This is a genomic window from Ruegeria sp. CDSA020, from assembly GCF_059612345.1.
In genome coordinates this window covers 335,623-390,433 of sequence record NZ_JBXWQK010000006.1, presented here as the reverse complement: position 1 = coordinate 390,433, position 54,811 = coordinate 335,623, and the positions used below count along the sequence as shown (strand labels likewise).

The 54,811-nt window shown below is 57.4% G+C and carries 58 protein-coding genes (2 of these 58 running past the window's edge); 32 read left to right on the top strand and 26 right to left on the bottom strand.

Annotated elements, in window-relative coordinates; genetic code table 11:
- Positions 1-932: the 5' portion of a DUF2125 domain-containing protein gene (locus tag AC2FJW_RS13510; RefSeq protein WP_496750306.1), read on the bottom strand. It extends 70 nt beyond the left edge of the window; 932 of the gene's 1,002 nt are visible here — the first part of the coding sequence; it begins with the start codon at positions 930-932; its stop codon lies beyond the left edge, outside the window.
- Between the two features lie 67 nt (positions 933-999).
- Here AC2FJW_RS13510 and AC2FJW_RS13505 point away from each other — a divergent pair, with 67 nt between their 5' ends.
- The 3 genes from AC2FJW_RS13505 to AC2FJW_RS13495 all read left to right on the top strand — a co-directional run bounded on the left by AC2FJW_RS13505 (position 1,000) and on the right by AC2FJW_RS13495 (position 4,464).
- Positions 1,000-1,530, top strand: a complete 531-nt coding sequence (locus AC2FJW_RS13505; protein WP_142636477.1) for a gamma-glutamylcyclotransferase — start codon at positions 1,000-1,002, stop codon at positions 1,528-1,530.
- Positions 1,531-1,599: 69 nt separating this feature from the next.
- On the top strand, positions 1,600-2,781 hold the full coding sequence (locus tag AC2FJW_RS13500; RefSeq protein WP_282021534.1) for a biopolymer transporter ExbB: 1,182 nt from the start codon (positions 1,600-1,602) through the stop codon (positions 2,779-2,781).
- 3 nt (positions 2,782-2,784) lie between these two features.
- Positions 2,785-4,464, top strand: coding sequence for a peptidoglycan -binding protein (locus AC2FJW_RS13495; RefSeq protein WP_496694695.1), 1,680 nt, complete (start codon positions 2,785-2,787; stop codon positions 4,462-4,464).
- A gap of 137 nt (positions 4,465-4,601) precedes the next feature.
- Here the strand turns inward: AC2FJW_RS13495 and clpA are convergent, their stop codons facing one another.
- Positions 4,602-6,926, bottom strand: coding sequence for an ATP-dependent Clp protease ATP-binding subunit ClpA (gene clpA / locus AC2FJW_RS13490; protein ID WP_496693892.1), 2,325 nt, complete (start codon positions 6,924-6,926; stop codon positions 4,602-4,604).
- Between the two features lie 174 nt (positions 6,927-7,100).
- The gene (gloB, locus tag AC2FJW_RS13485) at positions 7,101-7,868 is read right to left on the bottom strand and encodes a hydroxyacylglutathione hydrolase (protein ID WP_496750305.1); all 768 of its coding nucleotides are present in this window, start codon (positions 7,866-7,868) and stop codon (positions 7,101-7,103) included.
- Positions 7,869-7,929: 61 nt separating this feature from the next.
- On the opposite strand from gloB, the gene AC2FJW_RS13480 reads away from it, so the two are divergent.
- The 7 genes from AC2FJW_RS13480 (at position 7,930) to AC2FJW_RS13450 (ending at position 14,298) form a co-directional block, all read left to right on the top strand.
- Positions 7,930-8,664, top strand: coding sequence for a class I SAM-dependent methyltransferase (locus AC2FJW_RS13480; RefSeq protein ID WP_142636487.1), 735 nt, complete (start codon positions 7,930-7,932; stop codon positions 8,662-8,664).
- Between the two features lie 310 nt (positions 8,665-8,974).
- A complete protein-coding gene (locus tag AC2FJW_RS13475) occupies positions 8,975-9,535 on the top strand; it encodes a F0F1 ATP synthase subunit delta (RefSeq protein ID WP_142636489.1) in 561 nt (186 codons plus the stop codon).
- Positions 9,536-11,074 carry a F0F1 ATP synthase subunit alpha gene (gene atpA, locus AC2FJW_RS13470; RefSeq protein WP_142636491.1) on the top strand — a complete coding sequence of 513 codons (1,539 nt, stop codon included), beginning with the start codon at positions 9,536-9,538 and terminating at the stop codon, positions 11,072-11,074.
- 15 nt (positions 11,075-11,089) lie between these two features.
- A complete protein-coding gene (locus tag AC2FJW_RS13465; RefSeq protein WP_496691024.1) occupies positions 11,090-11,965 on the top strand; it encodes a F0F1 ATP synthase subunit gamma in 876 nt (291 codons plus the stop codon).
- A gap of 20 nt (positions 11,966-11,985) precedes the next feature.
- Positions 11,986-13,410: a F0F1 ATP synthase subunit beta gene (gene atpD / locus AC2FJW_RS13460; RefSeq protein ID WP_282021532.1), complete on the top strand. Its 1,425-nt coding sequence runs from the start codon at positions 11,986-11,988 to the stop codon at positions 13,408-13,410.
- A gap of 12 nt (positions 13,411-13,422) precedes the next feature.
- Entirely contained in the window at positions 13,423-13,833 is a 411-nt protein-coding gene (locus AC2FJW_RS13455; protein ID WP_142636498.1) for a F0F1 ATP synthase subunit epsilon, read from the top strand.
- Positions 13,834-13,947: 114 nt separating this feature from the next.
- The gene (locus AC2FJW_RS13450; protein WP_142636499.1) at positions 13,948-14,298 is read left to right on the top strand and encodes an H-type lectin domain-containing protein; all 351 of its coding nucleotides are present in this window, start codon (positions 13,948-13,950) and stop codon (positions 14,296-14,298) included.
- A gap of 14 nt (positions 14,299-14,312) precedes the next feature.
- Here AC2FJW_RS13450 and rpiB read toward each other — a convergent pair whose 3' ends face one another.
- On the bottom strand, positions 14,313-14,765 hold the full coding sequence (rpiB, locus tag AC2FJW_RS13445; RefSeq protein ID WP_281972651.1) for a ribose 5-phosphate isomerase B: 453 nt from the start codon (positions 14,763-14,765) through the stop codon (positions 14,313-14,315).
- A 60-nt stretch (positions 14,766-14,825) separates the two neighbouring features.
- Positions 14,826-15,845 (bottom strand): ribose-phosphate pyrophosphokinase, encoded by a 1,020-nt coding sequence (locus AC2FJW_RS13440; protein ID WP_142636504.1) that lies wholly within the window; start codon positions 15,843-15,845, stop codon positions 14,826-14,828.
- Positions 15,846-15,953: 108 nt separating this feature from the next.
- Between AC2FJW_RS13440 and AC2FJW_RS13435 the strand changes: the two genes are divergently transcribed.
- Together AC2FJW_RS13435 and AC2FJW_RS13430 are read left to right on the top strand one after the other, a co-directional pair.
- A complete protein-coding gene (locus AC2FJW_RS13435; protein ID WP_496750304.1) occupies positions 15,954-16,556 on the top strand; it encodes a 2-hydroxychromene-2-carboxylate isomerase in 603 nt (200 codons plus the stop codon).
- A 9-nt stretch (positions 16,557-16,565) separates the two neighbouring features.
- The gene (locus AC2FJW_RS13430) at positions 16,566-17,378 is read left to right on the top strand and encodes an alpha/beta fold hydrolase (RefSeq protein WP_496750303.1); all 813 of its coding nucleotides are present in this window, start codon (positions 16,566-16,568) and stop codon (positions 17,376-17,378) included.
- A 16-nt stretch (positions 17,379-17,394) separates the two neighbouring features.
- Here the strand turns inward: AC2FJW_RS13430 and AC2FJW_RS13425 are convergent, their stop codons facing one another.
- The 7 genes from AC2FJW_RS13425 to AC2FJW_RS13395 all read right to left on the bottom strand — a co-directional run bounded on the left by AC2FJW_RS13425 (position 17,395) and on the right by AC2FJW_RS13395 (position 23,437).
- Positions 17,395-18,429, bottom strand: coding sequence for a threonine aldolase family protein (locus tag AC2FJW_RS13425; protein ID WP_496750302.1), 1,035 nt, complete (start codon positions 18,427-18,429; stop codon positions 17,395-17,397).
- Positions 18,429-18,902: a YcgN family cysteine cluster protein gene (locus AC2FJW_RS13420; protein ID WP_142636512.1), complete on the bottom strand. Its 474-nt coding sequence runs from the start codon at positions 18,900-18,902 to the stop codon at positions 18,429-18,431. The genes AC2FJW_RS13425 and AC2FJW_RS13420 overlap by 1 nt, the downstream gene beginning before the upstream one ends.
- Positions 18,899-19,831, bottom strand: coding sequence for a bifunctional riboflavin kinase/FAD synthetase (locus tag AC2FJW_RS13415; RefSeq protein WP_496750301.1), 933 nt, complete (start codon positions 19,829-19,831; stop codon positions 18,899-18,901). Before AC2FJW_RS13415 ends, AC2FJW_RS13420 begins: the two co-directional genes overlap by 4 nt.
- A 58-nt stretch (positions 19,832-19,889) precedes the next feature.
- A complete protein-coding gene (locus tag AC2FJW_RS13410; protein WP_074736482.1) occupies positions 19,890-20,333 on the bottom strand; it encodes a MaoC family dehydratase in 444 nt (147 codons plus the stop codon).
- Between the two features lie 100 nt (positions 20,334-20,433).
- Positions 20,434-21,309, bottom strand: coding sequence for an HAD family hydrolase (locus AC2FJW_RS13405; RefSeq protein WP_142636518.1), 876 nt, complete (start codon positions 21,307-21,309; stop codon positions 20,434-20,436).
- A gap of 126 nt (positions 21,310-21,435) precedes the next feature.
- Positions 21,436-22,356 (bottom strand): manganese-dependent inorganic pyrophosphatase, encoded by a 921-nt coding sequence (locus tag AC2FJW_RS13400; protein WP_281972652.1) that lies wholly within the window; start codon positions 22,354-22,356, stop codon positions 21,436-21,438.
- A 100-nt stretch (positions 22,357-22,456) separates the two neighbouring features.
- Positions 22,457-23,437, bottom strand: a complete 981-nt coding sequence (locus AC2FJW_RS13395) for a TraB/GumN family protein (protein ID WP_496750300.1) — start codon at positions 23,435-23,437, stop codon at positions 22,457-22,459.
- Between the two features lie 136 nt (positions 23,438-23,573).
- Here AC2FJW_RS13395 and AC2FJW_RS13390 point away from each other — a divergent pair, with 136 nt between their 5' ends.
- From AC2FJW_RS13390 to AC2FJW_RS13365, 6 genes are all read left to right on the top strand, one after another.
- Positions 23,574-24,248, top strand: coding sequence for a DUF2161 domain-containing phosphodiesterase (locus tag AC2FJW_RS13390; RefSeq protein ID WP_496750317.1), 675 nt, complete (start codon positions 23,574-23,576; stop codon positions 24,246-24,248).
- A 151-nt stretch (positions 24,249-24,399) separates the two neighbouring features.
- Positions 24,400-24,687 carry a co-chaperone GroES gene (locus tag AC2FJW_RS13385; RefSeq protein ID WP_120632017.1) on the top strand — a complete coding sequence of 96 codons (288 nt, stop codon included), beginning with the start codon at positions 24,400-24,402 and terminating at the stop codon, positions 24,685-24,687.
- A 55-nt stretch (positions 24,688-24,742) separates the two neighbouring features.
- Positions 24,743-26,383 carry a chaperonin GroEL gene (gene groL, locus AC2FJW_RS13380; RefSeq protein WP_496693887.1) on the top strand — a complete coding sequence of 547 codons (1,641 nt, stop codon included), beginning with the start codon at positions 24,743-24,745 and terminating at the stop codon, positions 26,381-26,383.
- A gap of 239 nt (positions 26,384-26,622) precedes the next feature.
- Positions 26,623-27,465, top strand: coding sequence for a DMT family transporter (locus AC2FJW_RS13375; RefSeq protein WP_496750299.1), 843 nt, complete (start codon positions 26,623-26,625; stop codon positions 27,463-27,465).
- A gap of 38 nt (positions 27,466-27,503) precedes the next feature.
- Positions 27,504-28,277: an alpha/beta fold hydrolase gene (locus AC2FJW_RS13370; RefSeq protein ID WP_496750298.1), complete on the top strand. Its 774-nt coding sequence runs from the start codon at positions 27,504-27,506 to the stop codon at positions 28,275-28,277.
- Complete coding sequence (locus AC2FJW_RS13365) at positions 28,274-29,425, top strand: alpha-D-ribose 1-methylphosphonate 5-triphosphate diphosphatase (RefSeq protein ID WP_496750297.1); 1,152 nt, start codon at positions 28,274-28,276, stop codon at positions 29,423-29,425. The genes AC2FJW_RS13370 and AC2FJW_RS13365 overlap by 4 nt, the downstream gene beginning before the upstream one ends.
- Before the next feature lies 1 nt (position 29,426).
- Here the strand turns inward: AC2FJW_RS13365 and AC2FJW_RS13360 are convergent, their stop codons facing one another.
- The 4 genes from AC2FJW_RS13360 to AC2FJW_RS13345 all read right to left on the bottom strand — a co-directional run bounded on the left by AC2FJW_RS13360 (position 29,427) and on the right by AC2FJW_RS13345 (position 32,035).
- Positions 29,427-30,494, bottom strand: coding sequence for a 5-(carboxyamino)imidazole ribonucleotide synthase (locus AC2FJW_RS13360; RefSeq protein WP_496750296.1), 1,068 nt, complete (start codon positions 30,492-30,494; stop codon positions 29,427-29,429).
- 2 nt (positions 30,495-30,496) lie between these two features.
- Positions 30,497-31,252 (bottom strand): NAD(P)-binding domain-containing protein, encoded by a 756-nt coding sequence (locus tag AC2FJW_RS13355; RefSeq protein WP_281972656.1) that lies wholly within the window; start codon positions 31,250-31,252, stop codon positions 30,497-30,499.
- On the bottom strand, positions 31,249-31,734 hold the full coding sequence (gene purE / locus AC2FJW_RS13350; protein ID WP_142636539.1) for a 5-(carboxyamino)imidazole ribonucleotide mutase: 486 nt from the start codon (positions 31,732-31,734) through the stop codon (positions 31,249-31,251). Before purE ends, AC2FJW_RS13355 begins: the two co-directional genes overlap by 4 nt.
- 76 nt (positions 31,735-31,810) lie before the next feature.
- Positions 31,811-32,035, bottom strand: a complete 225-nt coding sequence (locus tag AC2FJW_RS13345; protein ID WP_037308505.1) for a YdcH family protein — start codon at positions 32,033-32,035, stop codon at positions 31,811-31,813.
- Between the two features lie 163 nt (positions 32,036-32,198).
- Here AC2FJW_RS13345 and AC2FJW_RS13340 point away from each other — a divergent pair, with 163 nt between their 5' ends.
- The 4 genes from AC2FJW_RS13340 to AC2FJW_RS13325 all read left to right on the top strand — a co-directional run bounded on the left by AC2FJW_RS13340 (position 32,199) and on the right by AC2FJW_RS13325 (position 34,679).
- Positions 32,199-32,612, top strand: a complete 414-nt coding sequence (locus AC2FJW_RS13340) for an Hsp20 family protein (protein ID WP_142636541.1) — start codon at positions 32,199-32,201, stop codon at positions 32,610-32,612.
- 5 nt (positions 32,613-32,617) lie between these two features.
- Positions 32,618-32,842, top strand: coding sequence for a DUF1150 family protein (locus tag AC2FJW_RS13335; RefSeq protein ID WP_142636543.1), 225 nt, complete (start codon positions 32,618-32,620; stop codon positions 32,840-32,842).
- A gap of 92 nt (positions 32,843-32,934) precedes the next feature.
- Positions 32,935-33,819 carry a PhzF family phenazine biosynthesis protein gene (locus AC2FJW_RS13330; RefSeq protein ID WP_142636545.1) on the top strand — a complete coding sequence of 295 codons (885 nt, stop codon included), beginning with the start codon at positions 32,935-32,937 and terminating at the stop codon, positions 33,817-33,819.
- Entirely contained in the window at positions 33,819-34,679 is an 861-nt protein-coding gene (locus tag AC2FJW_RS13325; protein WP_496694708.1) for a glycosyltransferase family 10 fucosyltransferase, read from the top strand. Before AC2FJW_RS13330 ends, AC2FJW_RS13325 begins: the two co-directional genes overlap by 1 nt.
- A 57-nt stretch (positions 34,680-34,736) precedes the next feature.
- Here AC2FJW_RS13325 and AC2FJW_RS13320 read toward each other — a convergent pair whose 3' ends face one another.
- The 4 genes from AC2FJW_RS13320 to trxB form a co-directional block, all read right to left on the bottom strand.
- Positions 34,737-36,455 carry a bifunctional sulfate adenylyltransferase/adenylylsulfate kinase gene (locus tag AC2FJW_RS13320; protein WP_282021518.1) on the bottom strand — a complete coding sequence of 573 codons (1,719 nt, stop codon included), beginning with the start codon at positions 36,453-36,455 and terminating at the stop codon, positions 34,737-34,739.
- Positions 36,456-36,672: 217 nt separating this feature from the next.
- Positions 36,673-38,343, bottom strand: coding sequence for an adenylate/guanylate cyclase domain-containing protein (locus tag AC2FJW_RS13315; RefSeq protein WP_496694709.1), 1,671 nt, complete (start codon positions 38,341-38,343; stop codon positions 36,673-36,675).
- A 60-nt stretch (positions 38,344-38,403) separates the two neighbouring features.
- Positions 38,404-38,670 (bottom strand): RES family NAD+ phosphorylase, encoded by a 267-nt coding sequence (locus AC2FJW_RS13310; RefSeq protein ID WP_496750295.1) that lies wholly within the window; start codon positions 38,668-38,670, stop codon positions 38,404-38,406.
- 204 nt (positions 38,671-38,874) lie between these two features.
- Positions 38,875-39,816: a thioredoxin-disulfide reductase gene (gene trxB / locus AC2FJW_RS13305; RefSeq protein WP_142636554.1), complete on the bottom strand. Its 942-nt coding sequence runs from the start codon at positions 39,814-39,816 to the stop codon at positions 38,875-38,877.
- 225 nt (positions 39,817-40,041) lie between these two features.
- Here trxB and AC2FJW_RS13300 point away from each other — a divergent pair, with 225 nt between their 5' ends.
- Positions 40,042-40,542, top strand: coding sequence for an Lrp/AsnC family transcriptional regulator (locus AC2FJW_RS13300; protein ID WP_142636556.1), 501 nt, complete (start codon positions 40,042-40,044; stop codon positions 40,540-40,542).
- A 116-nt stretch (positions 40,543-40,658) separates the two neighbouring features.
- On the opposite strand, the gene AC2FJW_RS13295 is transcribed toward AC2FJW_RS13300, so the two are convergent.
- The 4 genes from AC2FJW_RS13295 to lgt all read right to left on the bottom strand — a co-directional run bounded on the left by AC2FJW_RS13295 (position 40,659) and on the right by lgt (position 44,871).
- Positions 40,659-41,441: a Hint domain-containing protein gene (locus AC2FJW_RS13295; RefSeq protein ID WP_496750294.1), complete on the bottom strand. Its 783-nt coding sequence runs from the start codon at positions 41,439-41,441 to the stop codon at positions 40,659-40,661.
- Between the two features lie 726 nt (positions 41,442-42,167).
- Positions 42,168-42,926 carry a peptidoglycan editing factor PgeF gene (gene pgeF / locus AC2FJW_RS13290; RefSeq protein ID WP_496750293.1) on the bottom strand — a complete coding sequence of 253 codons (759 nt, stop codon included), beginning with the start codon at positions 42,924-42,926 and terminating at the stop codon, positions 42,168-42,170.
- Positions 42,923-43,990 carry a class I SAM-dependent methyltransferase gene (locus tag AC2FJW_RS13285; RefSeq protein WP_496750292.1) on the bottom strand — a complete coding sequence of 356 codons (1,068 nt, stop codon included), beginning with the start codon at positions 43,988-43,990 and terminating at the stop codon, positions 42,923-42,925. The genes pgeF and AC2FJW_RS13285 overlap by 4 nt, the downstream gene beginning before the upstream one ends.
- Positions 43,990-44,871, bottom strand: a complete 882-nt coding sequence (gene lgt, locus AC2FJW_RS13280; RefSeq protein ID WP_496750291.1) for a prolipoprotein diacylglyceryl transferase — start codon at positions 44,869-44,871, stop codon at positions 43,990-43,992. The genes AC2FJW_RS13285 and lgt overlap by 1 nt, the downstream gene beginning before the upstream one ends.
- 97 nt (positions 44,872-44,968) lie before the next feature.
- Here lgt and AC2FJW_RS13275 point away from each other — a divergent pair, with 97 nt between their 5' ends.
- The 5 genes from AC2FJW_RS13275 to AC2FJW_RS13255 all read left to right on the top strand — a co-directional run bounded on the left by AC2FJW_RS13275 (position 44,969) and on the right by AC2FJW_RS13255 (position 48,159).
- Positions 44,969-45,217, top strand: coding sequence for an accessory factor UbiK family protein (locus AC2FJW_RS13275; RefSeq protein ID WP_142636566.1), 249 nt, complete (start codon positions 44,969-44,971; stop codon positions 45,215-45,217).
- Positions 45,218-45,525: 308 nt separating this feature from the next.
- Positions 45,526-46,026, top strand: a complete 501-nt coding sequence (locus AC2FJW_RS13270; RefSeq protein WP_496691006.1) for a type III secretion system chaperone family protein — start codon at positions 45,526-45,528, stop codon at positions 46,024-46,026.
- A 36-nt stretch (positions 46,027-46,062) separates the two neighbouring features.
- The gene (gene proC / locus AC2FJW_RS13265) at positions 46,063-46,878 is read left to right on the top strand and encodes a pyrroline-5-carboxylate reductase (RefSeq protein WP_496750290.1); all 816 of its coding nucleotides are present in this window, start codon (positions 46,063-46,065) and stop codon (positions 46,876-46,878) included.
- Positions 46,871-47,209, top strand: a complete 339-nt coding sequence (locus AC2FJW_RS13260) for a tRNA-binding protein (RefSeq protein ID WP_496694714.1) — start codon at positions 46,871-46,873, stop codon at positions 47,207-47,209. Before proC ends, AC2FJW_RS13260 begins: the two co-directional genes overlap by 8 nt.
- Positions 47,209-48,159 carry a 2-hydroxyacid dehydrogenase gene (locus AC2FJW_RS13255; protein ID WP_496750289.1) on the top strand — a complete coding sequence of 317 codons (951 nt, stop codon included), beginning with the start codon at positions 47,209-47,211 and terminating at the stop codon, positions 48,157-48,159. The genes AC2FJW_RS13260 and AC2FJW_RS13255 overlap by 1 nt, the downstream gene beginning before the upstream one ends.
- On the opposite strand, the gene AC2FJW_RS13250 is transcribed toward AC2FJW_RS13255, so the two are convergent.
- Positions 48,156-48,734 carry a thymidine kinase gene (locus AC2FJW_RS13250; protein WP_496750288.1) on the bottom strand — a complete coding sequence of 193 codons (579 nt, stop codon included), beginning with the start codon at positions 48,732-48,734 and terminating at the stop codon, positions 48,156-48,158. The genes AC2FJW_RS13255 and AC2FJW_RS13250 overlap by 4 nt on opposite strands.
- Positions 48,735-49,087: 353 nt before the next feature.
- Here AC2FJW_RS13250 and AC2FJW_RS13245 point away from each other — a divergent pair, with 353 nt between their 5' ends.
- On the top strand, positions 49,088-49,549 hold the full coding sequence (locus tag AC2FJW_RS13245; RefSeq protein WP_142636888.1) for a hypothetical protein: 462 nt from the start codon (positions 49,088-49,090) through the stop codon (positions 49,547-49,549).
- Between the two features lie 220 nt (positions 49,550-49,769).
- On the opposite strand, the gene AC2FJW_RS13240 is transcribed toward AC2FJW_RS13245, so the two are convergent.
- Positions 49,770-50,894: a beta-ketoacyl-ACP synthase III gene (locus AC2FJW_RS13240; RefSeq protein ID WP_496750287.1), complete on the bottom strand. Its 1,125-nt coding sequence runs from the start codon at positions 50,892-50,894 to the stop codon at positions 49,770-49,772.
- Positions 50,895-51,060: 166 nt separating this feature from the next.
- Between AC2FJW_RS13240 and AC2FJW_RS13235 the strand changes: the two genes are divergently transcribed.
- The 3 genes in view from AC2FJW_RS13235 to AC2FJW_RS13225 are tightly spaced (at most 11 nt apart) and all read left to right on the top strand, a layout consistent with a single transcriptional unit that may run on beyond the window.
- The gene (locus tag AC2FJW_RS13235) at positions 51,061-51,528 is read left to right on the top strand and encodes a MarR family winged helix-turn-helix transcriptional regulator (protein WP_496750286.1); all 468 of its coding nucleotides are present in this window, start codon (positions 51,061-51,063) and stop codon (positions 51,526-51,528) included.
- The gene (locus AC2FJW_RS13230) at positions 51,525-52,562 is read left to right on the top strand and encodes an efflux RND transporter periplasmic adaptor subunit (protein WP_271949243.1); all 1,038 of its coding nucleotides are present in this window, start codon (positions 51,525-51,527) and stop codon (positions 52,560-52,562) included. Before AC2FJW_RS13235 ends, AC2FJW_RS13230 begins: the two co-directional genes overlap by 4 nt.
- A gap of 11 nt (positions 52,563-52,573) precedes the next feature.
- A protein-coding gene (locus AC2FJW_RS13225; protein WP_496750285.1) for an efflux RND transporter permease subunit crosses the window boundary here: on the top strand, positions 52,574-54,811 show its 5' portion. 813 nt of this gene lie beyond the right edge of the window; only the first 2,238 of its 3,051 coding nucleotides appear in the window; it begins with the start codon at positions 52,574-52,576; its stop codon lies beyond the right edge, outside the window.

Genomic DNA, 54,811 nt, shown 5'->3' with positions numbered 1-54,811 from the left:
TTCAACTGCAGATCCAGCGCATCGGGATTGCCCCCCAAGCCAGCCATGAATTTCAGGGCACGTGTCACAGGGTCTACCGCCTGATCGGGCAGGGCCCCTGCGGCGTTGGCCATGGCAACCATCTCACGCCAATTTTCGGCCTTGATCGAAATCTCTCCGGTAGGAATACCCTGATCGTCCACGTCCAGCTCTCCGGCAGCGAACAGGCGCAATGCACCCCATTTCATCTCAGCCAGACGCAGGTCGATCCGGGTGGGCTGAGGTCGGCTTTGTTCCAGTGCAGATCGATCCCACGGTTTGTCAAAGGTGGCGACCATATCCATTTCCAGCGCATCGAATGTCTGGGGCAGTGTGGTGGCGGAATGCATCATGGCGCGCAGATCATCGCCGGGGGAAAAGCCATCGATCCGCGCGCTGATCGCATAGGCTTGAGGATTTTCGGTCTGCTCCATTACCAGACCAAGCGTGGTTCCCGCTGCTAGCAAATCAGCATCATTGGCAACGGACCATGGTCCGACAGTCAGAGACATTTTCTCTAGCACCAGCGCGACACCAGGTTGCAGCTGCAGCTCGGCCTGCAGGTCAGCTGCAACGATGGTCGACGTTTGATCGAAATAGGACAGCAGCTGCGGCGTTTCCGCGAAACGCAGAACTTGCCGACCCGGCCAGATCGCAGGGCTTTGGAATTCGATCCAGTCGGCGCTCCAGGCGGTGCCGTTGACCGGGTCGGCCAGTGCGGGGCTGTTCAGTCGGGTGACGTGGTTGAACGGATAGCCTGCTGTTGCTACATCCGAAAAATCGGCCAGCCAGCCTCTTTCTTGTTGGTTGTCGAACCATGTTGTGATCGCGTTGCGCAATCCATATCCGGCGACGAACCAATAGGCGCTCCAGATCGCAGTGATAAAAATGACTACTCGTATCAGCCCACGCATTGCTAATGGCCCTTTTTCCCGCCTTGAAATTGATGTTTATAGGCGCAAACGGGCAAGGACCAGTGCTATGACGATGTGGGTTTTCGGATATGGGTCGTTGCTGTGGAATCCCGGCTTTCCCGTGTCCCGCAGCGAACGCGCAACCCTGAATGGATACGCGCGGTCTTTCTGCATGAGTTCGATTCATCACCGCGGAACCGAAGAGAAACCCGGCCTTGTTCTGGCGTTGGATGAACAGCGTGACACCCTGTGCAAAGGTCTGGCCCTCGCCGTCGAAGCAGGCCACGAAGAGCGTACCTTGCATGAACTGCGCGAGCGCGAGCTGATCTCGTCGGCCTATGTCGAAAAGATGCTGGATGTGCATTTGGAAACGGACGAGGTAGTAACGGCCGTCACCTATGTTATCGACGCAGATCACGTGCAGTATTGCGGGGGCATGCCGTTGGAAGACCAGGCGCAGATCATTGCCCATGCTGTTGGCGGGCGTGGTCCAAATACCGAATACCTTTATAACACTGCTGAACATCTGACCGAGATTGGTCTGCGTGATCCCGATCTTGAGTGGTTAGCGCAACGGGTGCGAAGCATTACCTCATAAACCCTTGGCGTCACCGGCAGATTTTCGGTAGATTCGCGTCAGAGCAGAAAAGAACCGGGAAAAACGCGCATGGCGCAGGCACAACAGGGCGCGAGACCGCATTTCTCGCAACCCATTCGTCAGATCGTAACGATGCTTGTGGCGATCGGCCTGGCTGGTATGGGCATCTTCATGGCGCTGCCTTACGTTTTGCCGGTTTTCTATGCAAACCCGTATCTGAACGGTTTTATCCTTCTGGTATTTTTTGTCGGCGTAATTGCCTGTTTTTATCAGGTGACACAGTTGATCGGTTCGGTGCGCTGGATCGAGTCCTTCGTTGGTGGCGTTGTTCATGAGGACGCGCGCACACCTCAGCTTTTGGCACCGCTGGCGTCGCTGCTGCGGGACCGGGGTGCGCGGTCGCAGATCAGTTCCAGTTCGACCCGGTCTATTTTGGATTCGGTGGCCGAACGGGTCGAGGAAGAGCGTGAGATCACGCGTTATATCACCAATGTTCTGATCTATCTTGGGCTTTTGGGAACGTTTTTTGGCTTGGCCACGACGGTCCCCGCTATTGTCGACACGATCCGCAGTCTCAATCCGCAGGATGGCGAAGAAGGGCTGGCGGTGTTCAATCGCCTGATGGTTGGCCTTGAAACGCAACTGCAGGGAATGGGCGTGGCCTTTGGGTCTTCGTTGCTGGGTCTTGCCGGATCGCTGATTGTGGGGTTGCTGGAACTGTTCGCGGGCCACGGGCAGAACCGGTTTTATCGAGAGCTCGAAGAATGGTTGTCCTCGATCACCCGTGTCGGCTTTGCAGCCGGCGATGACGGCAGCAGCACCGAACTGGCGGTTCTGACACCGGTTCTGGATGCAATGTCCGAACAGATGAACGCCCTGCAGGACCTGTTTTCGGCGCAGGAAACCGACCGGGCCGAGCTGTCGGGCAAGCTAGGGCATCTTGTCGGCGCAATCGGAGATATGAACCAGCGTCAGTCTGAGACCGAGAATGTCACCGCTGCGCTGGAACGTGTCGCACTGGGGCAGGACGCTCTGCTGGATCATCTGCGGGAACAGGGGACCAGCGAAGGAATAGACGCAGAAAGCCGCATGCGCCTGCGCTCGATGGATGTTCAGTTGCTGCGTATCCTCGAAGAAATTTCTGCAGGCCGCCAAGAAAGCATGAGCGAGCTGCGCAAGGACATCGAACTGTTGGTCAAAGCTCTTACATTGCCCCGAGGCGCCGTTCGAACCGCTCCGGAAGGAGAGTAATCCATGGCTCTGTCCCGTCGCACAGGTCAGCGGTTTCAGGGGTCGGTCTGGCCGGGTTTCGTGGATGCGATGACCGGGCTGTTGATGGTGCTGACCTTTGTGTTGACCATCTTCATGGTGGTGCAATTCGTGCTGCGCGAGACGATTTCGGGGCAAGAGGATGAACTGACCGCCCTGTCCGGCGAAGTGGCGGCCCTTGCCGGTGCGCTTGGGTTGGAAGAAAGGGAAAACAGCCGCCTTCAGGCCCGGTTAGGGGCGCTGAATGCGACCCTGACGCAGGCCGAGGAAGATCTGGCGCAGGCAGAAACCAGGATCACGTCATTCGAAGCACAGGTCGCATCTTTGTTGGCCGATCAGGAGCGGTCGCTGGGGGTTATCGCCTCACTGGAATCTGAGCGTTCGGAATTGCTGAATGAACAAGAGGCCCTGAACCGGGCCCTTGCCCAAAGCCGTGCCGAGGTCGATGCCCAGGCCGAGGCCGCCCGGCTTGATGCTGCCCGCCGCGAAGCGCTTGAAGCGTTGGTGGCGGATCTGGAACAAAATGAGGCCGCGCAGGCCGCATTGGTCACCGAGCTTGAAGGCCAGCTTGACGCCGAAGAGGCCGCGCGCCTGGCCGAAGCTGCGGCGGCCGAAAACCTGCGCAATCGTCTGCAGGACGCGGATGCGGAACTGACCGCTATGACGCTGGCTCTGGAAGCGCAACGCAAGCAAGCCGAAGAAACCCTGACCCTGTTGGCCGCTGCGCAAGCTGCTAAGGCCGAGCTGGAGCGGCAGTTTGGTGAGCTTGATAGTCAGGAGTTGCAGGCCCAGCTGCAAGCGGCATTGGCCGCCCAAACCGACGCTCTGACAGCGGAACAGATACAGCGTACATTGGCCGAAGAACGCGCAGCCTTGCTGGCCGTTGCGCGTGAGGCAATCTCTGCCGAGAAAGCCGTTTCAGCAAAGGCGCAGCGTCAGACTGCCTTGCTGAACCAGCAGATGGCAGCCCTGCGCGAGCAGTTGGGTGGATTGCAGGCCTTGCTGGACGATTACGAAGACCGCAACGCCGCCGCTGATATTCGTATTCAAACATTGGGTCAGGATCTGAACGCCGCACTCGCCCGCGCCGCCTCGGAAGAGCGTCGCCGCCGTTTGTTGGAAGAGGCCGAGCGCGCCCGGCTTGAGGCCGAGGCCGAGGCTCTTTCGGGTCAGAACCAAGAACTTACGGCGCAGGCCGAGGATCTTCAGCGATATCGCTCTGAATTCTTCGGTCGGTTGCGCGATGTGCTGGGTAATCAGGAAGGGGTTCGGATCGAAGGCGATCGGTTTGTGTTCTCGTCCGAAGTACTGTTCGATACAGGATCAGCAGTGCTGTCGCCCAAGGGTCAGCTTGAGATCGCCAAGGTGGCCAATATACTGCGCAGTGTCGCGGCTGAAATTCCCGAAGGCCTGAACTGGGTTATTCGCGTGGACGGCCATACCGACAATGTCCCGCTGGCCGGAACTGGCCGCTATCGGGACAACTGGGAGCTCAGCCAGGGACGCGCCTTGTCGGTTGTCCGTTATATGGTCGATGCGCTGGGTATTCCACCGCAGCGTCTGGCGGCCAATGGCTTTGGTGAATTCCAACCCTTCAACCCCGCAAACACCCCAGAAGCGCGCGCTCAGAATCGCCGGATCGAATTGAAGCTAACCGAGCGCTGATTGCAGCAAGGAAGGCCCATTGTCAGAGTTGGGAGGTTTTCCGGGCGCCCCTGAGATTTTCTTTTGAGACAGGTGACACGGCTTAGGCAAGAAAAAAGCCCGGCGTAGAAGCCGGGCTTTGATTTGATGCGCTGCTTTTAATCTGCAGTCAGAAGCGGGGGTTTGTCGCCAGGGATGCGCGGTTGATCGGGGCCAAAAATGTCCAGATCCAGCTCTCCCTTCTTGACCGAGACGCGAACGACACCGCCCTTGGCCAGCTTGCCGAACAGCAGCTCCTCGGCCAGAGGTTTCTTGATGTGTTCCTGAATGACGCGCCCCAATGGGCGTGCGCCCATCTTGTCGTCATAGCCTTTGTCGGCCAGCCATTCGGCGGCTTTTGGCGTCAGGTCGATGGTCACATTGCGGTCCAGTAGCTGTGCTTCAAGCTGCAGCACGAACTTCTCGACCACCTGCAGGATGACCTCTTTCGGCAGCGGCGCGAAGGAAATGACGGCATCCAGACGGTTGCGGAATTCCGGCGTGAACATACGTTCGATCGCGGCGGTATCCTCACCTTCGCGGCGGTCGCGGGCAAAGCCGATGGCCGCCTTTGCCTGTTCTTGCGCCCCTGCATTCGAGGTCATGATCAGCACCACGTTGCGGAAGTTCACCGTGCGACCATTGTGGTCGGTCAGCTCTCCGTGGTCCATCACTTGCAGCAGGATGTTGAACACGTCCGGGTGGGCTTTTTCGATCTCATCCAGCAGCAGAACGCAATGCGGATGCTGGTCGACACCATCAGTCAGCAAACCGCCTTGGTCGAACCCGACATAGCCCGGAGGCGCACCGATCAGGCGGCTGACCGCGTGTTTCTCCATGTATTCCGACATATCAAAACGCAGCAGTTCCACTCCCAGCGTATCCGCCAGCTGTTTCGCGACCTCGGTCTTACCCACACCGGTTGGGCCAGCAAACAGATAGTTGCCGATGGGCTTTTCCGGCTCGCGCAGACCGGCGCGCGCCAGTTTGATGGCGCTGGACAGCGCCTCAATCGCCACGTCTTGCCCGAAGACCACCCGTTTGAGCGACTTTTCAAGGTCTTTCAGAACCTCGGCATCGTCCTTGGTGACGTTCTTGGGTGGAATCCGGGCGATCTTGGCAACAACGGCCTCGATCTCTTTGACACCGATGGTCTTGCGGCGCTTGCTTTCAGCAACCAGATGCTGGGCCGCACCGGCTTCGTCGATCACGTCGATCGCCTTGTCGGGCAGCTTGCGGTCATTGATGTACCGTGCTGACAACTCGACCGCGGTTTTAATCGCGTCGGCTGTATATTTGATCTCGTGATGCTTTTCGAAATAGGGCTTCAGACCGCGCAGGATTTTTACGCTGTCCTCGACCGAAGGTTCGTTCACGTCAATTTTCTGGAACCGGCGGCTGAGCGCGCGGTCCTTTTCGAAATGCTGGCGAAACTCTTTGTAGGTGGTCGAACCCATAGTGCGCAGTTTTCCACCCTGAAGGGCCGGTTTCAGCAGGTTCGAGGCATCCATTGCCCCGCCCGAGGTGGCACCGGCACCGATGACGGTGTGGATTTCATCAATGAACAGAACCGCGTCTGGGTGATCCTCAAGCTCGGTCACGACCGCTTTCAGGCGTTCTTCGAAATCACCGCGATAGCGGGTGCCCGCCAGCAATGCACCCATATCCAGCGAATAGATGGTGGTTTCTGACAGGACATCGGGGGCCTCGCCAGAAATGATCTTAAATGCCAGTCCCTCTGCGATTGCGGTTTTGCCAACGCCCGGATCACCGACTAGAAGCGGGTTGTTCTTGCGCCGGCGGCATAACACCTGAATGCAGCGCTCAACCTCATCAGCACGACCGATCAGCGGGTCGATATCGCCCGCGCGCGATTTCGCGTTCAGGTCGATGCAGTATTTCCCCAGCGCGCTTTCTTTTTGCTCGCCATCGGCAGTGCTGGCCGGAGATTCCTCTTCCGCCTGATCCGCGCCCGATACCGAACGGCTTTCGCCGTAGGCTGGGTCCTTGGCCACACCATGGGCGATGAAATTCACCGCATCGTACCGGGTCATATCCTGTTCCTGCAGGAAATAGGCTGCGTTGCTTTCGCGTTCGGCAAAGATTGCGACCAGAACATTCGCCCCGGTCACTTCGGTCCGGCCCGAACTTTGAACATGGATCGCAGCGCGCTGGATCACACGTTGGAAAGCGGCTGTCGGTACAGCCTCGGACCCGTCAATATCGGTGACAAGGTTCGATAGGTCTTCGTCGATGAATTCCACCAGAGTGCTGCGCAATTCGTCAAGATCGACGCTGCAGGCTTTCATCACGCGGATCGCATCGGGCTCTTCCAACAATGCCAGAAGCAGATGCTCCAGCGTTGCGAATTCATGTCGCCGTTCATTCGCAGCCGCCAGGGCCGCGTGGATGGCTTGTTCTAGTGTGCTCGAGAATGAAGGCACGCGGGTGCTCCTCTGTCTTGGGTCAGAAGGGGGCGGGCTGAAGGCCGGATCCCCATCCCAACCATGTCCTCATACTATTAGAGTTTGGTTGATCAGAGCCCGGCTTCAAGGGTTTTCTTGCTCTTGACAGTCACATTTGTTGTGACCGTGGCTGTGAAGTAGGTGAAATAGGTATCAAAACCGATCTTTTCTAGCCCTGATTTCAGCAAAAATTTTGGCTGGTTCGGCGCCTGCCATACCCAGATGCGCCTGAATCGCCGGGTCAGCGGCGCGCAGGAAGGGGTTAGTGGCCTTTTCCAGCGCCAGAGTGGAGGGAACTGTAGGCTGTTTGGCGGCTCGGGTGCTGTCAATTTCTGCGACGCGTTTCTGCAGCGCAGAATTTCCTGGATCGACGGTGAGAGCGAATTTGGCGTTGGACTGCGTGTATTCGTGCCCTGAACAAACCAGCGTGTCATCCGGCAAGGCGCTCAGTTTACACAGCGATTCCCACATCTGCGGTGCGGTGCCTTCAAACAGGCGTCCACAACCCATTGCCATCAGGCTGTCGGCGGTAAAGACCACCGCGCTTTGCGGCATGTGAAAGGCGATATGACCAAGAGTATGCCCCGAAACGTCCAGAACAAGGACGGGTTCCCCGCCGATTTCAAAACTGTCGCCGTCATTGACCTGTTGATCCAAGGGTGGCAGGCGATGTGCGTCGGCTGCCGCGCCGATCACCGTCGCCGGGTGCTGTTCCAAAATGGCCGGCAACCCGTCTATGTGGTCGAAATGGTGATGCGTGAGCAACACATGAGACAAGCCCCAGCCACGTCGTTCCAGTTCTGACAGAATCGGATCGCTTTCGGGCGCGTCGATTAATGCGGTGTTGCCGCTAACCGCGTCATGCGCCAGAAATGCGTAGTTATCGCTGAGACATGGGATGGTGACGATCTCAAGAGGCATGGCCTTTTGCCCTTTCGTTGCTAGACTGCGCTCAGCTAATCCGATTGGCCAGGTGTCCGCAATGCATCTTGATGTGCAGGATCTGAGGAATTTCTACTACCGCAGCACTCTTGGTCGTGCAGCGCAGGCGGCCATTCGTGGGCGAATGATTGATCTGTGGCCCGAGGCCAAAGGTCAAACCGTCGTAGGGTTTGGCTTTGCTGTGCCGTTGTTGCGGCCCTACCTGAAAGATGCGCGCCGCGTCATCGGGCTGATGCCCGGGCCGCAGGGGGTGATGCCCTGGCCTGCGGGAATGCCCAACGTATCTGTTTTGACGGAAGAGACCTTGTGGCCGATTGAAACGGGCCATGTGGACAAGCTGGTGGTGATGCATGGACTTGAAACGTCACAACGTCCCGCCGAATTGCTGGCGGAATGCTGGCGTGTGCTTGGTCCCGGTGGACGGGCGCTTTTTATCGTACCGAACCGTGCGGGGCTGTGGTCACGGACCGATCGAACGCCATTTGGATTCGGGCGCCCTTATTCTGCCTCGCAGTTGGAAAGCCAGCTAAGGGCGCATCACTTTATGACGGATAACTATTGTTCCGCCTTGTATTTGCCTCCGTCCTTCCGTCGGTTCTGGTTGAAATCCGGCAGCCTGATAGAGAAAACTGGCCAGCGATTGCCGACGATCATGGCAGGCGGCGTTCTGATGGTTGAGGCGACAAAGCAAATCAGACCGCCCAGCGGAACCGTCACCAAAGCGACAGGGCGCCGTCAGATCAAGGCGCTGGATGGCCTGCTCAAGCCAGCCTAGCGCAACGCCGGTACTAGCTTCCATCATAAGGCCGAAACACGCGAAAATGGCTGCAGGAATCGCAAAACCTTGCGGTTTGGTAACATTTTTCACCCTCATCAGCCGTATAAAAGGGTCGCACCCAAGCTAAGTATCTGAAATAGAACGCTTTGTGGATAAGGTGCCCATGGTGATAATATGTTGCTAGCTGGGTTTACCTCTGCTACATCCCCGTTGATTTTGATCCCCGGCCTTATGGACGGGGTTTCTTCACGCCCCCGGGTAGCTGCCGCAACGCGAATTCGGGGCCCAAAATATCGGAAGGGTGGACGTGTCCGAACCAGCTTCGATTTCCACAGGCATCGCCGAGCGCTATGCCACAGCGATTTTTGAGATCGCTAAAGAGAATAAAGACCTCGCAGGTCTGGAAACCGGAATCAACGATCTGGCAGCAGCATTGGGCGACAGTGCCGATCTGCGCGACCTGATCGCCTCGCCTCTGGTTTCGCGCGCTGAACAAGAAGGCGCGATTACAGCGATTGCCGACAAGATGGGTCTGAACGCCATCCTGCGCAACACGCTGGGTCTGATGGCGCAGAAACGCCGTCTGTTCGTTGTGCCGCAACTGGTGCAGGTTCTGCGCGACATGCTGGCCGAAGAGCGTGGCGAAGTGACCGCCGATGTCGCCTCGGCCAAGGCGCTGACTAAGACACAGATGGATAAACTGTCCAAAACGCTGTCCGAGCGTGTGGGCAAGACCGTGACAATAAATGCGACCGTTGATGAAAGCCTCATCGGCGGTCTTGTCGTTAAAGTGGGCTCGAAGATGATCGACAGCTCGATCCGCTCCAAGCTCAACTCCCTACAGAATGCAATGAAAGAGGTCGGATAAATGGGAATCCAAGCTGCAGAGATTTCTGCAATCCTGAAGGACCAGATCAAGAATTTTGGTCAGGAAGCCGAAGTGGCCGAAATCGGTCGCGTGCTAAGCGTCGGTGACGGGATTGCCCGTGTATACGGCCTGGACAATGTGCAAGCCGGTGAGATGGTCGAATTCCCCGGTGGCATCATGGGCATGGCGCTGAACTTGGAAAGCGACAACGTCGGTGTTGTTATCTTTGGTTCTGACCGTGACATCAAAGAAGGTGACACTGTTAAGCGCACCAACTCGATCGTGGACGTGCCGATCGGCAACGGTCTTCTGGGTCGTGTTGTTGACGGCCTGGGCAACCCGCTGGACGGCAAGGGTCCGATCGAATCCACCGAGCGCGGCGTTGCAGACGTCAAAGCGCCGGGCATCATCCCGCGTAAATCGGTTCACGAGCCGATGGCAACCGGCCTGAAATCGGTCGACGCGATGATCCCGATTGGTCGTGGCCAGCGAGAGCTGATCATTGGTGATCGTCAGACCGGTAAAACTGCCGTTGCTCTGGACGCGATCCTGAACCAGAAAGTGTACAACGAAGCAGCAGGCGACGACGAGTCCAAGAAGCTGTACTGCGTTTATGTGGCCATCGGCCAAAAGCGTTCGACCGTTGCTCAGCTGGTGAAGAAACTGGAAGAATCCGGTGCGATTGAATATTCGATCGTTGTGGCCGCAACCGCGTCCGATCCGGCGCCGATGCAGTTCCTGGCACCTTATGCCGCGACCGCGATGGCTGAGTTCTTCCGTGACAATGGCCGCCACGCGCTGATCATCTATGATGACCTGTCGAAACAGGCCGTGTCTTATCGTCAGATGTCGCTGCTGCTGCGCCGTCCGCCCGGACGTGAAGCCTATCCTGGCGACGTTTTCTATCTCCACTCCCGCCTGCTGGAGCGTTCGGCGAAGTTGAACGAAGATTTTGGCGCGGGCTCGCTGACGGCTCTGCCGGTTATCGAAACCCAGGGTGGCGACGTTTCGGCGTTTATTCCGACCAACGTGATCTCGATTACCGACGGCCAGATCTTCCTTGAAACCGAGCTGTTCTATCAGGGTATCCGTCCTGCTGTGAACACCGGTCTGTCGGTTTCGCGTGTGGGCTCCTCGGCTCAAACCAACTCGATGAAGTCGGTTGCCGGCCCGGTTAAGCTGGAACTGGCTCAGTACCGTGAAATGGCTGCCTTTGCGCAGTTCGGTTCCGACCTTGACGCCGCAACCCAGCAGCTGCTGAACCGTGGTGCGCGTCTGACCGAGCTGATGAAACAGCCGCAGTACTCACCGCTGACCAACGCTGAAATCGTATGCGTCATCTTCGCCGGCACCAACGGTTACCTCGACAAGATCGACGTCACCGATGTTGGCCGCTATGAAGCTGGCCTGCTGGCGCATCTGCGTGGCAAGCACGCGGATCTGCTTCAGTGGATCACGGACGAGGACCCCAAGATCAAGGGCGACGCTTCCGACAAGATCAAGGCTGCGCTGGACGAATACGCCGCAACCTTCGCTTAAGGGAGAGGCGGGCACATGCCAAATCTTAAGGATCTAAAAAACAGGATCGAGTCGGTCAAATCGACCCGCAAGATCACCAAGGCCATGCAGATGGTCGCGGCCGCAAAACTGCGCCGCGCCCAGGAATCTGCCGAAGCCTCGCGCCCCTATGCCGCACGGTTCAATGCCGTGATGGCGGGGCTGGCGGCATCGGTCGGGGGCAGCGACAGCGCCCCCAAGCTGCTCCGGGGTACGGGCAGTGATGATGTCCATCTGCTGGTTGTCATGACAGCTGAACGCGGCCTGTGTGGCGGCTTCAATTCGAACATCGCCAAGCTGGCCCGCGCCAAAGCATATGAGCTGAAGGCCAAGGGCAAAACGGTTAAGATTCTGACCGTTGGCAAAAAAGGTCGTGACGCAATCAAGCGCGACTTTGGCGATCTGTTCGTGGGCCATGTCGATCTGAGCGAAGTTAAACGTCTGGGGTATACCAACGCGCAGGACATCGCCAAAGACGTCCTGTCCCGTTTCGACGCGGGTGAGTTCGACGTTGCCACGATCTTCTACTCGAAGTTCGTCAACGTCGTAAGCCAGACCCCGACGGCACAGCAGATCATCCCTGCCTCTTTCGAGGATGTCGAAGGGGACGACAGCGGCGCGGTCTTTGATTATGAGCCCAGCGAAGAGGCCATCCTGGCCGATCTGCTGCCCAAGGCGGTTGCGACTGCGATCTTCTCGGGACTGCTCGAAAACGGGGCCTCGGAACAGGGTGCACGGATGTCCGCGATGGACAACGCGACACGCAACGCGGGTGAGATGATCGACAAGCTGACGATCCAGTTCAACCGTTCGCGTCAAGCCGTGATCACCAACGAGCTGATTGAAATTATTTCCGGCGCCGAAGCGCTGTAGAGACAAACCGGAGACGAAACATGGCGAATGCAAAAGGCAAAGTCACACAGATCATCGGGGCCGTTGTTGACGTGCACTTCGAAGATGAACTGCCTGAAATTTTGAACGCGCTGGACACCACCAACAACGGCAAGAAGCTGGTTTTGGAAGTGGCTCAGCACCTGGGCGAAAACACTGTCCGCACCATTGCGATGGACGCGACAGAAGGTCTTGTACGTGGTGCCGAAGTCACGGACACCGGCGCACCGATTGCGGTTCCAGTCGGCAACGCGACCCTGGGCCGTATCCTGAACGTTGTGGGCGAGCCCATCGACGAAAAAGGCCCCGTGGAAACCACCGAAACGCGCTCCATCCACCAGGACGCGCCGGATTTCGCGGATCAGGCCACTGAATCCGAAGTTCTGGTGACCGGCATCAAGGTTGTTGACCTGCTGGCCCCTTACGCCAAAGGCGGTAAGATCGGCCTGTTCGGCGGCGCCGGTGTTGGCAAAACCGTTCTGATCATGGAATTGATCAACAACATCGCCAAAGTGCACTCGGGCGTGTCCGTGTTTGCGGGCGTTGGTGAGCGGACCCGTGAAGGCAACGACCTGTATCACGAGATGATTGAATCCGGCGTTATCGTTCCCGACAAGTTGGAAGACTCGAAAATCGCGCTGGTTTACGGCCAGATGAACGAGCCTCCGGGAGCCCGTATGCGGATCGCTCTGTCGGGTCTGACCCTGGCGGAACAGTTCCGTGATGCAACCGGTGCCGACGTTCTGTTCTTTGTCGACAACATCTTCCGCTTTACGCAGGCGGGTTCCGAGGTTTCGGCTCTGCTGGGTCGTATTCCTTCGGCGGTGGGCTATCAGCCGACACTGGCGACCGACATGGGCGCGATGCAGGAACGCATCACCTCGACCAAGTCCGGCTCGATCACGTCGGTTCAGGCCGTCTATGTTCCTGCGGATGACTTGACCGACCCTGCGCCGGCCACCTCGTTCGCACACTTGGATGCGACCACCGTTCTGAACCGTGCGATCTCGGAAAAGGGTATCTACCCTGCCGTTGACCCGCTCGACTCGACCTCGCGTCTGCTCGACCCGGCCATCGTCGGTGAAGAGCATTATACCGTTGCGACTGACGTTCAGCAGATCCTCCAGCGCTATAAGTCGCTGCAGGACATCATCGCGATCCTCGGCATGGACGAACTGTCGGAAGAAGACAAACTGACCGTGGCCCGTGCCCGTAAGATTGAACGCTTCCTGTCGCAGCCGTTTGACGTGGCCGAAGTCTTCACTGGCTCGCCTGGTGTTCAGGTTCCTCTGGATGTCACCATCGCGTCGTTCAAGGCCGTTGTGGCCGGCGAATACGATCACCTGCCCGAGGCAGCCTTCCTGATGGTTGGCGGCATCGATGAAGTGATCGCCAAAGCGGAAAAGATGGCCGCAGAAGCCGCCTAAGGAGCACACCTGATGGCAAACACGATGCACTTTGACCTCGTCAGCCCCGAGCGGAGCCTTGCTTCACTCGCGGTGACTGCGGTCCAGCTTCCCGGCGCGGACGGGGACATGACGGCGATGCCCGATCATGCCCCCACCATCACCACGTTGCGCCCCGGTCTGCTAAAGGTCGAGGCACCCGAAGGGTCCAGCGAATACCTGGTCACCGGCGGGTTTGCCCAGATCAATGGCGACAGCATGTCGGTTCTGGCCGAGAAGGCCATTCCGGTCTCTGAAGTGACCCGCGCGCATCTGGACGATCTGATCGCCGAGGCACGTGCGTCGCATGACGCGGCCAAAGGCGGCGACGATCAATCAGTCGTCGACGATGCGGCCAAGCTGCTGGCCGATATGGAAGCTCTTGGGACACATATGAGCCTGTAAGTTTCAGGACATGTAGATTTAGAAACGGCCCTGCCTGTGCGGGGCCGTTTTTTTGTGGTGATTTTGGATGAAGGGCGGTCTAAGGTTCCGTAATTCTTTATAAAAGACGACAAAATGCAGACTTTTAGTACCCATCCGATTGGTATCGACCAAGGCGAAGTTGTGCTGTTCTCCGACTTCGCAGATGGCGGTGACATGTGGACAGGCGAGGGGCCGCGCGAACGACGGTCGGACATAGAATTCAGCCAGCCATTCCGTTCCGCGCCTGTTGTACAGATCAGCGTGTCACTGTGGGATGTTGATACATCTTCGGCATTGCGCGCCGAGGTCAAGGCCGAGGACATCACGCCCGAGGGATTTGCTGCGGTGTTCCGTACCTGGTCGGATACCCGCATCGCGCGCATCCGAATATCTTGGACAGCGTTCGGCGAGGTGCCGCATGAGGATGACTGGGATATTCTGTGAAGCCAGCCTTGGGTTTAGGACTCGTCCAATGCCTCTATCATGGCGACCCGGTGTGCATGCCGTCCGCCTTCGAATTCGGCTGACAGGAACGCATCCACTATATCCAGCGCCTGACCCTCACCCACGACCCGGGCGCCGACAGACAGCATGTTGGCGTCGTTATGCTGGCGGATCATGCGTGCGGAAAAGGCATCCGAGCAGACACCGCAGCGAATGCCGGGGACCTTGTTGGCCGCCATCATGATACCTTGACCCGTTCCACACAGAACGATGCCAAGCTGACAATCCCCGGAGGCCACTGCTTGGGCGGCGGCCTTGCCATGAACAGGGTAATGGGTGCTCTCAGGTGTCTTGGGGCCGATATCGACGACGTCCCATCCCTGGGCCGCAATATGAGAGGCAACCGCCTGGCGTAATTCGATAGCTGCGTGGTCGCTGGATAGAACAATGCGTTTTGAGGCTGTCACGGTAAACTCCGACCTGAATTGCAGAAAGAAAAGAGGCGGCCCTTGGGCCGCCGCGTTCGATCAATCCCTATGATACATTGACTCGTAGATCGGCGTCAGCGTCTTATCCTCGAACAATGACGATACACTGGTGCCGTTCCAGATATTCAGGATCGCCTGCGTAAAGATCGGGGCCGTGGGCACGATGCGGATGTTCTTGGCCTTGGTTATTTCTTCTGTCGGCTGGATCGTGTCGGTCAGCACCAGAGATTTCATCACCGAATTGGTCACGCGTTCGACCGCAGGGCCGCTCATGACGCCGTGTGTGATGTAGGAATGAACTTCTTTCGCACCATTATCCAGCAGTACTTGCGCCGCTTTGCACAGGGTACCGGCCGTGTCGCACATGTCGTCCACGATCAAACAGATCTTGTCTCTGACATCGCCAATTACGGTCATCTCAGCGACTTCGCCGGCTTTTTCGCGGCGTTTGTCCACGATCGACAGCGGGGCGTTGATCCGCTTGGCCAACTCGCGCGCGCGGGCCACGCCGCCCACATCGGGCGAAACGACCATGATCTCGTCGAGGCTGTCCTTGAACTGATGTTTCACATCCAGCGCAAAGATCGGCGAGGCATAAAGGTTGTCGACAGGCATGTCGAAGAACCCCTGAATCTGCGCTGCGTGCAGATCCATGGTCAGGATGCGCTCGATCCCGGCGCCAGTCAGCATGTTGGCCACCAGCTTGGCGCTGATCGGTGTGCGGGCCTTGGTGCGGCGGTCCTGGCGGGCATAGCCGAAATAGGGGATCACGGCGGTAATCCGTTGGGCCGACGAACGGCGCAGCGCATCAGCAATGATGAGCAGCTCCATCAGATTGTCATTGGCCGGGTTCGAGGTGGGTTGGACGATGAACATATCTTCGCCGCGCACGTTCTCGAACACTTCGACAAAGATTTCACCGTCGTTAAACCGTTCGACCCGGGCATCGACCAGACCCTGATCGACGCCGCGATACAGGCTCATTCGGCGTGCAATGGATTCGGCAAGCGGAAGATTAGCGTTCCCAGCGATTAACTTGGGTTCGTGAAGTGTCGGCATCGGCTGAGGTCCCCGGGCAGCAATGGCAAATGTGACAGATTCGTGATGTTGACACCGCTTAGCATGGCCTTACCGTCCAGCAAAGATAACGCTGCGGAGAAAGTGAACATGGCCCAAATTGACTACTATTTTGCGACACTCTCGCCATACACCTACCTGGCGGGACTGCGCCTGGAGGAGATTGCGGCCAAACATGGTGCGACAATCAACTACAAGCCGCTTGATATCGTCGCCCTGTTCGGACGTACGGGAGGTGTTCCGCCCAAGGACCGCCATATCTCGCGCATCGAATACCGGACGCAAGAAATGCAGCGACAGTCAAAAAAGCTGGGTATGGCGTTCAACCTGCAACCGGCCCATTGGCCCACCAATGCGGCGCCGTCTTCCTATGCCATTATCGCGGCCATTCAGGACGGGTCGGGGAATGTGGGGCAGCTGGTGCATTCCTTTGTACGCGCCTGCTGGGCCGAGGAAAAGGACATCGCGCAGGACGACGTGATCCGCGCTTGCCTGGCTGACGCAGGGTTTTCCCCGGATCTGGCCGTTGGCGGCTTGCTGCTCGGGGCTGAGACCTATACCGCCAATCTGGAAGAAGCCGTGGAACGCGGAGTTTTTGGAGCTCCGTTCTATTTAACGGAAGACGATCAGCGGTTCTGGGGTCAGGACAGGTTGGACGACCTGGACAGGCATCTGGCCGATCTGAGGGGATAGGATTCTATAATGGCTGTTGCGCAGAACCTGCATGTCACGCGGCTGGGGCAGGGTGATCGCCCTGTGCTGGCCTTGCATTGTACCATTGCTCATTCCGGGGTCTGGGCAGGCCTAGCCGCGGCGATGAAAGGGCAGGCAAGTTTTATTGCACCGGATATGCTGTCCCATGGGCGCAGCCCGGACTGGGATCGCCAGGGGGATCTGTATGACCGGCTGACCGAAGCCACACTTGAACATCTGACCGAGCCGATGGACGTGGTCGGGCATTCTTTTGGCGCGGCGATAGCCTTGCGGCTGGCGGTCGAGCACCCAACATTGGTTCGCAGTGTCGTCCTGATAGAACCGGTGTATTTTGCCGTGGCACAGCAGGAGGCCCCGGACCTTGTGGCGGAATACGCGCATGTTGCCCAACCCTGTATGGACGCGCTTGCATCAGGCGACGAACCTCTGGCGGCAAGGCTGTTCAACCGGTTGTGGGCCGGAGATAGGGGACCGCGTTGGTCAGACATGCCCGAAACTGCACGGGCGGGGATGGTGCGTGGAATTCATCTGGTATCCGAGGTCGAAAACGAACTGATAATGGATTCCAAAGGTTTGCTACGGCCCGAGCGGATCGCACACGCCAATATGCCGGTATTGCTGCTGCATGGGGCGCTCACCCACCCAGTGATGGTCGCGATAAACTCTGGATTGAAATCCCGTCTTCCAATGGCCGAAAGCGCCGTGATCGAAGGGGCAGGGCATATGGCTCCGATCTCCCACCCGACAGAGACCGGCACTCTGATCGAGGCTTTTTGGAACAGACTGCCTGCCACTGCCTGAAGCTTCGGGTGCGTCGTTACAAGAGCGCGATGAACCGATCAATTTGCGCAGGCTCGATGGACCAGTCACAAACCAGCCGACAGGCTAGAATTTCGCTGTCATCTGCCCCGTCCAGTTCTGCCCCCCACAGGTGGTAAACAGCACCTGCGGCATGCAGTTGCTTGTGTTGGGCGCGTGAAAACTGGGCAAAAATCATATTCGCCTGCGGCGCGTGCAGGAAAGAGGCACCTTTGGACTGCAATCCCTCGGTCAGACGGGCGCAGTTGTTATTGGCCTGACGGGCCAGTGTCAGCCACAGATCATCCTGCAGATACGCCGCCATTTGGGCGGACAGATAGCGGTGCTTGGAGAACAGGTGCGCCCCGCGCTTGCGGCGCAATTCGAATTCCCAGGCTTTGCTTTCATCAAAGAAGACAACGGCTTCGACGCCCATCAGCCCGTTTTTGGTCCCGCCAAAACTGACCGCATCCACGCCTGCTTTCCACGTCATCTCGGCGGGTGAGCAGTTCAACGCAACAAGGGCGTTGGAAAAACGCGCACCGTCCAAATGGACTGGCAGCCCATACTCTTTGGCCACAGCGCAGAGCGCCTGCAATTCTGACAGGGTGTAAACAGACCCTCGTTCGGTCACCTGCGTAATGGATACAGGTCCGCGCTGCGGTCCATGCACGCCGCGTGTTTCTTCGGCCAGAATCGAGCCGCGCAGCGCGTCCGGCGCCATCTTGTCCGCGCCCGGAACCAGCGTCAGCTTGGCGCCGCTGTAAAACTCGGGCGCGTTGCACTCATCCTCGTGGATATGGGCCACAGGTGAGCAGAACACCGTCTCCCACGGCTGCGCCAGCGTCGCCAGCGCCAGCGAATTCGCGGCCGTCCCGGTGGCCACCAGATACACGGCGGCGCCAGGTGCCTCGAACACCCCGCGAATGCGATCCCGGACCTCATTCATCAGGGTGTCGGTTCCATAGGCCATCTGATAGCCCTGATTGGCAGCATTCAGCGCTTCCATGACCGCCGGGTGAACCGGCCCCGAATTGTCAGAGGCAAAGTACATTAGCTGGGCTCCTCGATGATATGATCTTCCCACTCCTCCAGCGGAGTTTCGAATTCCGATACCGTGCGCCCCTGAACCGAGACTCCGGCGGCATGAACGCTGTCCGGTGTGCCAGAAATCAAGGGGTGCCAGTCGTGTAGGGGTTTGCCCTCCCACAACAGGCGATAGGCACAGGTCTGTGGCAGCCAATAGGCGTGATCGTTGATGTTGCCCGGCGTCATCACGATACATTCCGGCACAAATTGGTGGCGGATATCGTATTGGGTGCAGCGGCAACTTTCGTCATCCAGCAGACGGCAGGCGACGCAGGTCAGGGCAACCTCGCCGGTGTCTTCATCTTCCAGTTTGTTCAGACAACATTTGCCGCAGCCATCGCACAAAGCTTCCCATTCGGCTTGGTTCATGCGGGTTAGCGGTTTTCGTTCCCAGAACCTGGGGGCCAGGCCGGTGCGGTCGATCGGATCCGTTGTCATCGGTCCGCCAGCAGGCCGCGGGCCTTGTCGCAATCGGCATCCATCTGCGCGATCAGGCCGTCCAGACCGTCAAAGGTCATCTCGGGGCGCAGGTATTCTACCAGACCCACCGACAGGGTCGCGCCATAAAGGTCACCCGAGAAGTCGAACAGGAAGGTTTCGATATTGGGGACTTCACCATTGAACATCGGTCGCGTCCCAACCGAGGCTGCGCCCTGATGGCTGCCCAGATGAGGTCCATCCAGAACATCGACCAGAACGGCATAGACGCCGAATCTTGGCGGATGCAGCCCCTCAATGGACATGTTTGCGGTGGGAAATCCCAGTTCACGGCCCCGTTGTTCGCCTCCGATCACCTCGCCTTCGATCCGGTGCCAGTGACCCAACATAGTAGCGGCATCCTGCGGGCGGCCCTCGGTTAGTGCAGTACGGATCGCAGTGGAAGAAACGACATTTTCGGACCGCTCCATCAACGGAGCGATGGTGACACCGAACCCCATCTCTTGCCCAAAGAGCACCAAGTCATCAGCGGTGCCGCTGCGGCCTTTGCCGAAACAGAAATCGGCACCTACGACGACATGCGACAGGCCGAGCCCGTCGCAGATTACGTTGCGGGCGAATTCCCTGGGCGTCAGGCCAGCCAATGCGGCGTTGAACGGCAGCTCATACAGCTTTTCGACCCCCAGTTTTGCTAACCGGTGCGCGCGGGCATTGCCGCGCATCAGGCGAAAGGGCGGGGTGTCCGGGGCGAAGTATTCTCTGGGATGCGGCTCGAATGTAAGTACGCCCAAAGGTGCACTCGGCGCGGCGCTGAGGGCCAGTTCAATCACAGATTGGTGGCCGATATGAACGCCGTCGAAATTCCCGATCGCCACGCTGGCGCCGCGATCTTGGGGTTCGATGAATTGGAGGTCACGAATGATGCGCATAGCGACTGCCTAGCGGGACAGGCGCGCTTGTTCAAGGGTCTGAGACCCCCGGAAACGCTCAGTCGAATTTGCGCGACGGGGCCAGCACCATGGCTTCGCCGACCAGCACCTTCTTGCCATCCACTGCGCAGTGACAATCGAGCTTGACCCGACGCTTGGCAAAATCAATGTCGATCACCTTGACCTCGGCATAGACCATGTCACCCGGGCGAACAGGAGCGAGAAACTTCAGCGACTGCCCCATGTAAACTGTGCCGTGGCCTGGCAACTGCTCGCCGATCACGGCCGAGATCAGACCCGCGGTCAGCATCCCATGCGCGATGCGCCCCTCGAAGATCGTGTCGCGGGCGTAATCGTCGTCCAGATGTACGGGGTTTCTGTCGGTCGACACCTGAGCGAACATTTCGATATCCTCGTCCGTCACCACTTTACGAAGGTGACGGGACATGCCCATCTCGATGTCTTCAATACAGATCGTGCCGCGTGGAAGATTATCCAACATGTTGCCCTCACTCGAATTCATCGGGCAACAAAAAAATCAAAGTCACCCCTGTTGGGAAACTTTATTACTTTGCAACTGCAGAAAATCAAGCCTTTTTTGACTACCTAAGGCGGCCGATCGTATAGGTCGGGTTTATCTTTTCCTTTTGAATATAATCAGTTAGGGATTCATGATGCGGATGTGCCTCGGTTTTTGTCTCGGCCGCGGCTAGCCCGCCCGAGATGAAAAGAGAATCAATGCCTTCCCCCATTCCCCCCAGAATGTCGGTGTGCGGACCGTCTCCGATGACAAGAATGTCCCCATCGGGGATGTCGTGGCCAAGTTCCTGCAACCTGCGGCGGGCAAGATCATAGATCGGCGGATGAGGCTTTCCGAAATATAGGCTTTCGCCACCCATTTCCGTATAAAGCCTGGCTAACGCACCAGCGCACCACTCCCGAACCTCGCCGCGGTCCACCACAATATCGGGATTGGCACAAAGCAGCTTCAGCCCCTTTTGTTTGGCGTACAGGAAATCAGCACGGTTCACGGACGGATCGGCCATAGGATCGAAGGGGCCGCAACAAGCAATGCCCTCTGCCTCGGCCAGCGGCACGCGCTCGATATGAATCGGGTGGTCCAACAACTTCAGCGGTTCAAAGAATCCCGCGTCCCGCTGCCATTCGCCCATGAAATAGACCTTTTCGCCCACTGCGCCCCGGAACATGGCCGACCGGGCCGAATCTCCGCTGGTTGCAATCGTGTCATAGGCGTCGTCTGGGACATTGAATTGCGCCAGCTGGGTGGCGACGCCAGCACGCGGTTTGGGTGAGTTTGTCACCAGGACAACAATGCCACCCTGCGCGCGATAGGCCTGCAGGGCCGCAACCGCTTCGGGGTAAGCGGTGATGCCATTGTGAACACAGCCCCAAAGATCGACGAACAGGGCCTTATAACGGCTGGAAACCTCGGGCAATGCGTGGATGATCTGCGTCATGATGGGCCCCCATTGATCTGGAAAGAGTGTCGTTTGAGCCTAAGACAGTGCGTGTGGTGTTTGGCCAGTAAGGGCAATGCCTAGCAAAAAAGGCGCCCGATCAAGGCGCCTTTGGTGATTTTGGGATCAGACCTTGAGGTTCGGAATGATCTGTTTCTTACGGCTCATGATCCCGGGCAGAACGACCGCGTCGCCATCAACCGAAGCGCCAAAGCTTTTCTCGGCCACGGCTTTGACCAGATCGTTGGGAACCAGTAGGGTGGCTTCTTCGTTCAGAATATCGACCACGAACAGCAATACCTGATCGACACCGTCCTCTTTGGCTACGTCGGCCATCGACGCCGCAAGGCTGTCTTTGCGGTCCAGCACGACACCCGGTGCTGTGGTTTCCAGAACCGAAACGCGGAATTTGGTGCCGTCGACTTCGTATTCCTTGCTGTCCATCCGGATCAGCTCGGCGTCCGAGAATGAGGACACATCTGATTTGGCCGCGAACATTTCTGCAGCATAGGCCGAGACGTCCAGACCCAGATCCGCGGCCAGTTTTTCGGCCACAGCGCGGTCATGCGCGGTTGTGGTGGGCGAGCGGAATTCCAACGTGTCCGACAGGATGCAGGTCAGCGCCGCGCCTTTGATGGCATCGGGCATTTTGGCGGCATCGTCGCCGATCATGTCGACCATGATAGTGGCGGTGCAGGCCAGCGGCCGCACGGTGATGTCGATCGGGCCTTTGGTTTCCAGACCGCCGACCAGTTTATGGTGGTCGATAATGGCGCGGATATCGGCGCCGTTGATACTGGCGGGCAGCTCGGCGGGGTTGTTCGTGTCGACAATAACAACCGGTGCGTCAGCCTCTACGTCTGTGATGATGCGCGGCTTGGGCAGGTCCCAGTGCTGCAGCATAAAGGCTGCTTCAGTGTTGGGTTCACCCAGCAGGACAGGCTCGGCCTGTTCGCCTTTGATTTCGTTCATGTACCACGACCACAGGATCGGCGAACCGGTGGAATCAGTGTCGGGGGATTTATGTCCAAATACGAGGGTTGTCATTTCAGCGTCCTGAGGAGAGTAGATTTGGGCGCCTTATAGGGTGGTCTGGCACACTTGTCACCCGCCCCTGCGTAAACTGCGACGAAGGGTAAGGCCGGGCCTAGAAAGCGGCACGTTTCAGCGTGTATCCAGCCTGTTCCAACTGGTTCAACAGACCATGGTCATCGCCCAAATGTCCGGCGCCCACAGCAATGACCACCGTTTGGTCCTGAATGGCCAATATGTGCTGCATCCAGTTGTTGTTGCGCCCGACTAGAAGTTGCTGTTCGAAACTGGACCACTCTTCGTCGAAGACCTCTTGTGACAGACCGGATGTTTCAAGCCCTTGTAGTCTGGCAAATTGGATGATCTCTACGTGCTTTTCTTCTAGATAGGCATTGACCATAGTCGCCAGCTGATCCTCGCTGCTTTCAAAGGCACTGGCCATGCGGATCAGTGATTGCACCTGCTTTTCGATCGGGTGCTGGTCAAACATCGCCATCAGATCGTCAATCTGCTCTAACGAGTACTGGGGGATGTCATGGGCTTCGGCCATGTCGGTCAGGCGCGCGTCCATTCCATAGCTGGCTTCCGGATTCTCGGTCATGCATGGGGGGACACCCAGCATCATGCTCAGAAACCAGGGGCGCATTTTTGCAGCCATCCAACTGGGGATGCCACGCTCTGCCAGGCCGCTGGACAGGGCGGCCCAGTCCTCTTCCGGCATCAGCTCAATCAGGGTGGGACCTGAGGTGATCAGAACAGGGCTGAGGTCTTTGGCCAGTTCCTGTTCAAATGCAGTCATTTCGTCCTGGGTCACTTCGAAATAGAACGCATCCGCCTGGCTGAGTGTCGGTTCCAACCTTTCTGTGACGGCGTCCATACGCGGGTCGTTTGTGTGCAGCGTTCCTATCAGATGCAGAACTGTATCGCCTTTTGTCGCGATCCAGTGATTGCCTTCCGGGTACGGGAAGTCGGCCAAAGCCTGCTGCAAATCAGCTTGCGCCTCTGGATTTAGGTCAGACCTCAGGTCGCGCCCCTCGCAGGCCGCTTGGGCCGAGAAAGGTACCAGCAGACAAGCCAAAAAGATCAAAAAACGCATCGTACCATCCTGGTTGGATCAATCCCTATATGGGGTGCGACCTTGCCGGGGCCAAGGCCGGTGTTCAACCTGCCAGGATGGACACTGACCTGATCTGTGTCTGGCATTCCACAGTAATTCGAATAGCATGAGCCACATGGACCGCGAGCAGGATCTCTACCCCCCAATCAAGGCGCTGTTAGAGCGTCAGGGCTATACCGTCAAAGGCGAGGTCGGTGCGGTCGATGTCATGGCTGTTCGTGAGGGTGAAGAGCCTGTGATTGTAGAGTTGAAGTTGCGTTTCTCATTGGCGCTGTTTCACCAGGCAATCACCCGACTGAAGGTTACTGAAAATGTCTATATCTGTGTTCTCAAGCCCCGCGGACGCACGGCCAGGCGCGCGTTGAAGGACAACACGGTGCTATGTCGAAGGTTGGGCCTTGGCCTGATAACTGTTCGGGCGGATGGCGTTGTCGAGGTGCATTGTGATCCTGGGCCCTACGTCCCGCGAAAGGACAAGGCCAAAACAGCGCGGCTGCTGCGCGAGTTTGACAGGCTTGAAGGTGATCCGAACGCAGGCGGCGCCACACGCCACGGCCTCGTCACCGCCTATCGTCAGGATGCTTTGCGCTGTGCGGCGCATCTTGCAGAATGTGGTGCCACAAAAGGGGCAGATGTTGCTAAGGCAACCGGTGTTTCGATTGCGACCCGGCTAATGCGCGAAAACCATTATGGCTGGTTCGACAAAATTGAAAAAGGTGTCTACGTCTTGTCGGAATCCGGACAAGAAGGTCTGAAGCACTGGGCCTATAGCTGGGATCAGCCTGATTGAGTCCCAAGGATAAAAAATTCTTCACGCTTGTTGACTCAGGGATTTCGACCCCCTAGCTATACGCCGTTATCACTCGCAAGGGTCGAGTGCTAACGCCTCGCCGCAAGGTGAGGGGAGGATAGATAAACTTTGAGCCCAAGGAGCTGCAAAGATGGCATTGAAACCGCTTCATGACCGCGTGTTGGTTCGCCGTACCGAAAGCGATGAGAAAACCGCTGGTGGTCTGATCATTCCCGACAGCGCAAAAGAAAAGCCCAGCGAAGGCGAAGTTGTTGCGACCGGCGAAGGCGCACGCAAGGACAGTGGCGAGCTGATCGCAATGGCTGTAAAAGCTGGCGACAAGATCCTGTTCGGCAAATGGTCGGGCACTGAGGTTCAGGTCAACGGCGAAGAGCTGCTGATGATGAAAGAAAGCGACATCATGGGGATCATCGAGTAAGCCCACGCGCTTCCTCTGATCTTCATCCCAATACATTTTCTCAAGGAGAAACGACATGGCTGCTAAGGACGTCAAGTTCGACACCGATGCCCGTAACCGCATGCTGGCAGGTGTGAACATCCTGGCCGACGCTGTCAAAGTGACCCTGGGCCCCAAAGGCCGCAACGTGGTTCTGGACAAATCTTTCGGCGCACCGCGCATCACCAAAGACGGTGTTTCGGTTGCCAAGGAAATCGAACTGGAAGACAAGTTCGAAAACATGGGCGCGCAGATGGTGAAAGAAGTCGCCAGCCGCACCAATGACGAAGCCGGCGACGGCACCACCACCGCAACCGTTCTGGCTCAGTCCATCGTCAAAGAAGGTCTGAAGCAGGTTGCAGCGGGCCTGAACCCGATGGACCTGAAGCGCGGCATCGATCTGGCAACTGCCAAGGTTGTTGAAGGCATCAAGAACGCCTCGCGTGAAGTCAAAGACTCGGCTGAAGTTGCTCAGGTTGGCACCATTTCTTCCAACGGTGAAACCGAGATCGGCCAGCAAATCGCAGACGCGATGCAGAAGGTCGGCAACGAAGGTGTTATCACCGTCGAAGAAAACAAAGGCTTGGAAACCCAGACCGATGTTGTCGAAGGCATGCAGTTCGACCGCGGCTACCTGTCGCCTTATTTTGTCACCAACGCTGACAAGATGGTTGCAGACCTCGAAGACTGCATGATCCTGTTGCACGAAAAGAAACTGTCCTCGCTTCAGCCGATGGTTCCGCTGCTCGAGCAGGTGATCCAGTCGCAAAAGCCGCTGCTGATCATTGCAGAAGACGTTGAAGGCGAAGCGCTGGCAACTCTGGTTGTTAACAAACTGCGCGGCGGCCTGAAAATTGCTGCTGTCAAAGCACCGGGCTTCGGCGATCGCCGTAAGGCCATGCTGCAGGACATCGCAATCCTGACCGGCGGTCAGGTCATCAGCGAAGATCTGGGCATGAAGCTTGAGTCCGTGACCATGGACATGCTGGGCACTGCCAAGAAAATCGAAATCACCAAAGACGAAACCACCATCGTCGACGGTGCTGGCGAAAAAGCCGAGATCGAAGCACGTGTTGCTCAGATCCGCACCCAGATCGAAGAAACCTCGTCGGACTACGACCGTGAAAAGCTGCAAGAACGCGTTGCCAAACTGGCAGGCGGTGTTGCTGTTATCCGCGTCGGCGGCATGACCGAAGTTGAAGTGAAAGAGCGTAAGGACCGTGTGGACGATGCTCTGAACGCGACCCGCGCTGCTGTTCAAGAAGGCGTTGTTGTGGGTGGCGGTGTTGCTCTGGTTCAGGCCGGTAAAGCACTGGACACCCTGCAAGGCGCAAACGCCGATCAGGACGCGGGCATCAACATTGTTCGTAAAGCCATCGAATCTCCGCTGCGTCAGATTGCTGAAAACGCAGGCGTTGACGGTGCGGTTGTTGCTGGCAAAGTTCGCGAAAGCGATGATGTGGCATTTGGCTTCAACGCGCAGACTGAAGAATATGGTGACATGTTCGCATTCGGCGTGATTGACCCGGCCAAAGTTGTCCGTACCGCATTGGAAGATGCAGCGTCGGTTGCTGGCTTGCTGATCACTACCGAAGCAATGGTTGCTGACAAGCCGCAGAAAGATGCACCTGCTGGCGGCGGCATGCCCGACATGGGCGGCATGGGCGGCATGATGTAAAACGTCGAATTCGCTTAGGCGAATTCTGACGGCCCCACAGGCGCTTGGCAGCATAGCCAAACCGCCCAGAGGGGAGCTGCAGAGCTAAGGAACGGGGTCGCCTTCGGGCGACCCCGTTTCGTTTTGACACGCCGCTTTTGACTGAAACTGTGGCTCAAACTGTTCCGAGGTCGACGGTCTAACCGGTCCCTTCAGGAAAGTGAGTACCCAAACCGGTGTGAAACCGATATCGGGTTGATATGCGACTGTTCCTTCTGACCGCCCTCACCATGTGCGCCTTTGCAGCGAACTCTATTCTGAACCGGATGGCCGTTGAAGGCGGCGATAGCGACCCGGCCGGGTTTGCGGTTATGCGCGTTCTGGCAGGGGCGCTGATGCTGGCGGTGCTGGTTTTGATACGTGGCGGCAGCCTGCCGTTGCGCAGCTCTCGCCGGTTCATTGGCGCTGGCGCCTTGTCGCTTTACATGATCGGGTTCTCGATCGCCTATCTTACACTGGATGCTGGGCTGGGCGCCTTGATCCTTTTCGGGGTGGTGCAAATCACGATGTTCGTGGTCACTGCCGTGACTGGAAACTCACCGACACGACAGCAACTTCTGGGGGCGGCGATTGCATTGTGTGGCCTCGCCTATGTGCTTTGGCCGTCGGGCACGGTTCGCGTGGACCCGGTCGGAGCCGCCCTGATGTGCGCTGCCGGGATTGGCTGGGCAGCATATTCTCTGGCGGGACGGTCCGAGCCAAATGCGCTTGCCGGTACGGCGGCGAATTTCGTCATTGCCCTTCCGGTGACGGCCGGAGCTTTGCTGCTGCTCGGCGGAGGTTGGCAGATGACGGGCACCGGTTTGTTGCTGTCGGCGATATCCGGGGCGGTCACTTCGGGGCTGGGATATGCGTTGTGGTATCGTGTTTTGCCCCAACTGGCTCCGACCGTTGCAGCTGTAGTGCAGTTGAGCGTGCCCGTGATTGCTATTCTGGGCGGTGTCCTCTTGCTGAGCGAAACAGCAGAGGCCCGGCTTTTGATTGGCGCAGCGCTGGTGTTGGGCGGCATTGCGCTGGCGGTGCTGCGACGTCAGCGGGGGTAGGGCTTTCATCAGCGGCGCTTAGGCATTATCTGGCGCTTATGAAAATTCTGATCGCCCTGCTTTTCTTTCTGCTCCCCGCCGCGGCCAGCGCGAAATGCGTGGTCTTGTTGCATGGTCTTGCGCGGACCGAGGCCTCTTTCACCGTGATGGAGCAGCTGTTCAAGTCACATGACTATTCGGTTGTGCGCCCGGGCTATCCCTCGACCGAGATCGGTATTCCCGAACTGGCCGAACAAACCATTCCTGATGCCTTTGCGTCTTGTGGCGATGACACTGTCAATGTGGTGGCACATTCGATGGGCGGCATTTTGTTGCGCTATTGGCTCAAGGATCATAGCCCGGAAAACCTGGGTCGTGTCGTCATGCTGGGGCCGCCCAATCAGGGCAGCCAACTGGTCGATGAACTTAGCGCGTGGGAGGTGTTCGGCTATCTCAACGGACCTGCGGGCCTTCAACTGGGCACAGGCGCCGAAGGGATCCCGGGTCGTCTACCGCCGGTGGATTTTGAACTAGGTGTTATCGCAGGCGAAAACTCCTTAAACCCAGTATTTTCTTCACTGATTGATGGGCCTGATGACGGTAAGGTTTCGGTTGAAAGCACCAAGGTCGAAGGAATGACTGATCACCTGGTTCTGCCGGTGACCCACACGTTCATGATGAACAATCCGCGGGTCATGGCTCAGGCCCTGCACTTCATTGAATTCGGCCAGTTTGACCCGCAGATCACCTGGCTTGACGGGGTGATGGAAGCTATTGACGAGATCTGCATCGGACAGGATTGCTCGGAACCTGACTCGGAGTCCACGCAATGACCGCATTAAGCCTGACTCTGACCGGTGCAGAGGTTCTTCTGCCCGGCGAGGGGCTGACGGATGTCGATCTGACCATTGCCGATGGCGTGGTTCAGACAGGCCCTGCCGGGCGGCAGATCGACCTGTCAGGATATCTGGTTCTGCCCGGTATTATCGACTTGCATGGCGATGGGTTTGAACGGCACATCGCGCCCCGTCGCGGTGCCATGAAGCAGATGAACGAAGGGATCCTCTCGGTCGAGGCTGAACTGGCGGCCAATGGCATCACCACAGCCGTTCTGGCCCAGTTTTACAGTTGGGAAGGCGGGGTGCGCGGGCCTGAGTTCGCAGGGCAGGTGTTTAATGCCATTGCGGCAGTCAAGGACCACACCGTCACCGATCTGATGCCCCAGCTTCGGTTCGAAACGCATATGCTGGACGATTACGCCGGACTGGCAGAAAAGATTGCGGCTTGGCAGGTGCCCTATGTCGTGTTCAACGACCACCTGCCGCATGACCGTCTGGCTGAGGGGCGTAAGCCCCCGCGTCTGACCGGACAGGCGCTCAAGGCCGGTCGCAATCCCGAGGTGCATTTCGAAATGCTGCTGTCGATGCATGCTCGCCGGGATGAGGTGCCTACCGCACTGGATGTACTCTGTACTGCTTTGACAAAGCAGGGCGTCCGCATGGGCAGCCACGATGACGCCAAAGCCCAAACTCGTGCCGAATGGCGCGCGCGGGGCGCGCGGATTTCAGAGTTCCCCGAAACGCTGGAAGCCGCCGAGGCAACCCGCACCGCCGGGGATCACATCATCCTGGGGTCGCCCAATGTAGTACGCGGCGGGTCGCATAAAGGGAATGTTAGCGCGCTGGACCTGATTGCGATGGGGCTGTGCGATGCGCTGGCCTCGGATTATCACTATCCCAGCCCGCGCCGGGCAGCCTTGATGCTGGCCAAATCCGGCCTTCTGGACATGGCGGGCGCATGGGCGCTGGTGTCGTCAGGGCCAGCCCGCGTACTTGGGTTGCAAGATCGCGGCATGCTCACACCCGGGCAGCGTGCCGATCTGGTCATTCTGGAGGCAGATACAAACCGTGTCGCGGCAACGCTGGCTGCCGGGCGCGTCAGCTATATGGCCGGGGATATCGCCGCGCGGTTTGTCGGCTGATTTACCGCGTGATGCGGTTAAAATGACCCATCTTGCGGCCTGCCTTCACCTCGGCCTTGCCATAAAGATGCAGCGCAACATCACGTTCGGTCGCGAGTTCAGGTACGCGGTCCATATCGTCGCCGATCAGGTTCTCCATCACCACGTCTGAATGACGCTGCCCGTCGCCCAGAGGCCAGCCTGCCACGGCACGGATATGTTGCTCGAATTGATCCACCGCGCAGCCATTCTGTGTCCAATGGCCCGAGTTATGCACGCGCGGTGCGATCTCGTTCACGATCAGACCCTGCGGGGTCACGAACAACTCGACCCCCATGACGCCGACATAGTCCAAGGCGTTCAGGATATTTGCCGCCAGCAGGATCGCATCTGTGCGCTTTGCTGCGGGCAGGCGGGCAGGGACGGAGGTGGTATGCAAAATGCCATCGCGATGCACGTTCTCACCGGGGTCGAAACAGGCGACCTGACCATCCAATCCGCGCGCGGCGATGATTGATACCTCATGGCTGAAATCGACAAACCCTTCAAGGATCGCAGGCGCGCCCGCCATATCAGCCAGAGCAGTTTCAGCGTCATCGGGGCTGCGTAGCCGGGCCTGTCCCTTACCGTCATAGCCAAATCGGCGGGTCTTCAGGATGGCAGGGGTGCCGATCTGGTCAATCGCAGCCTTCAAGCTGTCCAGATCCGTGATATCGGCCAAGGGCGCTGTATTTAGGCCCAGCCCTTGCAAGAAAGCCTTTTCGTTCAGTCGATCCTGACTGACCCGCAGCGCCTCGCGCCCCGGGCGGATGGGGCGGTGGGCTTCCAGTATGTCCAGTGCTTCGGTGGGAATGTTCTCGAACTCATAGGTGATGACATCGACTGCTTCGGCAAAGGCCTTGAGGGCCTCGGCATCTTCATAAGAGGCGGTGGTCACCCGATCCGCCACATGACCCGCAGGCGGGGTCGCACCGGGTTCATAAATATGCGACATAAAACCCAGCCGGGCTGCAGCAACGGACAGCATACGGCCCAGTTGACCGCCGCCCAAAATCCCGATTGTCGCGCCGGGGGCAAGCATTTCCACCATTCTCAACTCTCCAAACGTTTGCCAATAGCGCCAAGTGCTGCGTGCAATGCCTTGTGCGCGCCCTGATCTTGCAGGGTCTGTGTCATTTGCAGGCTCAGCGTGCCGTCAGTGGCCAGCGCATCGCGTTCGGCCTCTAGGCGGCCTGCGGCCTTCTTATCCATCGCGTGCAGAAAGCCCGATACCAACTGGGTGGTGTAGAATTCGGCCCCGGCTGCGTCTCCGGTTGTGTCTCCCAGCCAAGTTGCTCCGGTCGCCATCAGGTCCAGAAGGCCGGGAACCATGGCGCAAATGGCGAAATGGGCGTTCAGTGCCGCCTCATCTGCGACCTTGATCACCGGGTTTTCCGGTGCGAACAAATCGGCCAGCAGTTGATCGTTGCCGAAAGCGACCAGCGGGCAGCCACCGGCTTCCAAAAATCCCAGCGGAATGGTTTGCACGATTGCCGGCGCCGGAGAGCAGAGCTCGGTTAGTTCATCTTTCGAAACTGCTGCCATGACCGAGACGATCTGATGGTCGGATCGAAACGTTAAGGCGGCCAGAACGTCCGCAGCGATATGTGGGCGCAGGCACAGGAACACGATCTCGGATGCATCAATCACGGCCTGTGGCGTCGTGACAGACACACCCAGTTCAGCCTTTAGCGCGGTTGAAACCTGGTCATTGCGTTCTGTCACGGAGATCTCGTGCCCTTTACGGGCCAAAAAACGCACCATCGGGGCCGCAATATGGCCCGTACCGATGAATCCGATCCGGCTCATCCCTCGGGTTCTTCGGGGATTGAGGCCGATAGCGCGTCGCGCCAGGCATCCAGCCGGCCGGCCAGAGCGTTATCCTGCAGCGCCAGAATGCCAGCGGCCATCAGCCCCGCATTGGCGCCGCCTGCCGACCCGATCGCCATAGTCGCAACCGGGAACCCTTTGGGCATTTGAACAATGGAATAGAGCGAATCGACGCCAGACAGTGCCCGCGTCTGCACCGGAACGCCGATCACAGGAACGCGTGTTTTCGAGGCCATCATGCCCGGTAAATGCGCAGCCCCGCCGGCCCCTGCAATGATCACCTGCAATCCGCGCGAGACAGCAGTCTTGCCATAGTCCCACAAGCGATCTGGGGTGCGGTGCGCTGAAACGATGCGTTTTTCATAGGCCACGCCCAGCTCATCCAGAATGTCTGCGGCTTCTTTCATCGTGGACCAGTCTGACTGGCTTCCCATGATGATCCCCACTTTAACGTCGCTCATCCGCTTGCGTCCCTGCCTTCCGAAAGAGCGCGAACTATAGCCAAATCCGCCTTTGTGGCAATGCGGTTCAGATGTCTCAGGCGATGATATCTGGGGTCAGGCGGTCTTCGATCAGGCGAATGATGTCTTTCAGGCGCAGTTTCTGCTTTTTCAACCGTTTGATCGTCAGTTGATCCGAGGTGCCAGTGGCCTGAAGCGCCTCGATTGCTTCGTCAAGATCACGGTGTTGACGGCGGAAAACTTCCAGCTCTACCCGCAGAACCTCATCAGTTTTCATCGAAAGATCGGTGGGCGCGTTCATTGGCGACTCAGAGTTGTTGTGGTGCTTGTCACACAAGATAGTGTGTCAGGCTTGATCCGGCCAGACCTTGTGGACATCGCTGTATATTCCCATATTCTATTATACGCGGTTGCCAGAATGGGGCCGCACAACACGTCGCTTTGGCAATAAAGGACGAAAATACGTGTCTAAACTTACTCTGGGCTCATACCCGCATCTTTTGGGGTTCGAGCAGTTGGAACGCCTTCTGGAGCGGTCTGCAAAGGCCGGAAATGAGGGGTATCCGCCCTATAATATTGAACAGACCTCGAATTTTTCCTACCGCATTACCTTGGCCGTGGCCGGGTTTGCAGAAGAGGACCTGTCGATTACCATCGAAGATCGACAGTTGGTGATCCGGGGACGTCAGCGCGACGACAGCGAAGGACGTATCTTTCTACACCGTGGGATCGCGGCACGTCAGTTTCAGCGCATGTTCGTGTTGGCCGATGGGGTCGAGGTTGGCGAGGCGATCATTGAAAATGGTCTGCTGCATGTGGATCTGACCCGCGCCGTGCCCGAAACCGTGGTGCAAACGATCAACATAAGGAAGGGGTAAGAGCAATGAATACACCGTTTGAAATCAACGCCGAAGGCGATCGGATCGTCTATGTCAAAACAGTTGAAGTCGCCGATCTACCTCGGGAAGTTCGCGAACAGGCCGGAGATCTGAGCCTGCTATATGCGGTACACGATGCCGACGGCCAGCAACTGGCACTGGTTGCTGATCGCAAGCTGGCGTTTAACCTGGCGCGCGAGCATGATTTTTCACCGGTGGCCGTGCACTAAAGCGACCTCCGTACGTTTTCCTCGTGACATCCATGGCCTGTCGGGCGAGACAGTCGAACCTATGATGGTTCGAATATCGGAGTGCACGACACATGAATTGGTTCGACTTTGACTGGGTAGACGCCTTCAGCGATCGCGCCTTTGGTGGCAATGGGTGCGCTGTTGTTCATGGTGGGGCAGCTCTGTCCGAAGACGTCTGCATGGCCTATGTGCGCGAGACGTCCTTGGTTGAATGCACCTTTACTGGCCCGTCCGATGTGGCCGATTTCCGGGTTCGTTATTTTCTGGCCAGTCGCGAAATCCCCTTTGCCGGGCATCCCACGATCGCAACCGTAGCTGCAATGCAGTCCAGAGGAATGCTGCAAGGCAATACCCTGACGCTTGAAACCGGCGCGGGGATCGTTTCTATCTGCATCAGCGGTGATGAAATCGAGATGACGCAGATTGCACCACAATTCGGCGCCTATGTTCCCGCCGAGCTGGTCGCCTCTGCCATCAGCCTGCCCAAAGAGGCGATCATCTCGCCGCCGCAATTTGTTTCTACCGGGCTGCCCTTCTGTGTCACTGTTCTTCGTGATCACGACGCCCTGCGCGCGGCAAAACTGGTCGAAAGGCCTTTGCGCGAGATTGCCGAAAAGGCGGGCTTTTCCGGCTCCGATATGGCCGAACCTTTTCTTGTAACGCTCAAAGGCGCGACCAAAGCAGGCGATACATTCTCGAGATTGCTGTTGGCCCCGCCCAGCCCGCCCGAGGATCCGTTTACCGGATCTGCCACAGGTGCGATGGCGGCGTATCTCTGGAAACATGGGCTGATGCCAAAGGACGTTTTTATTGCCGAGCAAGGCCATGATATGGGGCGCCCCGGTCAGGCGACTGTTACCCGAGCTGGCCCATCGGATGCGATGACAGGCATCAAGGTCGCCGGTCGCGGGCATATTCTGATGCGGGGTCAGGTTAATTTGCCAGATGCCGGATGATGACAGAACCTGCAATCGCCATATTGCCCTATGGGCATCGGTTAGGGCCGAAACTGGCCACGGTTCCTTTGTCGGAACTGACCTGGCCCGAAGGTTGCCCGGATCGTCTGATCGGAAAAACAGTGGGCGATCTTGCGCACACGGACCATCTGATCATGTACCCCAATTCCACCGTACATCTGCGTCTTCGTCGGGGAACACGTGCGCGGATATCTTTGATGATGGGAGAGCCTTCGGCCATCCATGCCAAACATGATCGCATGTTGCGCTATACGTGGCGGCGGTTCTTCCGGGTGCTGACCTTTCATGATGTTTTGTTGCAAGGTATCCCAAACGCCGTGTTTCTGCCTTATGGCGTGACGATGGTGCCTGATTGGCGAGAACTTTTGGTCGAGAAATCTAAATCCTGTTCTTTGATCGCCTCGGCCAAACGTGATCTCGAAGGACATCAGCTGCGCCATTCCGTGATCGACTGGGTTCGTGAATCCGGGGCAGATGTCGATATTATGGGGCGTGGCTATACTCCGTTTGACCGAAAGTCTGACGGGCTGGCCCCATATCGCTATTCGGTGGTGATCGAGAATGTGCGGGAGCGGAATTACTTTTCGGAAAAGCTGACAGACGCGATCTTGTGCTCGACAGTGCCGATCTATTGGGGCTGTCCCAATATTGATGATTTCTTCGACACATCCGGGATGATCCTGTGCGATTCCGAGGCCGACATTCGGAGTGCGATTCAAGCCGCTTCGGTCGATGACTATGCCGCGCGTCTAGATGCCCTGCGGGCCAGCCAGTCCAAAGCGGCCGAGTTTGGTGATTTCGAAGGGCGCGCGGTCGCCGCTATTCGGGCGGAGCTGTAGTCCAATAGAAAAAGGCCCCCGGAAACCGAGGGCCTTTTTCTTGATTCTTTGCGCAGGTTACGATCCGGCGATCAAACCCATGCTTTCCAGCTTGAGCAGAACCTGGTGGGCACAGTTGTCTACGTCCACATTCTCGGTCTCGACGCTCAGTTCAGGATTGGCAGGTACGTCGTAGGGATCGGAAATTCCGGTGAATTCCTTGATCTTGCCTTCACGCGCCAGCTTGTACAGGCCCTTGCGGTCGCGGCGTTCGCATTCTTCGATGCTGGTGGCCACGTGAACCTCGCAGAAAGCGCCAAACGCTTCGACATCTTCGCGGACGGCGCGGCGGGTCGTGGCGTAGGGTGCGATTGGGGCACAGATAGCGATGCCGCCGTTCTTGGTGATCTCGCTGGCCACATAGCCGATGCGGCGGATGTTCAGGTCGCGGTGCTCTTTCGAGAAGCCCAGTTCCGATGACAGGTTCTTACGAACAATGTCACCATCCAGCAGGGTCACCGGACGACCGCCCATCTCCATCAGCTTTACCATAAGCGCGTTGGCGATGGTCGATTTGCCCGAGCCGGAGAAACCGGTGAAGAATACGGTAAAGCCCTGCTGACTGCGCGGCGGTTTGGTCTTGCGCAGCTCGGTCACAACCTCAGGGAAGCTGAACCATTCGGGGATTTCCAGGCCTTCGGCCAGACGGCGGCGCAGTTCTGTGCCCGAGATGTTCAGGATTGTGACGTTGTCTTTGTCGGCGATCTCGTCATTCGGTTCGTATTGAGCGCGTTCCTGCACAAAGACCATGTGCTTGAAATCGACCATTTCGACGCCGATTTCATCCTGGAACTGGCGGAACAAATCCTGTGCGTCGTAGGGGCCATAGAAATCTTCGCCGGCCGAGTTCTTGCCGGGGCCTGCGTGGTCACGGCCGACAATGAAATGCGTGCAGCCGTGGTTGGCGCGGATCAACCCGTGCCACACCGCCTCGCGCGGGCCTGCCATACGCATCGCCAGGTTCAGCAGTGACATCGAAGTTGTCGAGGCCGGGTACTTGTCCAGAACAGCCTCATAGCAACGCACGCGGGTAAAGTGGTCCACGTCGCCCGGCTTGGTCATACCAACAACCGGATGGATCAGCAGGTTGGCCTGCGCCTCTTTGGCGGCACGGAAGGTCAGTTCCTGATGCGCGCGGTGCAGCGGGTTGCGGGTTTGGAACGCAACAATACGGCGCCAACCCAGTTTGCGGAAATAGGCGCGCAGCTCGTTCGGCGTATCGCGGCGGGCACGGAAGTCATAGTGAACGGGCTGTTGGATACCAACAACAGGGCCGCCCAAGTAAACCTTGCCCGCAGTGTTGTGCAGGTAGTTGACCGCCGGGTGGGCATCGTCATCTGCGCCAAAGACCTTTTCCGCCTCGCGCGCCTTGTTCGGCGTCCAGCGGTCGGTCACAGTCATGGTGCCCAAAATGACACCTTCCTGGTCGCGCAGTGCAATGTCCTGACCCAGTTCGATGCCCTCAGCGAAGTCTTCGCTGACATCCAACGTGATTGGCATCGGCCAAAGGGTGCCGTCGGCCAGGCGCATGTTCTCGACGACATTGTCGTAATCGGCCTCGCTTAGGAACCCTTTCAGCGGGTTGAACCCGCCATTCATCAGCAGTTCCAGATCACAGATCTGACGAGGGCTCAGGTCCCAGCTTGTCAGGTCGGCAGCTTCTACTTTCAGTTTCTGTGCGGACTCGTACGAAACATAAAGTTCAGAGATCGGCGCCAGATTGCTTAACATCGTCATGGGAATTCTCTTGTCGAAGGATGGATTGGCCAGTGATTCAGGGGCGTTTGCCGGGCATGTGCCCCGGCGGTCGGGTGAAGTCCAGATGGATTTATGAAACAAAGGACGATATGCGCGGTTTTTCTCCGGATTGGAAGGATTTTCCACATTTTGACGCGAAACCCGACGACAATCCCTTGGATCAAGGCCAAATAGACCGGTTTGAATGAGTGTGTTCTCAGGCGGCAATCTTGGGGGTGAGGTCGGACGCACGTTCGACCGGCAGGGCAGAAATTGGCCTTGTTACCCCACGCAACTGGAAGGGGCGCAGATCGTTCTGCCAACTCTCATGCCCCGCTGCCTTCAGCAGATCGCCCGAAACCAATAGCTCGACACCCAACCCCTTGGTCTCGGCCTCCAATCGGCTGGCGACATTCACGGCGTCGCCGATAATCGTGCGGCTTGCAGTGCCCACGGCGCCGATTTCGCCCAGAACAAGATCGCCCAGATGTAACCCCATTCCAATGCGAATAAGCGGGCTGCCCTCGGTTTCGAGTTGCTCGTTGAACCGTTGCAATGCGCGGCTGACATTGGCTGCAGCTTTCATCCCGGCCCGTGCTGAACTTGCAGCATCGGCGGTTTCAAACACTGCCAGCAGCCCGTCACCCATATACTTGTCGACCACACCCCCATCCGAGGTGATGGCTGGTACGATGGCGTCAAAGAACCGGTTGAGCAGGAAAACGATGTCATAGGGCAACTGCCCGGTGGTCAGTGCCGTGAACCCGCGCATGTCCAGAAACAGCACCGCCAGTTTACGTTCCTGCCCCTGGCTGGCATGGGCGCGATTGCGACCGCTACCGGGATTGTACATCCGAAAGGCCGTGATTGGCTCGGTCGGGCGGATCTGACAGGCCAGGCGTGCGCCTTCGGGTGCTTTTACGGCAGCCAAGCTGCGGGCCTCGATCTCACTGGGGACGGGGAGCTGATCTGCACCATTCTCGACAATAACGCGACAGGTGGTGCAGCGCCCCTTGCCACCACATAGCGCAGTGTGGGGAATGCCGTTGGCCTGAGAAATCTCAAGCAGGGTCATGCCTTTTTCGGCCACAATTTCGGGGCCTTCCACATATTTGATGCGCACCGAATGCCGGCGTCGCAAAATTTTGCGCACCAGAAACACAAGCAATGTAGCGCCAACCGCCAGCCCGAATGCAAGCAGTGTATCTTGCCTCACAGCCATCAGAGCCTGAAAAGCCTCGGGCGATGGCCAGTTGTAATGTTCGATATACTGATCGCGCAGAAACGGGTCGGCGAAATCAGCCCAAATGCGTCGGCCCTCTGTCAAAAGACCTGCTAGAGCGAAAGACGGAATGAACACGGCGAGCCCGATCAGATAAGGCAGCGCCCTTTGCCACCAGGATGTCAGGCGCAGCCACATGTGAAGACCGATGCAACTGTGGACCCAGACCACCAGCAAAAGCAGGCTTTGTGTCCAGATTGCATAGCTGGGCCACATTAGCGCGATGATATAACCCATCTCATCATTAACCCCGAAAACTGCATGCGCGTATCGGGTGTGAACAAGGTGCGAGATCAGTTGCAGTGGAATCACAAATCCAAGCACCACTTGCAGCCCCAGACTGAAAGGCATTCGCATGGTTCTGCGCTGAGCTAACGAATACAGCGCCAGCCCAAAATGCACGAGCAAGGCCAGATATAGAATCGCGCTGCCGATGTTGTTGCGCGTAATGACATGGCGACCTTTCTGCATTTCGTGGAGATAATCAGTATGAAACAGTCCCAGACCGATATTGATGAAGTGAAAGAAGGCAAAGATGAACAGGATCAGGCCGCTCATGATCCTCAGCCGGGTAGCCCACCCGCCTTGCCATAGTACGCTTTTCACTCGGTTCACCTGTGTTCGTTTTGCTCGCATCTCAGAGTCTGTAACGGCGCAGAGCGGGGGTCAAGCGAAGCCTCGATGCCCCGGCAACCAGGGATGCGGATCCCCATCCAGGCACACTACCTCTGGCGAGGTGCTAAACAAAACCGCATGACTGAGGTCCGGCCGGGATCGCGAGCTGTATAGCAAGCCGTCGGCGCCTTTGGCGCGGGCGTCATCCGAAAATAGCCAGGTGGGTGAGGCGCCTTCTTTTTCGTGGGTATCCTGCCACACGACCGAGGCTTCGCTGCGCCCCGCAGATCTACCAGCCGAGCGCCGGTGATCCGGCATTTTTGAAGAATGCGTGGTGGATCGGATGGGCAGACATAGCGTTTGATGGCTACTTCGGCACCCTCAGCGCTCAGCGAAGAATAAAGCGCGAATTGGCCCGTATAATGAAAACGCCCCTCTGGCGCCCGTGCTGGGGCCAAAGGGGCGTCTATCTGTGAGAGGAACAGAATTCTCCAGATCGGGCCGGAGAATTCGATCACCTGATTAATCCTGCTCGGCCAGGAACCGTTCAGCATCCAGCGCGGCCATACAGCCCATCCCGGCGCTGGTAACGGCTTGACGGTAGATGTGATCTGTCAGGTCTCCGGCAGCAAAGACACCTGGAATGGAGGTTTCTGTGGAGCCCGGTTTGGTGATCACATAGCCGCCCATATGGGTTTCCAGCGAGCCCTTGACCAGCTCATTCGCGGGTGCGTGGCCGATGGCGATGAAAACACCTTTACAGGGGATTTCGCGAATCTCACCGGTTTTCACATTCTTGACGCGCACGCCTTCGACACCCAAAGGCGCATCGGTTCCGATGACCTCGTCCAGTTCGTGGAACCACAAGGGCTCGATCTTGTCGTTCTTCATCAGCCGATCCTGCAGGATCTTTTCGGCGCGCAATTCATCGCGGCGATGGATCAAGGTGACCTTGCTGGCAAAGTTGGTCAGAAACAGCGCCTCTTCCACGGCGGTATTGCCGCCGCCGATTACAACGATCTCCTGCCCGCGATAGAAGAACCCGTCGCATGTGGCGCAGGCGGAAACGCCAAAGCCTTTGAACTTCTCTTCCGAGGGCAATCCCAGCCATTTCGCCCGCGCGCCAGTGGCCAGAATGACCGCATCGGCAGTGTAGATGGTGCCGCTGTCGCCCTTGGCGGTGAAGGGGCGTTTCGAGATATCCAGATCGCTGATGATGTCGCCGATGATCTCGCATCCCATCGCGGCAGCATGTTCCTGCATCTTGATCATCAGATCAGGACCCTGAACCTCGGTAAAGCCGGGATAGTTCTCGACCTCGGTGGTGGTCGTCAGCTGTCCGCCCGGCTCGATGCCCTGAACCAGGATCGGTTCCAGCATCGCACGGCTGGCATATACGCCCGCAGTATAACCGGCAGGTCCTGATCCGATTATCAGAACCCTGGTGTGTTTTGTTTCGGCCATGATACCCCCGACTCGATCTGCCTGATACGGGCCTGCGGCCCCTTGGCGAATGGATATAGCGACCCCCTTGAGGCGCTTAAAGCCCCTTCGTGCCGTATCGGAGAATCCGTTTCACAACTCGCGCTAGAAAAATACCTGGAAAACCAAAGAATATTGCGCAAACGCGAAACATTATTGCGCATCCCTTGGGTGCTGATATAACAACCGAAAATTCAGGAGCTTTTTATGGTCGCGACACGGCTGGACGAGATTGACCGCAAGATTCTGGCAGAATTGCAGGCAGACGGTCGCATGACCAATGTAGAGCTCGCGAAACGTGTGGGAATTTCCGCGCCTCCGTGCCTGCGGCGCGTGCGCACATTGGAGGACTCGGGCCTTATCCGCGGATACCATGCGGAAGTGAATGCGCGTGAGCTGGGTTTTGAGGTTCAGGTCTTTGCAAGCGTCGGATTGGAAAGCCAAGCCGAAGCCGAACTCAGCGCATTCGAGGAACGCTGCCGCGAGTGGCCACTTGTCCGTGAATGCCACATGCTGAACGGCGAAGTGGATTTTATTCTGAAATGCGTCGCTCCTGATCTCAGCAGCTTTCAGCAGTTTTTGACAGGCGAGTTGCTGACCACGCCAAACGTGGCCAGCGTTAAAACCTCACTTGTGATACGCGGCGCTAAGGACGAGCCCGGTGTACCGTTTGACGTCCTGGAAGAACGAATGAACCGGACGGCGTAAAGCGCATCCTTTTGTGACGGCTGGTGCACGGCGGCAAAATCGCCGTGACAACCAGAAACAACACCCAACTAATTAAAATCTGCATAAAGCCCCCACTTTGCAGTACTGGTTAAAACTCAGGCAGTGATTGCGTCCACCTCTCCATCTCCGGCACGCGGTAACTGCAGCGGGCCAAAGTCATTCAGCGATTCGACATGCTCGAACAAGTTCAAATAGATTGAGCGAAGCGAATGGCTGATCATCCGAACCGCATTTACGCCTGGATGATATGATTCAAACTGTAATCCGTCTACCTTGATAACCGAATGGCGTTTCAGACAGATGTGAAACAATTCGATTGGGGTAGGCGGTAGCATCTCGATGACACCCATCCCGTCTTGGAACTCGTGCGCGGGCGTCAAAACAGGAGATCCGCCATACAAGTGCCGCAGATGTGCTGGGGTGCCCAACAGGCGCGCAGCCGGACCGACAGTCACGCCTGACATCGGTTTTTGCATTCCGAAGGTATCCGCCATGATGCGTGTCAGCGGGCGCGTGCGACCACGCGAGTCTTCGCGCCCGGGGATCAAAGTCACCGAGCCCTTCCAGACCACGGTTTCCGAAGTTCCATTCTGGGTCAAAACCGTATCGCCAGGCAAAAGATCTTCGATCGCTATCGGCCCGTTTTCGGTTTCGACAAGCGAACCCCGCGTAAAGGCACAAAACGCATCCTCGAACATGGGCAGTGCTGGCGCGATGTGGCGGGTTTGGGATATCTCGCCATTGCTCAACAATGAACTGACCTCATAGCGCCGCAGCTGCGCTTTTTGTTTTGCTGTATTTCTTGGAATCTCGCGCAGCATTGTCGACGTATCGACAGCGTTTCTGGCGGCGCGGGCCAAAGAATGTGGAATAGTCATACTAATTCCGTCCCCTCAAACATCCGCTCAGGAAGGCTGAACCCCCGTACAGGCCCGCCTGATCGGTTTTCTTTGTCTTGAATGCTATGGCGACTTCGAGACGTCGGCTGTAACGGCCGCGCAGTGCGATGGAATTTCGCAAACTCTTGGTCAACACATTGACCCCCCAGACAAACTCACAACTCGCAGACGAAAATTGTCTACGCACACAAACTCCTAAACACATTCACAGAAAGCGTCTGTGAAGCGCCACACACCGGATCGGAGCACCCCCGCTGTGTGTCTTGACCCTCAAAGCCGGCAGAATGGCTTTGGTAGGCCTGTCTAGTCAGCGTCGCGAAGCCAAACGGCGCGCCACACTGGCAGAACGGCTGGAAACCCGCTTCCACGGCATCTCCAGTTTTTGCTCTCTGGACGCTTTTAGAACAGCGCTGAGAAAGCGGGATCTTTGTTTCATCCTGTTGTCCTACTCGTTCAAGGCTTAATGCCTAACGACCCAATCTGAGACTAACGTGTCGCCATATTGAGGCGGCCATAAGGCTGACGCGGGTTGAATCTGGGACAAAAGAAAGTTGGCTGTTTCCTTTTCTTAATCTAGCCGCGCTCACATTCGGAAATATGCAGATAACCATCTGAGAGAGGGCAAAAAAACCTAATTTTGGCGACTCATATAGACACAACAAATGTGGCGAAAAAGCGGCGATTTCGCCACAATCAGGACACGCGTCACAGTTTGACGGCGGAAATCAGGCGGCCGTAGTCGGCTTCTTTTGCATGAACCGATCGGCGGTACGAATAGAATCTGTTCGGGTCCGAATAGGTGCAATGACGAATCCACTCTGCATGCCCGACACCAGCCTGACGTAACCGGTGCAGCCCATAGGACGGGAGGTCAAATTGCATCCGATCACCCGTCCCATTTGCGAAGAACCGCAGGTTTTCTGATGATTCAGCGGCAAAGTCTTCTAGGAACTCGGGCCCGACCTCATACGCAATTTGCGAGATTGTGGGCCCTATGACGGCCACTGTATTCTCGCGCCGTGCTCCCAGCGCCTCCATGGAGTCCAACGTGGCCTCAAGCACACCGTCCAGCGCGCCGCGCCATCCTGCATGTGCAGCCCCTATCACTTTTGCGTGGGTGTCGGCAAAAAGAACAGGTTGGCAGTCCGCCGTGAGGATGGTCAGCGCCAGTCCGGGACAGGCCGTAACCAACGCGTCTGCTTTTGGCTTTTCCCCGTCGATTGGACCATCAACAGTTATGACCGTCGGTGAATGCACCTGATGGACTCCGATAAGGGATCCGGGATCGACCTCCATCGCATCCGCTACGCGGTTACGGTTTATCGCGACAGCCTCGGTCTGGTCAGATGATCCATGACCGCAGTTGAGCCCTGCAAAGATCCCGGATGAGGCCCCGCCACGGCGGCAGAAAAAACCATGGCGTACGGATGACAAGAGATCCGAAGTCAGAATTTCCAGCGTCATGATTCCAGTCCCGGTGGTAATGCGGCATAAGATGGGTACAGGCCCAGTACTTTGAACAGGTTTCCCATTTCCTCTGGGTGCGTCAACCGGCGATGTGCGGCTATCAACGCCTCAAGCTTGGACCCGCTGAGTGGTTTCGCCAATGCTTGCGCCCGCGCGGTGATGCCCAGCCGTTCCAGAAAAACGCCTTGGGGTGTCAGGCGCGAATGGGCGCAGCCCGCAGCTCGCGCTGCGCTCGCCAGAGGTTCGAAGTCCACATGGGCGGTCAGATCAGCTTGTCCGGGGCTGGAAAGCGGGTCGATCGGCTTGTGGGCATGCAGCGCTTGAAACGTATCCCCAAGCGAATGCCAGTCGCCATAATCCAGGATCAGTCCGGCGCCGCCATGGGTCGCGATCCGTCCGGCGATCACAGTGATGATCGGTATGGCCGAAGGGCAAAGCTCGACCAGATCCCCATCCTGCGTGTCCTCAAGCCGGTTCTTCAAAGCGATCTGTGGCGACCGCGGCCCCTGGCCAAAAGCCAGTGATTCGTCCTTCATCCCGATCAAACGTTCCCGCCAATCGCTGCCATCACGGATGAATTGGCGAATGGGCAGAGCGTCAAAGAACTCGTTTGCCACCAGCAAAAGCGGGGAATCGGGTAGATCGGTGACCGATTTAATCCAGCGTGGAGCATAGGCATCCAGCGTCTTTGCCTGAATGGTGCGCAGGGTTGGTGAGGCCTCAAGCAGTACAATATCTGCCGCCGCGTGATAGCCATCCACGCCCTGTGTTGCACGCAGCATGTCAGCCATCAGCGTTCCGCGCCCGGGACCCAGCTCCGCTAGCGTGAAACGGTCCGGACGCCCCTGGTCAATCCAGCATTGCGCAAGGCTGAGCCCGATTAGTTCGCCAAACATCTGGCTGATTTCCGGGGCGGTGATGAAATCGCCCTGCGGGCCAAGGGGGTCGCGGGTGGTGTAATATCCCAGTGTCGGGTGCAGCAGGCATTCGGTCATATAGTCGGCTACACTCATCGGGCCGTCTTGTGCGATACGAGCCTGTAAGAGGTTGGCGAGGGTCATCACTTGGCCTTAGCGCGTGATGCCAGCCAAAGGCCAAAGGCAATCATTGGCAAAGACAGTAACTGGCCCATGGTCAGGCCGTAGCCGCCCATTTGCCAGGCAAGTCCAAGCGGATTTCCGGCCGAAACAAACTGTGCATCGGGTTGCCGGAAAAACTCGACAATGAAACGCGATGCGCCATAGCCCGCCATAAACACGCCTGTGACCAGACCGGGCCGTAGGAAAGCGCGGCGCCGATAGACCAGCCACAACAGCAGGACGCCCAGCAGCAACCCTTCGAGTGCGGCTTCGTAAAGCTGAGAGGGGTGGCGGGCGCAAAGACCAATAACCTCCGGGCAGTTTTGGGCGGCGGCACCGGGGAATACAAAGGCCCAGGGCAGGTCGCTGGGCCTTCCCCACAATTCGGCGTTGATGAAATTCGCGACACGACCCAATAACAGCCCAGGCGGCACGGTATGCGCGATCAGATCAGCAAGCGGCAAAATCGAAATTTGGTGACGTCTTGCATAGATATATGAGGCCACGACGACGCCTAGCAATCCACCGTGGAAGGCCATGCCGCCCTGCCAGACCATCAGAATTTCGATCGGGTTCGAAAGGTAATAGGCTGGTTGATAAAACAGCACGAACCCAAGTCGCCCGCCCAGAATCACGCCCAGGATGATCCAGGTGATCAAATCCTCAAGCTGGGCGGGTTGCATAGGTGGCGCCTTGTCGGGCCACAGGGCGGGGCGCTTTAGGGCGATCACCCCGAGACGCCATGCAATCACAATCCCGGCGATATAGGCGAGGGCGTACCATCTAAGTGCGAACTCCACCCCGAACAGCGAGATCGAGAAAAGTTCGGGCGACAGATCGGGGAAATTCAGAACAGCCTGCATGTGCGTCTCATTGCCCGGGCTTTGAGGGTTAAGTCAACCTTGAGCCTGCGCCAATCATTCCCCATATAGAGACCAACCGCCAAATCGGAGGATAACCATGCAAACCCGCAACAAGATTCTGGATGATGTTTCCCAACTCATGACCAACGCCATGGGTGTTGCCCAAGGCGCAAAGGACGAGGCGGAGAACGCCATGAAGTCGATGATCGACCGTTGGCTGGCTGATCGCGATTTCGTCACACGCGAAGAATTCGACGCTGTCCGTGCCATGGCTCAGAAAGCGCGCGAGGAAAACACAGCGCTCGAGGCGCGCATTGCAGCGTTGGAAGCCAAGCTGGGCGAATAATCCCCCGCGAAATTTTTGAAAAAAGACAAACGCCGCGCAATCCGGTTCTGGGTTGTGCGGTGTTGTGCATCATGCCGTCTTGCGGGAATTAATCAAGACAAAGCTGCATCTGATGCCAATATTTTGATCCCCGTTGCCAGCTATCCACAACTTATTGCTGTTATCCCCAAAAATGGGGGTTGTCAGGCCACCACCCACAGCGCACCATATTTAGTACAGGCCTATGGGGGAAGCCCGGCTTGTAGAGCAGGCAACTAGCGCTGGGGCGCTGCCAGCCCCGAAATGCTAGAAATTAGTGAGGTGGCATTATGGCCCTTTCCGAGCAGTTTCTTGACGAAGACCTTCATCCGATCGACATTGTTGAACATCTTGCCGAACATCACGATTGGGACTTTGATCGGATCGGGGATGATCAGATCGCAATGGCTGTCGAAGGACAGTGGCGCACCTACTCGATTACGCTGGCCTGGTCGAATTATGACGAAACGCTGCGTATGGTGTGCTCGTTCGAGATGGAGCCACCTGAGGCGCGCGAGACCGAGCTTTATGAACTTCTGAACAAGATGAACGATCAGTGCTGGGCCGGGGCCTTCACATACTGGGCCAATCAGAAGCTGATGGTTTACCGGTACGGTCTGGTTCTTGCGGGTGGTCAGATGGCCAGCCCGGAACAGATTGATACGATGATCACTGCAGCGGTCCTGAGCGCCGAGCGTTATTATCCCGCGATCCAACTGGTCACATGGGGCAACCGCACCCCGGAAGACGCGATGCAAGTCGCCATTGCAGAGGCCTACGGCCGCGCGTAAAGCTTTGCCCCGAGCCAAATAAGCGGAGGGGCAATCATGGACATGTCACGCGTCGCCGAACAGGGGCTGGTGCTTTTGGGATGCGGCAAGATGGGATCGGCCATGCTTGCCGGGTGGTTAGAGCATGGCCTTCCTGCCTCGTCAGTCTGGGTGATTGACCCTTTCCCGTCGGATTGGCTGAAATCGTCGGGCGTCAACATCAATACCCCGCTACCCGAGGCGCCTGCAGTTGTGCTGGTCGCGGTAAAGCCGCAGATGATGGGCGATGCGCTGCCCGCAATTACAGCCTTGGGCGGCGGGCGCAGCCTGTTCGTGTCGGTCGCGGCGGGCACCTCAATCTCCACATTCGAAGAGGTGTTGGGCCAGAAAACACCAATCGTGCGTGCCATGCCGAACACCCCGGCGGCGATCCGACAGGGAATCACGGCGTTGATTGGAAATTCTGCTGTTTCGGATGCGGATCTGGCCCTAGCCGAAAACCTGCTATCTGCGGTCGGTGAGACGGTCAGATTGCAGGATGAGGCGCAGATTGATGCCGTTACCGGGCTGAGCGGATCCGGCCCTGCCTATGTATTCCACCTTATTGAAACGCTCGCTGCCGCGGGTCAGGCTCAGGGCCTGCCACATGATCTGGCGATGAAGCTGGCCAAGTCCACGGTCGCCGGGGCAGGGGCCTTGGCCATGGCGTCTGACGAGGACCCATCGCAACTGCGCGTCAATGTCACTTCGCCTAATGGAACCACGCAGGCCGCGCTTGAGGTCCTGATGCACGACGAATTCGGTTTTCCCGACCTGCTGCACCGCGCTGTTAAAGCCGCAACCGATCGGTCCAAGGAGCTGTCTCGTGAGTGAAATTACATTCGACGATTTTCTTAAGGTCGACATTCGCGTCGGCGAGGTTATCCGCGCCGAGCCCTTCCCCGAAGCGCGCAAGCCAGCGATCAAGATGTGGATCGATTTTGGACGAGACATCGGCGAGCGGAAAACCTCGGCCCAGATCACCGCGCATTATGATCCCGCCTCATTGGTGGGCAAGCAGGTGATGGCGGTGGTAAATTTCCCTCCGCGCCAGATCGGCAAGTTCATGTCCGAAGTGCTTGTTTTGGGATTGCCCGATGAGACTGGTGAGATCGTCCTGATCGGGCCGGATGGCAAGGTTCCAACCGGTGGGCGGATGCACTGATGCGTGTGTTCATTGCCCGACCGATGACCGCCTCTGTCGCAGCACGTGCACGCGCAGAGTTCGACGCAGAGATGCGCAGTGAAACCTTGCCGATGTCACCCAAGGAAATGGGGCATGCGCTGTCCGAATGCGATGTCGTGGTGCCGACCTTGGGCGACCTGTTTTCTGCTCAGATCTTTGCCGAGGTGCCGAAACCGCGATGCAAGCTGCTGGCGAATTTTGGGGTTGGGTACAATCACATTGATGTGGACGCGGCCCGTAACGCCGGAATTGCCGTGACCAACACGCCGGGCGCTGTCACAGATGCGACTGCCGATATCGCCATGACATTGCTGCTGTCCACGGCCCGCCGCGCCGGAGAAGGCGAACGGCTGGTACGTTCAAACCTTTGGCAGGGCTGGCACCCGACACAGATGTTGGGCCATCACGTGACCGGCAAACGGGTCGGCATTGTGGGCATGGGGCGCATTGGGCAAGCCATCGCGCGACGTTGCCACTATGGGTTTGGTATGCACGTCGCCTATCAATCGCGCAGTCCAAAGGAGTTAGAGTTTCCGGCGGATTATGTCCCAGACCTCAAAGCTTTGGCTGCCGATGTCGATTTCCTGATCCTGGCTGTGCCGGGCGGTGCCGAAACCCGGCATCTGATCAATGCGCAGGTGCTGCAGGCGATGAACGCTGCTGCCATCCTGATCAATATTTCTCGGGGAGAGGTATTGGATGAATCGGCCCTGATTTCGGCGTTGCAAGAAAAGCAAATCGCGGGTGCGGGTCTGGATGTCTACGAATTCGAACCCGCAGTGCCGCAAGCTCTGATAGATTTGCAGAACGTTACCCTGCTGCCCCACCTGGGTACCGCGACTGAGGAGGTCCGCAGCGCTATGGGGCACATGGCGCTAGATAATGTTGGGGCCTTTGTTCAGGGGCGCCCGCTGCCAAATCCGGTTTAGGTGCCCACGGCCTCGCGCCAATGCCTGCGGCACAGCGAGACATAGGTTTCGTTGCCACCAATTTGAACCTGAGCACCCTGGGTGATGGGATTTCCATTCTCGTCCTGACGAATCACCATTGTTGCCTTGCGGCCGCATTCGCAGATCGTGCGAACCTCACGCATCTCATCCGCCAGCGCCAGCAAGGCGGCCGACCCGGGAAACAGCCGGCCCTGAAAATCGACCCGCAACCCATAGGCCAGCACCGGCACGTTCAGGTCATCTACGGCGCGGGCCAGTTGCCAGACCTGATCTTCGGTCAGGAACTGGGCTTCGTCGATAAAGACACATGCAATTTTGCCTTGCGCCAGACGGGCTTCGATCATGGCGAAAACTTCATCATCGGTGTCAAAAGTATCAGCCTCGGATGATATCCCAATCCGCGAGGCAATTTTCCCAGCACCGGCGCGCCCATCCAATGCAGCCGTCATCAGGTAAGTATCCATGCCGCGCTCGCGATAATTATGCGAGGCTTGCAGCAACACGGTCGATTTGCCTGCGTTCATAGTCGAGTAGTTGAAGTAAAGTTTTGCCATGGCTCGGGTCTAATTCGCCAGCCCCGCCTGGGCAAGCCATCTCATGTGGCAAAATGAGCGACGCCGCCGTTGTCCAGTTAGGGGATGAGCTCACGCTCTTTGGGGATGGAGCCCCTGCACTCACAACAGCGACGCCTTCGGCCTATAAGCGGCCTAAACGAAGCGGGGCTAATATGTGCCCCGCTATCACTCGCTACCGGCATTATTGCCGCCACTCACTCACAAAACCCTCGCATATCTGAGGGATAGCCAACATATCGCATTTCAATTATGACTCAGGTATGGGAAATTTCATTTCCCTTTCCCCCGCAATGGCAGATGTAGTGGGGAAGGCAGGTAGCAAAGGTAAAAACATGGCAGATATCGGGGCCTATCTCAAAAAGCACACCGAAGCGTTGGTCAAGGACGTTGGAATTGAGTCCGCGTGCGAGATCACGGGTAAATCCAAAGCCACGCTTGGCCGATATTATTCAGATAATGCAGAGCATGCTGATCGGTTCATGCCGGTTGATGCAGTTGCACGCCTTGAAGCGGTGGCCAACTTTCCGCATGTGACGTCGGCTTTGGCCGACCTCAAGAACATTACGCTGTCATATGATGGCCGCAACACGGACGCTCCTCGCACCGGAGGTGTTAATTCGGATGTCATCGCGTTGAGCCAACGCTTTGCCATGCTTATGACCGAATACCAGTCTGCTATCGAAGACGGTATCATCACGGTGAACGAGGCCAAACGCCTGTTGAAGGAAACCAGCCTGCTGCAGCATGTTCTGATCGAGATGAAGCTGCACCTGGAAGAAGAAAGCGTGAGCTGAGGCAAGGGAAGCTGCGTGTCTTGATCCAGTTTGGTGTGCGTACCGATACTCATGACATGCTAGGTCAAACTTGACCCGATCTGAACGCTCGCATGCTGGGGCTTTTGCCGCTTGCCGCCGGACGGGGTGATGCCAGTGCTGAAACAAGGATCAAACAACCAAGCCGGGTCGAATGAGCCCGGTTTTCTTGTACGAATTTGTAGTTGCGCGGAGTGTTGTCTTAACCGTGCCGTTTCACGATTACCGAACCCACGGAATACCCCGCTCCGAAGGAACAGATAAGGCCGATCTCGCCATCGGTGAAATCGTCCGAGTATTTCGAAAATGCGATGATCGACCCTGCCGAGGACGTGTTCGCATAGTCTTGCAGGATGTTTGGCTGCTCTCCGGGGGCGGGCTCGCGGCCCATGACTTTTTTACCGATGAAATCATTCATCGTTTTGTTCGCCTGATGCAGCCAAAGACGTTTGAGATCGGCGTTGCTGATACCTTCGGCGTCCATATGGTCGGCAATGTGCTTGCTGACCATTGGAAGAACCTCTTTGAACACTTTACGGCCGTTTTGCATGAACTGCATATCGCGGCGGTCGGTCAATCCCTCTGGCCGAGTGCGACGCAGGAAGCCATTATTGTTTCGGATGTTGTTAGAAAAATCCGTGGCACAGCTGGTCGACAAAATCTCGAAATGCGGTCCGGTCGCATCCTCGATCCGTTCAATCAAGGTGGCCGTTGCCACGTCACCAAAAATAAAGTGGCAATCACGGTCACGCCATTCCAGGTGGCCCGTGCAAATCTCGGGGTTTACCACAAGCGCACATTTGACCGAACCGGACCTGACCATATCCGCCGCCGCCTGAATGCCGAACGTGGCCGAAGAACAGGCAACGTTCATATCGAACCCGAACCCTTTGCATCCCAGCGCCTGCTGGATCTCGATCGCGATTGCAGGATAAGCCCGTTCATGGTTCGAAGCCGCGCAGATTACCAGATCAACATCGTCCCCGTTGCGCCCGGCCTGTGCCAGCGCTTTCTTGCAGGCGTCAACGGCCATTTCGGTCATGATGCTAGGTTCATCGTCAGAGCGCTGACGAAACAGCGGGTGCATCACGTCGGGATCCAGAACGCCCGCTTTGTCCATCACATAGCGGTTCTCGATTCCGGAGGCCTTCAGAATGAACTCTTCAGACGAATGCTGCATCGGCTCAACGTCACCAGCGGCAATCGCCTCTGCGTTCTGGGTGTTCATCCTGTCGGCATATGCATTGAAGGCCGAAACGAGCTCGGCATTCGTAATGACATTATCTGGCGTGAAAACACCCGAGCCGGTGATTGCTGGCGTATACATGTTGGGTCCTGGATTTCTGGATTCACCCAAAATGCCGTTATGATTGGTATTGTTCAAGAGAGATTGACCCGAGGGAATGTTAGGCTTGGTTGGAAATTGAGCTTCAGTTCTTGAATAGTTCGTTTTTCGAAGTATATACGCGTCAAATTCTGCAAGGAATCATCCCATGGTCCATGATCATAACACTCTGTTGCATCGCTTAAGCCCCGAGATGCAGGCGATGATGGGTGTGTATGCGCTCTATTGGAAGCTCGAGGAGAGCTTCGATGCCATCGAAATTGAGCTGAGTCATCAGGAATGCCATATGGTGATCAAATTGGATCAGCCCAGGCGCATGGGCGTTTTAGCGGCTGACATGCTGTCAGTTCCTTCGACAATCACGTCGACCGCCGATGCCTTGGAAAAAGCGGGCTATCTGAGACGCGAACGCGATCCAGAGGATCGCCGTGCATGGCTTTTGGTTTTGACCGAAAAAGGCACAGAAACACGCCAGATGCTTGTAGCCCAAGCGGGCGCCCTGTTTCAGCGCGCGTCCGGACTGAACAAAGATGAAACCGCAGAATTCGCAAGACTGGCCCGGAAGATCCGGGAAAACATACTGAAAACTGGAATTCCCGAGGGACTGAAGAAATGAAACTGATCTCTGCTTTGGGCGTGGCCCTGATCTTCCTCTCCAGCTCAATCATGGCTGAAGAAGCTGCCAAGCCGGTAAAGCTGATGGTGGTAAAGGAAACCACACCTGGGTTCACACGTCAGTTCTTTGGTCGCGTCGCTGCGCGGCAAACGGTTGATCTGGCCTTTCAGGTGGCTGGACAGATTGTTGAAATGCCAGTGGCTGAAGGATTTGTCATCCCCAAGGGTGAGCTGATCGCCGAGCTGGATCGTGAGCCGTTCCAGCGCCGCTATGATCGTGCCGTTCTGCAGAAAGATCAGGCGGATCGGACCCTGGCCCGCCTGTCTCGGCTGCGGGGAACTGCGGCCAGCCAAGTGGCTGTGGACGACTCTGAGACTGCGGCGCAACTGGCTGATATCGCTGTGCGTGACGCGCTTTACGACCTGGAACAGGCGACATTGACGGCACCGTTTAACGCGCTGGTGTCCAGCCGGGCGGTCGAGGCCTTTACCACTGTTTCCGCAGGTACCCCGATCGTGCGCATCCATGATATGTCCGAACTTCGGATTGAGGTCGACGTACCCGAAATTTTGTTTCAACGGTCGGGCCAGCAGGATGACATCACCATCACCGCGAAATTTCCGGTGAGCGACGAAGTCTTCCCGCTTCAGATCCGCGAATTCGACGCCGAATCTTCAAGTGTCGGTCAAACCTTCCGCATCCAATTTGGCCTGACACCGCCTGAAGGGCTGCAAATTCTGCCTGGTTCGTCGGCTACTGTGACCGTTCGGGTCAAGGACCAGAAACGGGGAATCTTTGTTCCGCCTACAGCCATTGTGGCCGATGTCGAAGGGGCGCTGGGCGTAATGGTGTTTTCTCCGACTGGGGCTGACCAAGGGACACTGCGCCGCGTCCCCGTTACCATCGAGCCCACGGAAACCGGTGATGTCAACGTACTGGACGGCCTAAGTGACGGGGAAGAAATCGTTGTCGCCGGCGGCGACGTTTTGATTGACGGTCAGGTGGTGCGCCGCTTTACCGGTCTTGCCAACTAAGGGGCGGATTGATGAACATCGCACGCGCATCCATTGATCGCCCTATCTATACATGGCTGGTCATCCTGATCGCCTTGTTCGGCGGTATCTGGGGATTTCTGTCGCTTGGCCGTCTGGAAGATCCAGCCTTCACAATCAAAAACGCCGTCATCGCTACCCAGTATCCGGGGGCAACGGCTGAACAAGTGGCGCTGGAGGTTTCAGAGCCACTGGAATCCGCCATCCAGCAGATGGGCGAGGTCAAGACAATCACATCAATGAACCAGCCCGGTTTTTCGCTGATCGAGGTCGAGATTAACTCAGCCTATGATGGGACCGAGCTGCCGGAGATCTGGACCAAATTGCGCGCCAAGGTCCGTGACGCCTCACGGGAGCTGCCATCGGGGGTGGGTGAACCGCTGGTCAATGACGGGTTTGGCGATGTGTTTGGCTTGTTTTATGCGGTCACGGCCGAGGGCTTCTCGGATGCTGAAAAACATGAGCTTTCCACATTTCTTCGGCGCGAACTACTGACGGTTGACGGTGTCGCGGATGTCGAGGTGATGGGGCTGCCGCAAGAGGCGATCTTTATCGAACCCGACCTGTCTATTTCGGTGAACCAGAACGTGCCTCTGCAGGCGCTTACCGACGCGATTACAAATGCGGACTCGGTAAACTCGTCGGGGTCATTGCGATCAGAAGATGGCCGGACCGCGATATTAACCGCCGAAGGGTCCGATACGGTTTCCGCCATTGCTGGCCTTTCTGTTGGATCGCAGGGCCAGGTTATCAACCTGTTCGATATGTCGAATGTACATCGTGGTCGCCTAACCGATCCCAATGTCATCATCCGGTTCAACGGGACCGAAGCTTTCACTCTGGGTATCGCTGGGCTTTCGACTGATAATATCGTTGAGGTCGGCAAGCGTGCTGACGCAAAATTTGCCGAGTTGGATCCTCAGATCCCCTATGGTGTCGAAATCCTGCCGATTTACCAGCAGCACGTCGTTGTTGAGCAGGCATCGAACGATTTTCTGGTGAACCTCGCGCTGTCGGTCTCTATTGTTGTTGCGGTTTTGGCCCTGTTCATGGGTTGGCGCGCGGCTGTGGTTGTGGGAACAACTCTGTTGCTGACCGTGGTTGGCACGTTGTTGTTCATGGCATTGTTCTCGATCGAGATGGAACGAATTTCGTTGGGCGCTTTGATCATCGCGATGGGTATGTTGGTGGACAACGCCATTGTGGTGGCCGAAGGAATGCAGATTGCAATGCTGCGCGGCAAGAATTCGCGCGATGCGGCGGATGAGGCTGCGGCCAAAACGCAAATCCCGCTGTTGGGAGCAACGGTGATTGGCATCATGGCTTTTGCCGGGATTGGTCTTAGCCCTGATGCGACGGGCGAGTTCTTGTTTTCGCTATTTGCTGTAATCGGGATATCGCTGCTGCTGAGCTGGACCCTGGCGCTGACGGTGACTCCGATGCTTGGGCACTATTTCTTCAAGCAGGGCAAAGAAGGTGAAATTGATGCCTATGGCGGGATCATGTTCCGTGTTTATGGCGCGATCCTAAACTGGGCGCTGCGGTTCCGTTGGATGGTGATTGCTATGCTGGTGGGCATTACGGTGGTCTGTTTCGCAGGATTTGGTTTGGTCAAACAACAGTTCTTTCCAGACTCGAATACACCGCTGTTTTTCGTGCATTACAACCTGCCGCAGGGCACACCCATTGCGCGCACCGCCGAGGATATGGCTGTTTTCGAAAACTGGCTTGCGGATCGGGACGATGTGGTATCCGTCACGACATTTGTTGGGCAAGGAGCAACTCGTTTTTTGTTGACCTATTCTTCGGAAAAGCCGAACCCCAGCTACGGTCACATGATCATCCGGACGGAAACATTGGATGACATTCCGGCTTTGCGGGCGGATCTCGAGGCATTTGGCTCGGCTCAGTTCCCCGAAGGCAAGTTCCGCACCAAGCGGCTGGTCTTTGGTCCTGGGGGCGGTGATCCAATTCAGGCCCGTTTCTCGGGAAGCGATCCGGCGGTGCTTCGGCAACTTGCGAATGAGGCTGTGCAGACGATGCGCGCGGCCTCGCCCAATGCGCTGAACGTCTATCACGACTGGCGCGAACAAGGGCTGGCTGTCCAGCCAATTTATGCGACCGAACGGGCGCAGACCGCAGGGGTGTCGCGCGAAGATATCGCGGCGACTCTGCAATTCTCGACCGATGGGATCACTGGTGGTGTGTTCCGCGAACGCGACCGCCTGATT

What these genes read in the sequence shown, in the direction of transcription:
- AC2FJW_RS13480 (WP_142636487.1), top strand. Translation starts at nt 7,930, where the DNA reads ATGCATCTTGATGTGCAGGATCTGAGGAATTTCTACTACCGCAGCACT.
- AC2FJW_RS13500 (WP_282021534.1), top strand. Translation starts at nt 1,600, where the DNA reads ATGGCGCAGGCACAACAGGGCGCGAGACCGCATTTCTCGCAACCCATT.
- gloB (WP_496750305.1), bottom strand. Translation starts at nt 7,868, where the DNA reads ATGCCTCTTGAGATCGTCACCATCCCATGTCTCAGCGATAACTACGCA.
- AC2FJW_RS13270 (WP_496691006.1), top strand. Translation starts at nt 45,526, where the DNA reads ATGGCCCTTTCCGAGCAGTTTCTTGACGAAGACCTTCATCCGATCGAC.
- AC2FJW_RS13495 (WP_496694695.1), top strand. Translation starts at nt 2,785, where the DNA reads ATGGCTCTGTCCCGTCGCACAGGTCAGCGGTTTCAGGGGTCGGTCTGG.
- trxB (WP_142636554.1), bottom strand. Translation starts at nt 39,816, where the DNA reads ATGGCCGAAACAAAACACACCAGGGTTCTGATAATCGGATCAGGACCT.
- AC2FJW_RS13335 (WP_142636543.1), top strand. Translation starts at nt 32,618, where the DNA reads ATGAATACACCGTTTGAAATCAACGCCGAAGGCGATCGGATCGTCTAT.
- AC2FJW_RS13355 (WP_281972656.1), bottom strand. Translation starts at nt 31,252, where the DNA reads ATGAGCCGGATCGGATTCATCGGTACGGGCCATATTGCGGCCCCGATG.
- AC2FJW_RS13310 (WP_496750295.1), bottom strand. Translation starts at nt 38,670, where the DNA reads ATGCCGGATCACCGGCGCTCGGCTGGTAGATCTGCGGGGCGCAGCGAA.
- atpD (WP_282021532.1), top strand. Translation starts at nt 11,986, where the DNA reads ATGGCGAATGCAAAAGGCAAAGTCACACAGATCATCGGGGCCGTTGTT.
- AC2FJW_RS13360 (WP_496750296.1), bottom strand. Translation starts at nt 30,494, where the DNA reads ATGGTGGAAATGCTTGCCCCCGGCGCGACAATCGGGATTTTGGGCGGC.
- AC2FJW_RS13450 (WP_142636499.1), top strand. Translation starts at nt 13,948, where the DNA reads ATGCAGACTTTTAGTACCCATCCGATTGGTATCGACCAAGGCGAAGTT.
- AC2FJW_RS13465 (WP_496691024.1), top strand. Translation starts at nt 11,090, where the DNA reads ATGCCAAATCTTAAGGATCTAAAAAACAGGATCGAGTCGGTCAAATCG.
- AC2FJW_RS13435 (WP_496750304.1), top strand. Translation starts at nt 15,954, where the DNA reads ATGGCCCAAATTGACTACTATTTTGCGACACTCTCGCCATACACCTAC.
- proC (WP_496750290.1), top strand. Translation starts at nt 46,063, where the DNA reads ATGGACATGTCACGCGTCGCCGAACAGGGGCTGGTGCTTTTGGGATGC.
- AC2FJW_RS13505 (WP_142636477.1), top strand. Translation starts at nt 1,000, where the DNA reads ATGACGATGTGGGTTTTCGGATATGGGTCGTTGCTGTGGAATCCCGGC.
- AC2FJW_RS13320 (WP_282021518.1), bottom strand. Translation starts at nt 36,455, where the DNA reads ATGACGATGTTAAGCAATCTGGCGCCGATCTCTGAACTTTATGTTTCG.
- atpA (WP_142636491.1), top strand. Translation starts at nt 9,536, where the DNA reads ATGGGAATCCAAGCTGCAGAGATTTCTGCAATCCTGAAGGACCAGATC.
- AC2FJW_RS13325 (WP_496694708.1), top strand. Translation starts at nt 33,819, where the DNA reads ATGACAGAACCTGCAATCGCCATATTGCCCTATGGGCATCGGTTAGGG.
- AC2FJW_RS13240 (WP_496750287.1), bottom strand. Translation starts at nt 50,894, where the DNA reads ATGTATACGCCAGCAATCACCGGCTCGGGTGTTTTCACGCCAGATAAT.
- pgeF (WP_496750293.1), bottom strand. Translation starts at nt 42,926, where the DNA reads ATGACGCTGGAAATTCTGACTTCGGATCTCTTGTCATCCGTACGCCAT.
- AC2FJW_RS13250 (WP_496750288.1), bottom strand. Translation starts at nt 48,734, where the DNA reads ATGGCAAAACTTTACTTCAACTACTCGACTATGAACGCAGGCAAATCG.
- AC2FJW_RS13255 (WP_496750289.1), top strand. Translation starts at nt 47,209, where the DNA reads ATGCGTGTGTTCATTGCCCGACCGATGACCGCCTCTGTCGCAGCACGT.
- AC2FJW_RS13235 (WP_496750286.1), top strand. Translation starts at nt 51,061, where the DNA reads ATGGTCCATGATCATAACACTCTGTTGCATCGCTTAAGCCCCGAGATG.
- AC2FJW_RS13275 (WP_142636566.1), top strand. Translation starts at nt 44,969, where the DNA reads ATGCAAACCCGCAACAAGATTCTGGATGATGTTTCCCAACTCATGACC.
- AC2FJW_RS13300 (WP_142636556.1), top strand. Translation starts at nt 40,042, where the DNA reads ATGGTCGCGACACGGCTGGACGAGATTGACCGCAAGATTCTGGCAGAA.
- AC2FJW_RS13390 (WP_496750317.1), top strand. Translation starts at nt 23,574, where the DNA reads ATGGACCGCGAGCAGGATCTCTACCCCCCAATCAAGGCGCTGTTAGAG.
- lgt (WP_496750291.1), bottom strand. Translation starts at nt 44,871, where the DNA reads ATGCAGGCTGTTCTGAATTTCCCCGATCTGTCGCCCGAACTTTTCTCG.
- groL (WP_496693887.1), top strand. Translation starts at nt 24,743, where the DNA reads ATGGCTGCTAAGGACGTCAAGTTCGACACCGATGCCCGTAACCGCATG.
- AC2FJW_RS13410 (WP_074736482.1), bottom strand. Translation starts at nt 20,333, where the DNA reads ATGTTGGATAATCTTCCACGCGGCACGATCTGTATTGAAGACATCGAG.
- AC2FJW_RS13440 (WP_142636504.1), bottom strand. Translation starts at nt 15,845, where the DNA reads ATGCCGACACTTCACGAACCCAAGTTAATCGCTGGGAACGCTAATCTT.
- AC2FJW_RS13345 (WP_037308505.1), bottom strand. Translation starts at nt 32,035, where the DNA reads ATGAACGCGCCCACCGATCTTTCGATGAAAACTGATGAGGTTCTGCGG.
- AC2FJW_RS13330 (WP_142636545.1), top strand. Translation starts at nt 32,935, where the DNA reads ATGAATTGGTTCGACTTTGACTGGGTAGACGCCTTCAGCGATCGCGCC.
- AC2FJW_RS13295 (WP_496750294.1), bottom strand. Translation starts at nt 41,441, where the DNA reads ATGACTATTCCACATTCTTTGGCCCGCGCCGCCAGAAACGCTGTCGAT.
- AC2FJW_RS13455 (WP_142636498.1), top strand. Translation starts at nt 13,423, where the DNA reads ATGGCAAACACGATGCACTTTGACCTCGTCAGCCCCGAGCGGAGCCTT.
- AC2FJW_RS13385 (WP_120632017.1), top strand. Translation starts at nt 24,400, where the DNA reads ATGGCATTGAAACCGCTTCATGACCGCGTGTTGGTTCGCCGTACCGAA.
- AC2FJW_RS13245 (WP_142636888.1), top strand. Translation starts at nt 49,088, where the DNA reads ATGGCAGATATCGGGGCCTATCTCAAAAAGCACACCGAAGCGTTGGTC.
- AC2FJW_RS13405 (WP_142636518.1), bottom strand. Translation starts at nt 21,309, where the DNA reads ATGACGCAGATCATCCACGCATTGCCCGAGGTTTCCAGCCGTTATAAG.
- purE (WP_142636539.1), bottom strand. Translation starts at nt 31,734, where the DNA reads ATGAGCGACGTTAAAGTGGGGATCATCATGGGAAGCCAGTCAGACTGG.
- AC2FJW_RS13400 (WP_281972652.1), bottom strand. Translation starts at nt 22,356, where the DNA reads ATGACAACCCTCGTATTTGGACATAAATCCCCCGACACTGATTCCACC.
- AC2FJW_RS13395 (WP_496750300.1), bottom strand. Translation starts at nt 23,437, where the DNA reads ATGCGTTTTTTGATCTTTTTGGCTTGTCTGCTGGTACCTTTCTCGGCC.
- AC2FJW_RS13375 (WP_496750299.1), top strand. Translation starts at nt 26,623, where the DNA reads ATGCGACTGTTCCTTCTGACCGCCCTCACCATGTGCGCCTTTGCAGCG.
- AC2FJW_RS13285 (WP_496750292.1), bottom strand. Translation starts at nt 43,990, where the DNA reads ATGACCCTCGCCAACCTCTTACAGGCTCGTATCGCACAAGACGGCCCG.
- AC2FJW_RS13230 (WP_271949243.1), top strand. Translation starts at nt 51,525, where the DNA reads ATGAAACTGATCTCTGCTTTGGGCGTGGCCCTGATCTTCCTCTCCAGC.
- AC2FJW_RS13365 (WP_496750297.1), top strand. Translation starts at nt 28,274, where the DNA reads ATGACCGCATTAAGCCTGACTCTGACCGGTGCAGAGGTTCTTCTGCCC.
- AC2FJW_RS13370 (WP_496750298.1), top strand. Translation starts at nt 27,504, where the DNA reads ATGAAAATTCTGATCGCCCTGCTTTTCTTTCTGCTCCCCGCCGCGGCC.
- AC2FJW_RS13420 (WP_142636512.1), bottom strand. Translation starts at nt 18,902, where the DNA reads ATGACAACGGATCCGATCGACCGCACCGGCCTGGCCCCCAGGTTCTGG.
- AC2FJW_RS13415 (WP_496750301.1), bottom strand. Translation starts at nt 19,831, where the DNA reads ATGCGCATCATTCGTGACCTCCAATTCATCGAACCCCAAGATCGCGGC.
- AC2FJW_RS13430 (WP_496750303.1), top strand. Translation starts at nt 16,566, where the DNA reads ATGGCTGTTGCGCAGAACCTGCATGTCACGCGGCTGGGGCAGGGTGAT.
- AC2FJW_RS13425 (WP_496750302.1), bottom strand. Translation starts at nt 18,429, where the DNA reads ATGTACTTTGCCTCTGACAATTCGGGGCCGGTTCACCCGGCGGTCATG.